This window comes from Lysobacter fragariae, from assembly GCF_054779775.1.
The window spans coordinates 171,359-227,727 of sequence record NZ_BAAGXP010000007.1 but is presented as its reverse complement, the minus strand read 5'-3'; the positions used below and the strand labels follow the sequence as shown (position 1 = coordinate 227,727).

54 protein-coding genes and 4 tRNA genes (2 of these 58 running past the window's edge) are annotated in these 56,369 nt (G+C 65.8%); 37 read left to right on the top strand and 21 right to left on the bottom strand.

What is annotated here, in order from left to right:
• Positions 1-1,395, bottom strand: partial view of an excinuclease ABC subunit UvrA gene (gene uvrA, locus ACYVD7_RS10005; protein WP_460762408.1) — the start only. It extends 1,485 nt beyond the left edge of the window; only the first 1,395 of its 2,880 coding nucleotides appear in the window; the start codon lies at positions 1,393-1,395; the stop codon falls past the left edge of the window.
• A gap of 257 nt (positions 1,396-1,652) precedes the next feature.
• Positions 1,653-1,871 carry a hypothetical protein gene (locus tag ACYVD7_RS10000; protein WP_460762405.1) on the bottom strand — a complete coding sequence of 73 codons (219 nt, stop codon included), beginning with the start codon at positions 1,869-1,871 and terminating at the stop codon, positions 1,653-1,655.
• Positions 1,872-2,070: 199 nt separating this feature from the next.
• Between ACYVD7_RS10000 and rplU the strand changes: the two genes are divergently transcribed.
• The 3 genes from rplU (at position 2,071) to obgE (ending at position 3,974) form a co-directional block, all read left to right on the top strand.
• Positions 2,071-2,382, top strand: a complete 312-nt coding sequence (rplU, locus tag ACYVD7_RS09995; RefSeq protein ID WP_187711739.1) for a 50S ribosomal protein L21 — start codon at positions 2,071-2,073, stop codon at positions 2,380-2,382.
• 15 nt (positions 2,383-2,397) lie between these two features.
• Positions 2,398-2,658, top strand: a complete 261-nt coding sequence (gene rpmA, locus ACYVD7_RS09990; RefSeq protein ID WP_460762402.1) for a 50S ribosomal protein L27 — start codon at positions 2,398-2,400, stop codon at positions 2,656-2,658.
• Between the two features lie 245 nt (positions 2,659-2,903).
• Complete coding sequence (obgE, locus tag ACYVD7_RS09985) at positions 2,904-3,974, top strand: GTPase ObgE (protein WP_460762399.1); 1,071 nt, start codon at positions 2,904-2,906, stop codon at positions 3,972-3,974.
• Positions 3,975-4,168: 194 nt separating this feature from the next.
• On the opposite strand, the gene rpsT is transcribed toward obgE, so the two are convergent.
• Positions 4,169-4,438, bottom strand: a complete 270-nt coding sequence (gene rpsT, locus ACYVD7_RS09980) for a 30S ribosomal protein S20 (RefSeq protein WP_460762396.1) — start codon at positions 4,436-4,438, stop codon at positions 4,169-4,171.
• Positions 4,439-4,608: 170 nt separating this feature from the next.
• On the opposite strand from rpsT, the gene murJ reads away from it, so the two are divergent.
• The 7 genes from murJ (at position 4,609) to radA (ending at position 13,254) form a co-directional block, all read left to right on the top strand.
• Positions 4,609-6,198: a murein biosynthesis integral membrane protein MurJ gene (gene murJ / locus ACYVD7_RS09975; protein WP_460762685.1), complete on the top strand. Its 1,590-nt coding sequence runs from the start codon at positions 4,609-4,611 to the stop codon at positions 6,196-6,198.
• Between the two features lie 119 nt (positions 6,199-6,317).
• A complete protein-coding gene (locus tag ACYVD7_RS09970; protein WP_460762394.1) occupies positions 6,318-7,295 on the top strand; it encodes a bifunctional riboflavin kinase/FAD synthetase in 978 nt (325 codons plus the stop codon).
• A 59-nt stretch (positions 7,296-7,354) separates the two neighbouring features.
• Positions 7,355-10,180 carry an isoleucine--tRNA ligase gene (gene ileS / locus ACYVD7_RS09965; RefSeq protein WP_460762682.1) on the top strand — a complete coding sequence of 942 codons (2,826 nt, stop codon included), beginning with the start codon at positions 7,355-7,357 and terminating at the stop codon, positions 10,178-10,180.
• Positions 10,180-10,686 carry a signal peptidase II gene (gene lspA / locus ACYVD7_RS09960; protein ID WP_460762391.1) on the top strand — a complete coding sequence of 169 codons (507 nt, stop codon included), beginning with the start codon at positions 10,180-10,182 and terminating at the stop codon, positions 10,684-10,686. The genes ileS and lspA overlap by 1 nt, the downstream gene beginning before the upstream one ends.
• Before the next feature lie 10 nt (positions 10,687-10,696).
• Positions 10,697-11,647, top strand: a complete 951-nt coding sequence (ispH, locus tag ACYVD7_RS09955) for a 4-hydroxy-3-methylbut-2-enyl diphosphate reductase (protein WP_460762389.1) — start codon at positions 10,697-10,699, stop codon at positions 11,645-11,647.
• A 36-nt stretch (positions 11,648-11,683) separates the two neighbouring features.
• Positions 11,684-11,759 (top strand) — tRNA-Thr (locus tag ACYVD7_RS09950).
• Between the two features lie 103 nt (positions 11,760-11,862).
• Complete coding sequence (gene radA / locus ACYVD7_RS09945) at positions 11,863-13,254, top strand: DNA repair protein RadA (RefSeq protein WP_460762386.1); 1,392 nt, start codon at positions 11,863-11,865, stop codon at positions 13,252-13,254.
• A 318-nt stretch (positions 13,255-13,572) separates the two neighbouring features.
• Here the strand turns inward: radA and ACYVD7_RS09940 are convergent, their stop codons facing one another.
• The 5 genes from ACYVD7_RS09940 to ACYVD7_RS09920 form a co-directional block, all read right to left on the bottom strand.
• Complete coding sequence (locus tag ACYVD7_RS09940; protein ID WP_460762384.1) at positions 13,573-15,120, bottom strand: DHA2 family efflux MFS transporter permease subunit; 1,548 nt, start codon at positions 15,118-15,120, stop codon at positions 13,573-13,575.
• A 167-nt stretch (positions 15,121-15,287) separates the two neighbouring features.
• Entirely contained in the window at positions 15,288-16,475 is a 1,188-nt protein-coding gene (locus ACYVD7_RS09935; protein WP_460762381.1) for an HlyD family secretion protein, read from the bottom strand.
• A complete protein-coding gene (locus ACYVD7_RS09930) occupies positions 16,472-17,986 on the bottom strand; it encodes an efflux transporter outer membrane subunit (protein WP_460762378.1) in 1,515 nt (504 codons plus the stop codon). The genes ACYVD7_RS09935 and ACYVD7_RS09930 overlap by 4 nt, the downstream gene beginning before the upstream one ends.
• A gap of 4 nt (positions 17,987-17,990) precedes the next feature.
• Positions 17,991-18,452: a MarR family winged helix-turn-helix transcriptional regulator gene (locus ACYVD7_RS09925; RefSeq protein WP_460762376.1), complete on the bottom strand. Its 462-nt coding sequence runs from the start codon at positions 18,450-18,452 to the stop codon at positions 17,991-17,993.
• 219 nt (positions 18,453-18,671) lie between these two features.
• Entirely contained in the window at positions 18,672-19,460 is a 789-nt protein-coding gene (locus ACYVD7_RS09920; RefSeq protein WP_460762373.1) for a cytochrome C assembly family protein, read from the bottom strand.
• 167 nt (positions 19,461-19,627) lie between these two features.
• Between ACYVD7_RS09920 and ffh the strand changes: the two genes are divergently transcribed.
• The 6 genes from ffh to ACYVD7_RS09890 all read left to right on the top strand — a co-directional run bounded on the left by ffh (position 19,628) and on the right by ACYVD7_RS09890 (position 24,234).
• On the top strand, positions 19,628-20,995 hold the full coding sequence (gene ffh / locus ACYVD7_RS09915) for a signal recognition particle protein (RefSeq protein ID WP_460762370.1): 1,368 nt from the start codon (positions 19,628-19,630) through the stop codon (positions 20,993-20,995).
• A gap of 237 nt (positions 20,996-21,232) precedes the next feature.
• Complete coding sequence (gene rpsP, locus ACYVD7_RS09910; protein ID WP_457097316.1) at positions 21,233-21,487, top strand: 30S ribosomal protein S16; 255 nt, start codon at positions 21,233-21,235, stop codon at positions 21,485-21,487.
• A gap of 47 nt (positions 21,488-21,534) precedes the next feature.
• Positions 21,535-22,053 (top strand): ribosome maturation factor RimM, encoded by a 519-nt coding sequence (gene rimM, locus ACYVD7_RS09905; protein ID WP_460762368.1) that lies wholly within the window; start codon positions 21,535-21,537, stop codon positions 22,051-22,053.
• A 152-nt stretch (positions 22,054-22,205) separates the two neighbouring features.
• Complete coding sequence (gene trmD, locus ACYVD7_RS09900; protein WP_460762365.1) at positions 22,206-22,967, top strand: tRNA (guanosine(37)-N1)-methyltransferase TrmD; 762 nt, start codon at positions 22,206-22,208, stop codon at positions 22,965-22,967.
• Positions 22,968-23,229: 262 nt separating this feature from the next.
• Positions 23,230-23,628 (top strand): 50S ribosomal protein L19, encoded by a 399-nt coding sequence (gene rplS / locus ACYVD7_RS09895; protein WP_460762362.1) that lies wholly within the window; start codon positions 23,230-23,232, stop codon positions 23,626-23,628.
• Positions 23,629-23,823: 195 nt separating this feature from the next.
• Positions 23,824-24,234 (top strand): RNA-binding S4 domain-containing protein, encoded by a 411-nt coding sequence (locus ACYVD7_RS09890; RefSeq protein ID WP_460762359.1) that lies wholly within the window; start codon positions 23,824-23,826, stop codon positions 24,232-24,234.
• Between the two features lie 259 nt (positions 24,235-24,493).
• Here the strand turns inward: ACYVD7_RS09890 and ACYVD7_RS09885 are convergent, their stop codons facing one another.
• The 5 genes from ACYVD7_RS09885 to mutS all read right to left on the bottom strand — a co-directional run bounded on the left by ACYVD7_RS09885 (position 24,494) and on the right by mutS (position 31,329).
• On the bottom strand, positions 24,494-25,093 hold the full coding sequence (locus ACYVD7_RS09885; protein WP_460762357.1) for a DUF937 domain-containing protein: 600 nt from the start codon (positions 25,091-25,093) through the stop codon (positions 24,494-24,496).
• Between the two features lie 194 nt (positions 25,094-25,287).
• Positions 25,288-27,192, bottom strand: a complete 1,905-nt coding sequence (locus ACYVD7_RS09880; RefSeq protein ID WP_460762354.1) for an alkaline phosphatase family protein — start codon at positions 27,190-27,192, stop codon at positions 25,288-25,290.
• Positions 27,193-27,226: 34 nt separating this feature from the next.
• Entirely contained in the window at positions 27,227-27,661 is a 435-nt protein-coding gene (locus tag ACYVD7_RS09875) for a hypothetical protein (protein ID WP_460762351.1), read from the bottom strand.
• A gap of 42 nt (positions 27,662-27,703) precedes the next feature.
• On the bottom strand, positions 27,704-28,126 hold the full coding sequence (locus ACYVD7_RS09870; RefSeq protein ID WP_460762348.1) for a hypothetical protein: 423 nt from the start codon (positions 28,124-28,126) through the stop codon (positions 27,704-27,706).
• A gap of 563 nt (positions 28,127-28,689) precedes the next feature.
• Complete coding sequence (gene mutS, locus ACYVD7_RS09865; protein ID WP_460762346.1) at positions 28,690-31,329, bottom strand: DNA mismatch repair protein MutS; 2,640 nt, start codon at positions 31,327-31,329, stop codon at positions 28,690-28,692.
• A gap of 133 nt (positions 31,330-31,462) precedes the next feature.
• On the opposite strand from mutS, the gene ACYVD7_RS09860 reads away from it, so the two are divergent.
• From ACYVD7_RS09860 to ACYVD7_RS09820, 9 genes are all read left to right on the top strand, one after another.
• Entirely contained in the window at positions 31,463-31,963 is a 501-nt protein-coding gene (locus ACYVD7_RS09860; protein WP_460762343.1) for a CinA family protein, read from the top strand.
• A 64-nt stretch (positions 31,964-32,027) separates the two neighbouring features.
• The gene (lexA, locus tag ACYVD7_RS09855) at positions 32,028-32,654 is read left to right on the top strand and encodes a transcriptional repressor LexA (RefSeq protein ID WP_460762340.1); all 627 of its coding nucleotides are present in this window, start codon (positions 32,028-32,030) and stop codon (positions 32,652-32,654) included.
• A 191-nt stretch (positions 32,655-32,845) separates the two neighbouring features.
• Positions 32,846-33,877, top strand: coding sequence for a recombinase RecA (gene recA / locus ACYVD7_RS09850; RefSeq protein WP_460762338.1), 1,032 nt, complete (start codon positions 32,846-32,848; stop codon positions 33,875-33,877).
• A 53-nt stretch (positions 33,878-33,930) separates the two neighbouring features.
• Positions 33,931-34,125, top strand: coding sequence for a YegP family protein (locus tag ACYVD7_RS09845; RefSeq protein ID WP_460762335.1), 195 nt, complete (start codon positions 33,931-33,933; stop codon positions 34,123-34,125).
• Between the two features lie 74 nt (positions 34,126-34,199).
• On the top strand, positions 34,200-34,697 hold the full coding sequence (locus tag ACYVD7_RS09840) for a regulatory protein RecX (RefSeq protein ID WP_460762332.1): 498 nt from the start codon (positions 34,200-34,202) through the stop codon (positions 34,695-34,697).
• Positions 34,698-34,911: 214 nt separating this feature from the next.
• A complete protein-coding gene (gene alaS / locus ACYVD7_RS09835) occupies positions 34,912-37,560 on the top strand; it encodes an alanine--tRNA ligase (RefSeq protein WP_460762329.1) in 2,649 nt (882 codons plus the stop codon).
• A 149-nt stretch (positions 37,561-37,709) separates the two neighbouring features.
• Positions 37,710-37,907, top strand: coding sequence for a carbon storage regulator CsrA (csrA, locus tag ACYVD7_RS09830; protein ID WP_460762326.1), 198 nt, complete (start codon positions 37,710-37,712; stop codon positions 37,905-37,907).
• A 60-nt stretch (positions 37,908-37,967) separates the two neighbouring features.
• Positions 37,968-38,060, top strand: a tRNA-Ser gene (locus ACYVD7_RS09825).
• Positions 38,061-38,123: 63 nt separating this feature from the next.
• Positions 38,124-38,200, top strand: a tRNA-Arg gene (locus ACYVD7_RS09820).
• 77 nt (positions 38,201-38,277) lie between these two features.
• Here ACYVD7_RS09820 and thiD read toward each other — a convergent pair.
• The 5 genes from thiD to ACYVD7_RS09795 form a co-directional block, all read right to left on the bottom strand.
• Positions 38,278-39,093 carry a bifunctional hydroxymethylpyrimidine kinase/phosphomethylpyrimidine kinase gene (thiD, locus tag ACYVD7_RS09815; protein ID WP_460762323.1) on the bottom strand — a complete coding sequence of 272 codons (816 nt, stop codon included), beginning with the start codon at positions 39,091-39,093 and terminating at the stop codon, positions 38,278-38,280.
• A 4-nt stretch (positions 39,094-39,097) separates the two neighbouring features.
• Positions 39,098-39,772 (bottom strand): YoaK family protein, encoded by a 675-nt coding sequence (locus tag ACYVD7_RS09810; RefSeq protein ID WP_460762321.1) that lies wholly within the window; start codon positions 39,770-39,772, stop codon positions 39,098-39,100.
• Positions 39,773-39,777: 5 nt separating this feature from the next.
• Positions 39,778-41,175, bottom strand: coding sequence for a PhoH family protein (locus tag ACYVD7_RS09805; RefSeq protein ID WP_460762318.1), 1,398 nt, complete (start codon positions 41,173-41,175; stop codon positions 39,778-39,780).
• A gap of 130 nt (positions 41,176-41,305) precedes the next feature.
• Positions 41,306-41,776: a peroxiredoxin gene (locus ACYVD7_RS09800; RefSeq protein WP_460762316.1), complete on the bottom strand. Its 471-nt coding sequence runs from the start codon at positions 41,774-41,776 to the stop codon at positions 41,306-41,308.
• 95 nt (positions 41,777-41,871) lie between these two features.
• A complete protein-coding gene (locus ACYVD7_RS09795; protein ID WP_460762314.1) occupies positions 41,872-42,432 on the bottom strand; it encodes a glycine cleavage system transcriptional repressor in 561 nt (186 codons plus the stop codon).
• 216 nt (positions 42,433-42,648) lie between these two features.
• On the opposite strand from ACYVD7_RS09795, the gene dapA reads away from it, so the two are divergent.
• Both dapA and ACYVD7_RS09785 read left to right on the top strand, forming a co-directional pair.
• Positions 42,649-43,548 (top strand): 4-hydroxy-tetrahydrodipicolinate synthase, encoded by a 900-nt coding sequence (gene dapA, locus ACYVD7_RS09790; protein WP_460762312.1) that lies wholly within the window; start codon positions 42,649-42,651, stop codon positions 43,546-43,548.
• 56 nt (positions 43,549-43,604) lie between these two features.
• Entirely contained in the window at positions 43,605-44,108 is a 504-nt protein-coding gene (locus tag ACYVD7_RS09785) for a hypothetical protein (RefSeq protein WP_460762309.1), read from the top strand.
• A gap of 99 nt (positions 44,109-44,207) precedes the next feature.
• Here ACYVD7_RS09785 and fdxA read toward each other — a convergent pair whose 3' ends face one another.
• Together fdxA and ACYVD7_RS09775 are read right to left on the bottom strand one after the other, a co-directional pair.
• Positions 44,208-44,531, bottom strand: coding sequence for a ferredoxin FdxA (gene fdxA / locus ACYVD7_RS09780; RefSeq protein WP_460762307.1), 324 nt, complete (start codon positions 44,529-44,531; stop codon positions 44,208-44,210).
• A 138-nt stretch (positions 44,532-44,669) separates the two neighbouring features.
• Positions 44,670-44,745: transfer RNA gene (locus tag ACYVD7_RS09775), tRNA-Glu, on the bottom strand.
• Positions 44,746-44,856: 111 nt separating this feature from the next.
• Here ACYVD7_RS09775 and pcnB point away from each other — a divergent pair.
• The 6 genes from pcnB (at position 44,857) to pgi (ending at position 50,677) form a co-directional block, all read left to right on the top strand.
• Complete coding sequence (gene pcnB / locus ACYVD7_RS09770) at positions 44,857-46,185, top strand: polynucleotide adenylyltransferase PcnB (protein ID WP_460762304.1); 1,329 nt, start codon at positions 44,857-44,859, stop codon at positions 46,183-46,185.
• An 11-nt stretch (positions 46,186-46,196) separates the two neighbouring features.
• Complete coding sequence (gene folK, locus ACYVD7_RS09765; protein ID WP_460762680.1) at positions 46,197-46,676, top strand: 2-amino-4-hydroxy-6-hydroxymethyldihydropteridine diphosphokinase; 480 nt, start codon at positions 46,197-46,199, stop codon at positions 46,674-46,676.
• A 168-nt stretch (positions 46,677-46,844) separates the two neighbouring features.
• Positions 46,845-47,660 (top strand): 3-methyl-2-oxobutanoate hydroxymethyltransferase, encoded by an 816-nt coding sequence (panB, locus tag ACYVD7_RS09760; protein ID WP_460762301.1) that lies wholly within the window; start codon positions 46,845-46,847, stop codon positions 47,658-47,660.
• Between the two features lie 25 nt (positions 47,661-47,685).
• Positions 47,686-48,534, top strand: coding sequence for a pantoate--beta-alanine ligase (gene panC / locus ACYVD7_RS09755; RefSeq protein WP_460762677.1), 849 nt, complete (start codon positions 47,686-47,688; stop codon positions 48,532-48,534).
• 248 nt (positions 48,535-48,782) lie between these two features.
• Positions 48,783-49,166, top strand: coding sequence for an aspartate 1-decarboxylase (gene panD, locus ACYVD7_RS09750; protein ID WP_460762298.1), 384 nt, complete (start codon positions 48,783-48,785; stop codon positions 49,164-49,166).
• 11 nt (positions 49,167-49,177) lie between these two features.
• A complete protein-coding gene (gene pgi / locus ACYVD7_RS09745) occupies positions 49,178-50,677 on the top strand; it encodes a glucose-6-phosphate isomerase (protein WP_460762296.1) in 1,500 nt (499 codons plus the stop codon).
• A 56-nt stretch (positions 50,678-50,733) separates the two neighbouring features.
• Here pgi and queG read toward each other — a convergent pair whose 3' ends face one another.
• Positions 50,734-51,807 carry a tRNA epoxyqueuosine(34) reductase QueG gene (gene queG, locus ACYVD7_RS09740; RefSeq protein WP_460762293.1) on the bottom strand — a complete coding sequence of 358 codons (1,074 nt, stop codon included), beginning with the start codon at positions 51,805-51,807 and terminating at the stop codon, positions 50,734-50,736.
• Between the two features lie 24 nt (positions 51,808-51,831).
• Between queG and ACYVD7_RS09735 the strand changes: the two genes are divergently transcribed.
• The 4 genes from ACYVD7_RS09735 to mutL form a co-directional block, all read left to right on the top strand.
• Positions 51,832-53,313: an NAD(P)H-hydrate dehydratase gene (locus ACYVD7_RS09735; protein ID WP_460762290.1), complete on the top strand. Its 1,482-nt coding sequence runs from the start codon at positions 51,832-51,834 to the stop codon at positions 53,311-53,313.
• A gap of 5 nt (positions 53,314-53,318) precedes the next feature.
• Positions 53,319-53,762, top strand: a complete 444-nt coding sequence (tsaE, locus tag ACYVD7_RS09730; RefSeq protein WP_460762288.1) for a tRNA (adenosine(37)-N6)-threonylcarbamoyltransferase complex ATPase subunit type 1 TsaE — start codon at positions 53,319-53,321, stop codon at positions 53,760-53,762.
• 105 nt (positions 53,763-53,867) lie between these two features.
• Positions 53,868-55,496 (top strand): N-acetylmuramoyl-L-alanine amidase, encoded by a 1,629-nt coding sequence (locus ACYVD7_RS09725; RefSeq protein ID WP_460762285.1) that lies wholly within the window; start codon positions 53,868-53,870, stop codon positions 55,494-55,496.
• Positions 55,497-55,656: 160 nt separating this feature from the next.
• Positions 55,657-56,369: the start of a DNA mismatch repair endonuclease MutL gene (mutL, locus tag ACYVD7_RS09720; RefSeq protein ID WP_460762283.1), read on the top strand. It continues 1,120 nt past the right edge of the window; only the first 713 of its 1,833 coding nucleotides appear in the window; it begins with the start codon at positions 55,657-55,659; its stop codon lies off the right edge, out of view.

Genomic DNA, 56,369 nt, shown 5'->3' with positions numbered 1-56,369 from the left:
GATTTCCTTCACGATCTTGATCGCGATCTCGCCGCGCCAGCCGGGCAGGTTGAGCGTTCGGAAGAACTCCAGTGCCTCGTCGATTGGCAGCACGACGATCCTGGGCATCGGCTTGTCGGCAACGAACACGTTGCGCGCGGCGCGGTTGAGGCGGGCACCATGGCATTCGGTGCAGGAGCGTTCGCTGATGTACTTGGCCAATTCCTCCCGCACCGCGGCCGATTCGGTTTCCTTGTAGCGGCGTTCGAGGTTGGGGACGATGCCCTCGAAGCGGTGCTTGCGCTGGTGGCGCGTACCGCTTTCGCTGGTATAGGTGAAGTTGATCAGGTCATCGCCGCTGCCGAACAGCACGGCATTGCGTTGTTCATCGCTGAGCGATTGCCACGTCGTGTCGACGCTGAATTTATAGTGCTTGGCCAGCGACTGGATCAGCGCGAAGTAGTACGCGTTGCGACGATCCCAGCCGCGCACCGCACCCGCTGCCAGCGACAGCTCCGGATGCACGACCACGCGCGAGGGGTCGAAGAACTGTGCGACGCCCAGGCCATCGCAGGTCGGGCAGGCCCCGACCGGCGAGTTGAATGAGAACAGGCGCGGTTCCAGTTCCGGCAGCGAGTAGTCGCAGACCGGGCAGCTGTACTTCGAGGAGAACAGCAGCGGTTCGGCATCCGTTTTGTCGAGCGAATGCACGGCTGCCATGCCGTCGCCGAGCTTCAACGCGGTTTCGAAGGATTCGGCCAGGCGCTGCTTGATGTCGTCACGCGGCTTGAAGCGGTCGATGACGGCTTCGATGGTGTGCTTGACGCGCAGCGCGAGTGGCGGCACCGCATCGATTTCGTACAGCGCACCGTCAACGCGCACACGCACGTAACCCTGCGCGCGCAGCTGCTCGAAGATCTGCGCGTGTTCGCCCTTGCGCTCGCGGATGACGGGCGCGAGCAGCATGTAGCGCTGTTCCGGGTCCAGCGTGAGCACCTGGTCAACCATCTGGCTGACGGTCTGCGCTTCCAGCGGATAGTGGTGATCCGGGCAGCGCGGCGTGCCGACGCGGGCGTAGAGCAGGCGCAGGTAGTCGTAGATCTCGGTGATGGTGCCGACGGTCGAACGCGGGTTGTGCGACGTCGCCTTCTGTTCGATCGCGATCGCGGGCGACAGGCCTTCGATGTGGTCGACGTCCGGCTTCTCCATCACGCTGAGGAACTGGCGTGCGTAGGCCGACAGCGATTCGACGTAGCGGCGCTGGCCTTCGGCATAGATCGTGTCGAACGCGAGCGACGATTTGCCGGAGCCGGATAGACCGGTAATGACGATCAGCTTCTCGCGCGGCAGGTCGAGATCGATGTTCTTGAGGTTGTGCGTCCGCGCACCGCGGATGCGGATGAAATCCAGCGCCATGGGGGATGGGGAACCGAGGGGCGAACAGGGGAGCGTAGCGAGGGGGAGAAATTGGGGCAAATGCCAGCTTCACCAGTCTGGAGCGGCGCGGTCGCAGCAGGTGCGACAAGCGCCTGCGAGCGCCGGTCGTCCGAGTCGCAGCGGCGCCGTTTCGACCGCGGGTTCCGGGCGCGGGCGGCCCTGACGGCCTCAGTCATCAGTACCGGGCTGCCTCAATGCGGCCCGCCTCAGTACCGGGCTGCCCGGTATGGAGGGCCTCAATGCGGCTTGGTCCGGTCGTCCTCGTCCTGGCGGTCGAAGTGGGGCAGGGTGTCAGCGAGCCTGGCCAGCCAGGTCTGGATCCGTTCGCGGCCGTGCAGGCCGGCGCTGGCCGATTCACCGGTCGATGCACCGCTCGACTCGCCGGTCGACCCGGCAGCCGGGCGCTCGCGGCGGTGGAAACTGTGCTCGATCCGCTCCCAAAGGTGCGTTTTCATGACCAAAACCCCCTGTTCAGCTTGGGGTGTGCGGTGGCTTGGACCACCGTTGCCAGTATAGGCCCGGCCCGCAGGGGCGGCTGGACATTTTTCGGTAGGCCGGTAGTTGCCGTAACCCGCTGATGTCATTACAATTCCGCTTCTGTCCGCCCGATATGGGTGCGGCAGGCGACCAAAATAACTACAGAGGAATCTGGTCATGTCGTATGCAGTTGTACTCACCGGCGGTAAGCAATACCGCGTCATGAAGGGCGAAACCCTTCGCGTCGAGCTGCTCGAAGTCGAAGCCGGCAGCGAGATCAAGCTCGACAACGTGCTGATGATCGGCGATGGCGAAACCATCAAGATCGGCGACGCGCTCAAGGGCGCCAGCGTCAGTGCGAAGGTCATCGGCCACGGCCGCGCCGACAAGGTGCGCATCGTGAAGTTCCGTCGCCGCAAGCACCACCGCAAGCAGATGGGTCACCGTCAGCACTACACCGAAATCGAAATCACCGGCATTGCCGGCTAAGCAGGAGAAGCAGCCATGGCACACAAAAAGGGCGTAGGTTCCTCGCGCAACGGCCGCGACTCCAACCCGAAGTATCTGGGCGTCAAGATCTACGGCGGCCAGGCTATCGAAGCCGGCAACATCATCGTGCGTCAGCGCGGTACCAACTTCCACCCGGGTTCGGGCGTCGGCCTCGGCCGTGACCACACGCTGTTCGCGCTGGTCGACGGCAAGGTCGAGTTCTCGACCAAGGGTCCGAAGAAGCGTCGCACCGTCAGCGTCGTCAACGCCGAATAAGGCGCGAGCGATGTTCGCGAAGGACCCCGCTTCGGCGGGGTTTTTCGTTTCTGTTGTTGTTCGTCATCCCCGCGAAGGCGGGATACTGCGAATTGTTTTCTGGCCCTGATCCGACCTGACCGTTAGATCATCTGGCTCCGGTCCTTTGGCGTCCTCGCCGAGCGACGGAGTCATTGGATACCCGCTCCTGCGGGATCCACGGCCAAAGGCGATAAGCTCGCATCTGATTACTGGTCCCGATTCCCATGAAACTCGTCGACGAAGCCGAAATCCAGGTCACCGCAGGCGACGGCGGCAACGGCTGCGTCGGCTTCCGCCGCGAGAAGTTCATTCCGCTGGGTGGTCCCGATGGTGGCGATGGTGGTGATGGCGGCAGCGTGTGGTTGCTGGCCGATGAGAACCTCAACACCCTGGTCGATTTCCGCCACCAGCGCACCTTCCGAGCCCGTCGCGGCGAGAACGGCATGGGCCGACAGATGTACGGCAAGGCCGGCGACGAGCTGACCATCACCGTGCCGGTCGGTACCGTCGTGATGAATGTCGAAACAGACGAGGTCATCGGCGACCTCACGCGCCATGGCGACCGCCTGCTGGTCGCCAAGGGCGGCAAGGGTGGTCTGGGCAACATGCACTTCAAGAGCTCGACCAACCGCACGCCGCGCAAGGCGCTGCCGGGGCTGCCGGGCGAAGAGCGCGTACTCAAGCTGGAGCTGAAGCTGCTGGCCGACGTCGGCCTGCTCGGCTTCCCGAATGCCGGCAAGAGCACCTTCATCCGCGCGGTGTCTGCGGCGACGCCGAAGGTCGCGGACTATCCGTTCACCACGCTGTACCCGAACCTTGGCGTCGTCAGCGTGGAGCAGCATCGCAGCTTCGTCATCGCCGACATTCCCGGCCTGATCGAGGGCGCGGCCGAAGGTGCGGGACTGGGCACCCAGTTCCTCAAGCACCTGCAGCGCACGCGCCTGCTGCTGCACCTCGTCGACATCGCACCGATGGAAGGTGGCGTCGAGGGCATCAGTCCCGCCGACCAGGTTCGCGCCATCGAACGCGAACTGGAAAAGCATGACCCGGAACTGCTGGACAAGCCGCGCTGGCTGGTCCTCAACAAGGCCGACCTTCTGCTCGAAGAAGAACAGCAGGCCGCGGCGCAGGCGATCATCGACGAGCTGGGCTGGAAGGATCGCTGGTACCTGGTCTCGGCCATCGGCCGTGAGAACACGTGGCCGATCATGCTCGAAGTCATGACCTTCTTCGACCAGCTCAAGGCAGCTGCGCAGGAAGCCGCGGACGAAGCGGCCTACAACGCCGGCGAATGATCACCCTCGTGGCGATGCCTTCGCAGGGTGCAGGACTTCCCCGTGCAGCGTGGGGCGGGGAATCTGGCGCGGGCGCCAATGTGCTGCCGAAGCATGTTGCCTGCGCCTTCGCCAATGCAGGCGAAACGATGCAGCTCCGGAAAAACAAAAACCCGGCCGAAGCCGGGTTTTCGATGTGCGATGAACGCAACGGATCAGGCAGCGGACAGCGCCTTGATGCGTGCGGTCAGGCGGCTCTTGTGACGGGCAGCCTTGTTCTTGTGGATGAGACCACGCGAGCTGAAACGATCGAGAATCGGCTGGGCCACGTCGAAGGCGGCCTTGGCGCCGGCGGCGTCATTGGCGTCGAGCGCCTTGAGCACCTTCTTGACGGCAGTGCGGAGCATCGAACGCTGGGCGCCGTTGCGGGCATTGCGCACGACGGTCTGCTTGGCGCGCTTCTTGGCGGACTTGATATTGGCCACGACAGGATCCTGGAAACTGGGGGTTTGTTGAAGGGTTTTTGGGAAATCAGACAGAAAATTATGGGTGATTCAGTGGCTTGCGTCAACAACCCCCTTTCTCGCGGTCCCTTTGCGGTCGTCGGACCGACCTGTAGCGCCGCGGCCCGGGGGCAGGCATGACCCGTCCGCGCATGCTCCGGGGGCTGCTGTCGTTCAGCAGCATGACAATGGTGTCGCGCGTCCTGGGCCTGGTCCGGGACATCGCCATCAACCAGGCTTTCGGCGCCAACGCCGGTACCGATGCGTTCTGGGTGGCGTTCCGGATCCCCAATTTCATGCGCCGGCTGTTCGCGGAGGGCTCGTTCTCGACCGCCTTCGTGCCGGTCTTCACCGAGATCAAGGAAACCCGCCCGCACGCCGACCTCAAGGAACTGGTGTCGCGGGTCTCGGGCACGCTGGGCGGCGTCCTGCTGGTCCTGACCGCGCTGGGCCTGATCTTCACCCCGCAGATCGCACAGGTGTTCAACCTCGGCGTGCACCAGCCGGAAAAGTTCGACCTGACCGTCCACCTGCTGCGGCTGACTTTCCCCTTCATCCTGTTCGTATCGCTGACCGCGCTTTCGGGCGGCGCACTCAACAGCTTCCATCGGTTTGGCCTGCCGGCGTTCACCCCGGTCATCCTCAACCTGTGCATGATCGCCGGCGCGCTGTGGCTGGCGCCGCGGCTGGAAGTGCCGATCCTCGCGCTGGGCTGGGCGGTACTGTTTGGCGGCATCGCGCAATTGCTGTTCCAGTTGCCCGCGCTGGCCAAGTTGGACCTGCTGTCGCTGCCGAAGTGGGGCTGGCGCCATCCCGACGTGCGCAAGGTCGGGAAGCTGATGGTGCCGACGCTGTTCGGCTCCTCGGTCGCACAGATCAACCTGCTGCTCGACACCGTCATCGCCGCGCTGCTCTACACCGGCTCGCAGACCTGGTTGTCGCAGGCTGATCGCTTCCTGGAGCTGCCGCTTGGCGTGTTCGGCATTGCGCTGGGCACGGTGATCCTGCCGACGCTCTCGCGCCACCACGTCAATACCGATCACGAAGGCTTCTCGAAGGCGCTCGACTGGGGCCTGCGCACGACGCTGCTCATCGCCGTGCCGGCGATGCTGGGCCTGATGCTGTTGTCGCAACCGCTGGTGGCGACGCTGTTCCAGCACGGCAAGTTCACCGCGTTCGACACACGCATGGCCGCGATGTCGGTGTTCGGCCTGAGCTTCGGGTTGCCGGCGTTCGCGCTGGTCAAGATCGTGCTGCCGGCGTTCTACGCGCGCCAGGACACCCGCACGCCGGTACGCGCGGGCATCGCGTCGCTGGTCGCCAACATGGTCCTCAATGGCCTGTTCCTGCTGGTGCTGTACCACCTGTGGACGACGCCGCAGGCGCGCACCGGTGGCGTGATGGCGGCGCTCGCGCAGACGCCGGGCCTGCACCTGGCGCTGGGTCTGGCCAGCGCCGCGGCCAGCTACATCAACCTGGCGATGCTGTGGCACTGGCTGCGCAAGGCCGGCGTCTATGACCGGCAGCCTGGCTGGACGCGCTACCTGCTGCGCCTCGGCACGGCCTGTGCGGCCATGACGGTCGCCCTGGTCGCCGCGTTGTACTGGACCCCCGATTTCACCGCGATCGGCAAATGGGCGCGGATCGGGTATCTCGCCGCACTGGTGGGCGGTGGTGGGGCGGTGTACCTGATGGCGCTGCTGGCGATGGGTTTCCGTCCCCGCGATCTGCGCGAGCATTGAGAAGCAGCGCCCGCGGCTATACTTCAGTTCGCGGTTTTCCGCCGAAGTCCGGCCTGTTTTCAGGGCCGGCTTCATCGAACGCCCGGCCGACCCGGCCTGGCGTCCCAACCAGAGATTCCATGAGCAGGCTGTTTCGCGACGTCGACGGCGGGCCCCGGTGCCCGCACGGCAGTGTGGTCTGCATCGGCGCCTTCGACGGCCTGCACCTTGGGCATCAGGCGTTGGTGCGCCGCACCGTTGCGCGTGCGCGTGCGTTGGGCCTGCCCGCCATTGCCCTGAGTTTCGAGCCGCTGCCGCGTGAGTTCTTCGCGCCGGCCAATCCTCCACCGCGCCTGCTGCTGCCGCGTGCGAAGGCGCGTGGCCTGTTTGATCTGGGCGCCGACCAGGTCGGCCTGCTGCGTTTCGACCGCAAGCTCAGCGGCCTGACCGCCGACGAATTCGTCCGTCACGTGCTGCAGCAGCGGTTGTCCGCGCGCGAAGTCTGGGTCGGCCCGGAATTCCGCTTCGGCAAGGGTCGCACCGGCGACATCGCGTTGCTGCGCAGCCTGGGCGCCGAACTGGGTTTCGGCGCCAGTGAGATCGAACCCGTCCAACTGCACGGCGAACGTGTTTCGGCCACCCGCATCCGCGCAGCGTTGCAGTCGGGCGACTTCGACGCCGCCGCGCAGTTGTTGGGTCGTTCCTACGCGATCGGCGGCCATGTAGTGCGCGGCAAACAATTGGGCCGCGAACTGGGCTTCCCGACCGCCAACATCCGCTTCGCCGGCAAGATGCCCGCGCTGTCGGGCATCTACGCCACCCGCGTGCACGGCGTTGGTCGCGACGCGTGGCCGTCGGTCTCCAGCCTTGGCACGCGTCCCACTGTCGACGGTGTCGAGCCACTGCTCGAAGCGCATCTGTTCGACTTCGATGGCGACCTGTACGGACGCCGCATCGAAGTCGAATTCGTCGCCAAGCTGCGCGACGAACTGAAGTTCCCGGACCTTGATTCCCTCACCGAACAGATGCACCGCGACGCCGAGCAGGCCCGCGCCATCCTTTCAGCCCCTCGTCACGATGCATCCACGACGAGCCCTTGCCTGAGCGCCCCGCTGTGACCGACCAAGAAACCAGTCGCTACAAGTCCACCCTGCAACTGCCCGCGACGGAATTCCCGATGCGCGGCGATCTGCCCAAGCGCGAGCCGGAAACCCTCGCGCGTTGGGAGGGCGAGGGCCTGTACCAGCGAATCCGCGCGAAGACCGGCAATCGCGAGAAGAGTTTCGTGCTCCACGACGGCCCGCCGTACGCCAACGGTGCGATCCACATCGGCCACGCGGTCAACAAGGTGCTCAAGGACGTGATCGTGAAGTCGAAGCTGCTTGCCGGCTTCGATGCGCCGTACGTGCCGGGCTGGGATTGCCATGGCCTGCCGATCGAACACGCAGTGGAGAAGAAGTTCGGCAAGGTCGGCGACAAGCTCGACGCCGCTGCCTTCCGCGCCAAATGCCGCGAATACGCGACCGAGCAGATCGACATCCAGCGCCGTGACTTCAAGCGCCTGGGCGTGCTCGGCGACTGGGAAAATCCGTATCGCACGATGGACTTCGCCACCGAGGCGGGGATCATGCGTTCGCTGGCGAAGATCGTCGAACGCGGCCACCTGCTGCGCGGCGCGAAGCCGGTGCACTGGTGCTTCGACTGCGGCTCCGCGCTCGCCGAGGCCGAGATCGAATACGCCGACAAGGTGTCGCCGGCCGTCGACGTCGCCTACAGCGCACGCAATCCTTCGAGGCTCGCGGCGGTGTTCGGCGCAAGCGTCGACGACAACACCGACGTCGCGATGCCGATCTGGACGACCACGCCGTGGACGCTGCCGGCGAGCCTCGCTGTCACCGTCGGCCCCGACCTCGAATACGTACTCGTCGAAGGCCCGGCGCATGCCGACGGGCGTCGTCGCCTGCTCGTGCTGGCCGAAGCGCTGGCGACGAAGGCGCTCGCGCGCTACGGCGTCAGCGACGTCGTCGTGCTCGGCAACGTCAACGGCAGCGAACTGGAAGGCCATCACCTGCAGCATCCGTTCTACGCGGACCGCGATATCCCGGTGCTGGTGGGCGAGCACGTCACCGCCGAAGACGGTACCGGTGTCGTGCACACCGCGCCGGGCCATGGCCAGGAAGACTTCGTCGTCGGCCAGCGTTACGGTCTGCTTGACAACTACACCGCGGCGCAGATGAATCCGGTGGACGGCCGCGGCCTGTACTTGCCGTCGACGCCGCCGGCTGACGGCCTGACGCTCGCTGGCCTGCACATCTGGAAGGCCAACGACGCGATCATCGAAGTGCTGCGCGCCAGCGGCCATCTTCTCGCGCATTCGAAGCTCGAACACAGCTATCCGCACTGCTGGCGCCACAAGACGCCGGTCGCGTTCCGCGCCACGCCGCAGTGGTTCATCTCGATGGAGCAGGCGGGGCTGCGTCAGGACGCGCTTGCCGAGATTGGTCGCATTGGCGGTAAGGGTGGCTGGATTCCAAAATGGGGTGAGGAGCGCATCTACAACATGATCGTGGGCCGCCCGGACTGGTGCATCAGCCGCCAGCGCACCTGGGGCGTGCCGATCGCGCTATTCGTCGATCGTGAAACCCATGAGCCGCATCCGCGTGCTGCTGAATTGATGCGCGCCGTGGCGGACATCGTCGAGCGCGAAGGCGTCGATGCGTGGTATTCGCTCGATGCCGCTTCGCTGCTCGGCGATGAGGCCTCCAAGTACGACAAGGTCACCGACATCCTCGACGTCTGGTTCGATTCCGGCGTCACCCATGAGTGCGTGCTCGCACAGCGTCCGCAGGACGGGCTGCGCAAGCCGGCTGACCTCTATCTGGAAGGTTCGGACCAGCATCGTGGCTGGTTCCAGAGCTCGCTGCTGACCAGCATCGCCATGGATGGCGTCGCGCCGTATCGCCAGGTGCTGACGCACGGCTTCACGGTCGACGAGCACGGCAAGAAGATGTCCAAGTCGATCGGCAACACCGTCGAACCGCAGAAGGTGATCAACGCGATGGGCGCGGATGTGTTGCGCCTGTGGATCGCGTCGACCGACTATCGCAACGAGATGTCGGTGTCGGACAACATCCTCAAGCGCAGCGGTGATGTCTATCGCCGCATCCGCAACACGGCGCGCTTCCTGCTGGCCAACCTCAACGGCTTCGAGCCGGCGCGTGACCTGCTTCCGCTCGACGACATGGTCGCGCTGGATCGCTGGATCGTGCATCGCGCCAGCGAGCTGCAGACGCAGATCGCCCAGGCGTACGAGGACTACGATTTCGCCGCCATCGTGCAGATGCTGTCGAATTTCTGCAGCGTGGACCTGGGATCGCTGTACCTGGACGTCACCAAGGACCGCCTGTACACGATGCGCGAGGATTCGCGCGGCCGTCGTTCGGCGCAGAGCGCGATGTACCGCATCGTCGAGGCGTTCGTGCGCTGGATCGCGCCGATCCTGAGCTTCACGGCCGACGAGATCTGGCGCCACCTGCCGGCGGTTACCGCCGACGGTCCGCGCGAGGACAACGTTCTGTTCGCCACCTGGTACGACGGCCTGGCGCTGTTGCCGGACGATGCGGCGTTGTCGGCTGCGGACTTCGACCGCCTGCTCGCATTGCGCGAGGACGTCAGCAGGACGCTGGAGCCGATGCGTGCGGCCGAGGAGATCGGCGCGGCGCTGGAGGCGGAGATCACGCTGCGCGCCAATGTGGCCGACCAGAACTGGCTGGCACCGTTCGCCGACGAACTGCGATTCCTGTTCATCAGCGGCGATGTCGAAGTGCTGGCCGACGATGCGACGAAGGACATTGCCGTCCTCGCCGCGCGTACCAGCAAAGCCAAGTGCGTGCGCTGCTGGCATTACCGCGCCGACGTGGGAGTCAACCCGGAGCATCCGGAGTTGTGCGGCCGCTGCGTCGACAACGTCGATGGCGCGGGCGAAGACCGCAGGTGGTTCTGATGAAGGCCAAGTCCAACGCGCTTTCCTGGCTGGTGTTGTCGGCCGTGGTGATCGCGCTCGACCAGTGGAGCAAGAGCTGGGTACTCGCCACGCTTCCGGAACACAGCCCGGTGGCGGTGATCGATGGCTTCTGGAACTGGTACCGTACCTACAACACCGGTGCGGCCTTCAGTTTCCTGAGCGATGCCGGCGGCTGGCAGAAATACCTGTTCAGCGCGCTGGCCTTCGGCATCAGCGGTTTGCTGGCCTGGTGGCTGTCGCGCACGCCGCGTGGCGAATGGCGCACGGCACTGCCGTACGCGCTGGTGATCGGCGGTGCCATCGGCAATGTGATCGACCGGCTGATCCACGGCAAGGTGATCGATTTCATCCAGTGGTACTGGCGGGACCATTATTGGCCCGCGTTCAACATTGCCGATTCGGCGATCGTCGCTGGCGCCATCGGCATAGCCTTGTTCGGCCTGCTGGGCGGCAAGCGGTCGGCTGATGCTGGCGGTCGGAGGTAAAATCACTGCCATGGACGTCCTGCTCGCCAATCCCCGCGGTTTCTGCGCCGGCGTCGATCGCGCCATCGAAATCGTCAAGCGCGCCCTGGAAACACTCGGAGCGCCGATCTACGTGCGCCACGAAGTCGTGCACAACCGCTTCGTCGTCGACGACCTCAAGCATCGCGGCGCGATCTTCGTCGAAGAGCTCCATGAGGTGCCCGACAACGCCACGGTGATTTTCTCTGCGCACGGTGTGTCGCAGGCGGTGCGTGCCGAAGCCGAACGTCGCGGGCTGAAGGTGTTCGACGCGACCTGCCCGCTGGTGACGAAGGTGCACCTGGAAGTGACGCGCAACTGCCGCGCCGGCCGCGACGTGGTGCTGATCGGCCACGACGGACACCCGGAAGTCGAAGGCACGATGGGCCAGTGGCGGCGCGAGGCGGGCACTGGTCAGATCTATCTGGTCGAGGACATCGAGGACGTCGATGCGCTGGTCATCAACCAGCCCGAGAACGTTGCCTACACCACGCAGACGACCTTGTCCGTGGACGACACCCGAAGCGTCATCGAGGCGCTCAAGCGCAGGTTCCCGCAGATCCAGGGCCCCAAGAACGACGACATCTGCTACGCAACCCAGAACCGCCAGGACGCCGTGCGCGAACTCGCCGCGAAGTGCGACCTGGTGCTGGTGGTGGGCTCGCCCAACAGCTCCAATTCCAACCGCCTGCGCGAGCTGGCCGAGCGCGAGGGCGTCGAGGCCTACCTGATCGACGGCGCCATCGAGATCGACCCGAACTGGATCCAGGGCCGCAAGCGCATCGGCATCACCGCCGGGGCGTCGGCGCCGGAAGTGCTGGTTCGCGGCGTGATCGAGCGCCTGCGCGAACTGGGCGCCCTGCACGTCGCCGAGCTGGATGGCGAGCCCGAGGACATGGTTTTCGCCCTCCCCAAGGAATTGCGGGTCCAGCTGGTCGATTGACCCCCCAACGCCCGCCGCCCTACAATTGCGCCCCTTGCCGGAATAGCTCAGTTGGTAGAGCGCGTCATTCGTAATGATGAGGTCGTAGGTTCGATTCCTATTTCCGGCACCAGTTGACCCAGAAGGCCCGCATTGCGGGCCTTCTGCTTTTCCGGTCTCGCCGCGGGAGACGGGCGCCCGGTAGAGTGCGGTGTATCGCCCGTCCTCACAGTGCCATGGCCAAGATCGCCACGAAATCAAAGACCGCCTACGTCTGCAGCGAATGCGGCGCCGAGTTCAGCAAGTGGCAGGGCCAGTGCGGCGAGTGCGGGGCGTGGAACATGCTCAGCGAGATCGTCCTGGAGCCGGCCGTTGCGGGCAAAGGCGTTGCAGCCAGCCGGCGCAGCAGCTGGGCCGGGGCGGCGGACGCCCCCCAGGTCACTGCGCTCAAGGACGTGCGCCATCATGAAGACGCACGCGCCTCCACCGGCATCGGCGAGCTGGATCGCGTGCTGGGTGGTGGGCTGGTGCACGGGTCGGTGGTGCTGGTCGGTGGCGACCCCGGCATCGGCAAGTCGACGCTGCTGCTGCAGGCGGTGACGAAGCTGGCGGCCACGATGCCCGGTCTGTACGTCACCGGCGAGGAATCGCTGGCGCAGGTCGCCGGCCGCGCATCGCGCCTGGGGCTGCCGCTGGACGGCGTCCATGCACTCGCCGAAACCTGTGTCGAACGCATCCTCGAGCACGCCGCGGCGATGCGCCCGCACCTGATCGTCGCCGATTCCGTGCAGACGCTATGGACCGAATCGCTGAGCGCCGCGCCCGGCTCGGTAAGCCAGGTGCGCGAATCCGCCGCAAGACTTGTCCGCTTCGCCAAGGAAACGGGCACCGCCGTATTCCTGGTCGGACACGTGACCAAGGAAGGCGGGATCGCCGGTCCGCGCGTGCTCGAACACATGGTCGACGCGGTGCTGTATTTCGAAGGCGAGAGCGGCAGCCGCTTCCGCGTGTTGCGTGCCTTCAAGAACCGCTTCGGCGCGGTCAACGAGCTCGGCGTGTTCGCGATGGGCGACAAGGGCCTGCGCGAGGTTCCCAATCCATCCGCGATCTTCCTCTCCGGCAACAGCACGCCGCAGCCCGGCAGTTGCGTGATGGTGACGCGCGAGGGCACGCGGCCGTTGCTGGTCGAAGTGCAGGCACTGGTGGATTCGTCGCCATTGTCGAACCCGCGTCGCGTCGCCGTCGGCATGGAAGGCAATCGCATGGCGATGCTGCTCGCCGTCCTGCATCGTCACGGCGGCATTGCGGTGGGCGACCAGGACGTGTTCGTGAACGTGGTGGGTGGCATCCGCGTGCAGGAGACCGCCGCTGACCTGCCAGTGCTGCTGGCGGTGTTGTCGTCGCTGCGTGATCGTCCGCTGGCAGAGCAGACGATCGCGTTTGGCGAAGTCGGTTTGTCAGGCGAGATCCGCCCGGTGCCCAACGGCGAGGACCGCTTGAAGGAGGCCGCCACGCACGGCTTCAAGCGTGCCATCGTGCCCAAGGCGAACGCGCCGCGCAGCGGTCGGATCGGTGAGATGCAGGTGATCGGCGTGGAGCGGCTGGCGGACGCGCTCGAAGCGGGTTGAGCAGACCGATGCCCGGTGAAGGTCGATGACGCAAAAAGACTCAGGCCTGAGTCGGCGCCGCCTCAACGATGAGGCAAAACGGGCTGTCCTTGAGGCTCTGCAGCCTCGCTGATCAGGCAAAAAGCTCCGACTCCCGAGGCTCCTGGCTTCAAACGTCCGGCAAGTGGCCTCACGCGTGAGGCAGCGGTGCCTCAACGATGAGACAACTTGCCTCGGCCGTGAGGCACAGGTGCCTCGTGCGTGAGCCAAAACGAGTCGATGCAGACGCTTTCAGCCTCATGAACCCTGTCCGTCGCCACGACCCGATGGCAGCCCGCCTCAGTGCCCGCCTGCGGCCTCGGCAGCGCCGGCCTTCGCCACGAACGGCGGCCTGGCGAACCACACGAAGGCAATCACCACCAGGAAGATGATCCCGAGCAGGTGGAAGATCTCGTTGAACCCGATCTGCGCGGCCTGGTTGGAGATCATCCGATCCATGATGAAGGCGCCGCGTTGCAGGTCGCCGCCGCCCAGTCGGGAGACTGCATCTATCGTGGAGGGATCGTAGGCCGAGAGTTTCTCGGTCAGGTGCGCGTGGTGCACCGCGCCGCGCTCGGTCCAGGCATAGGTCGTCAGTGACGCGGCGAAGCTGCCGCCCAGCGTGCGCATGAACGTCGCCAACCCGGAGCCCGCCGCGATCTCGTGCGGCTGCAGGTCCGACAGCAGGATCTGCAGCACCGGCATGAAGAACAGCGCCACGCCGAAGCCCTGGATCAACTGGATCATCGCGATGTGATTGAAGTCCACGTCCAGGTTGAAGCCCGCGCGCGCGAAGCTGGTCAGCGACAAGGCGATGAACGCCAATGACGCGAGGATGCGCAGGTCGAACTTGTTCGCATGCGCGCCGATCAACGGCGCCAGCAGCACCGGCAGGATGCCGATCGGCGCGGTGGCGAAGCCTGCCCAGATCGCGGTGTAACCAAGATTTCGCTGCAACCACAGCGGCACCATGATGCCGACGGCGAAGAATGCCGCGTACGCAACCACCATCGCCGCGGTGCCCGCACTGAAGTTGCGGTGCCGGAACAGGCGCAGGTTGACGATGGGGTCCTTGTCGGTGAGCTCCCAGATCACGAACACGGCCAGCGAGATCGCCGAGACGATCGCGAGTCCGACGATCAGGCTGGAGCGGAACCAATCCTCGTCGTTGCCCAGGTCAAGCAGCACCTGCAGCGCGCCCACGCCCAGCACCAGCGTGATCAGGCCGACGTAGTCCATCTTCGGCTTCTCGAGCCGCTCCGGTCGTCCCTTCAGCTGGCGTCCGACCACGAAGCTGGAGAACAGCCCGATCGGCACGTTGATGAAGAAGATCCATTCCCAGCTGTAGTTGTCAGTGATCCAGCCGCCAAGAATGGGGCCGGCGATGGGCGCGACCACCGTCACCATCGCCAGCAACGCGATGGCCTGGCCGCGCTTGTGCGGTGGATAGATCGAGATCAGCAGCGCCTGCGTGATCGGATACATCGGCCCGGCGACGAAGCCCTGCAGCGCGCGCGCGGCCACCAGCAATCCCATGCTGTTGGCCAGGCCGCACAGCAGCGACGCGATGACGAACAGGAACGTCGCCCAGATGAACAGCTTGCGTTCGCCGAAATGACGCGTGAGCCAGCCGGTCAGCGGCAACGCGATCGCGTTGCTGACCGCGAACGAGGTGATGACCCACGTCGCCTGGTTCGCGCTGCCGCCCAGGTTGCCGGAAATCGTCGGCAACGAGACATTGGCGATGGTGAGGTCCAGCACCTGCATGAACGACGCCAGCGCCAGGCCGAGCGTCGTCAACGGAACGCTGGGCGGTCGGAACGGCGTGGCGGGAGAAGGAGATGACATGAGGCGGGAGCCCTGGTGGTGCAGTAGATATTCCCGGTGGGGACCGGAGCCAGGAGAGTCGTTACAGCGATGTGCGACTACGCGAAACTGCTGGTGCTATCTGCGTGGTCCGAACGATGTCCATGCGTCCGGACAGCGTGGGGCGCTGCCCGGCGAATGATTCGATATCAACCGTGGTGGCCGCCGCCGGCAAGGTTCGCCTTCACGACTTTCGCGATCAGGTCGTCGGCATCGGCCAGCTGTTTCGCATACGCGTCGGTGGTGAGCAGCGGCTTGTCCTGCGGTGCGGTCGCCAGCACGGCGCCCGACTGGTCGCGGATGGACACGTCGGCGTGCATGCTCAGGCCGATACGCAGCGGATGCTCCGCCAGTTGCTTGCGATCCAGTTCGATCCGCACAGGCACGCGCTGCACGATCTTGATCCAGTTGCCGCTGGCGTTCTGCGCCGGCAGCAGGGCGAAGGCGCTGCCCGTGCCCAGGCCCAGGCTGGCCAGCTTGCCTTCAAAGACAACGTCGCCGCCGTAGAGATCCGAATGCAGTTCCACTTTCTGGCCGATACGCATCTTCGCCAACTGCGTCTCCTTGAAGTTAGCTTCGACCCACGCCTGCTCCAGAGGCACGATGGTCATCATTGTCGTGCCGGGCTGCACGCGCTGGCCCAGCTGCACGCTGCGCCTGGCGACGTAACCCGATACCGGCGCCACGATCGCCATGCGCTGCGCGTTGAGGAAGGCCTGGCGCAGCTGCGCGGCGGCGGCCTTGACCTGCGGCTGGTCGGTGACGGTGGTCGCGTCGACCAGTGCGCGGTTGCGCGAGAGATTTTCCGTCGACGACGACAGTGCGGCCTGCGCGGCGGCGAGTTCGTCGCGGGCGTGGGCGAGTTCCTCCGCGGACACCGCGCCGGTCGCGACCAGGCCTTCGCGACGCTTCACGTCGGCGCTGGCTTTTTCCACCGCAACGCGTCGCGCGCCCATGTCGGCCATGCCGGCATCCACCGCGCTGTACAGGCCGCGCACCTGTCGCACCGTGCTGGCGAGGTTGGCGGTGGCCTGTTCAAGCGCGACGCGGGCGTCGTTGGGGTCGAGTTGCACCAGCACCTGGCCGGCTTCGACTTTCATGCCGTCGTCGGCGCCGATGCTGACCACGGTGCCCAGCGTCTGCGGCGTGATCGCAACCACGTTGCCTTGCACGTAGGCGTCGTCGGTTTCCTGGTGCCAGCGCGCGACCAGCAGGTACCACAGGGTCCAGGCGATGACGGCGACGACAACAATCACGGCAAGGATCGTCAGCGCGCGCTTGCGCTTGCTGACGGGCGGCGGCGCGACGTCTGCATTCGGGTTGATTTTGGTGGTCATGGCGTGGCGGCCTTGGTGGTTTCGTTCGAGGTTTCGTTCAAGGTTTCGTTGTCGGATTGCGGCGTGGCGAGCGTGAGCCCGCCGCCCAGGGCGCGGTCGAGGTCGACGGTCGCGCCCAGTCGCTGTGCGCGTAGCGCGGCCAGTTGCTGATCGAGCTGCAGCAGCGGTCGCTGGGCGTTGAGCACGTCCAGCTGCGTGCCCAGCCCGGCCTTGTAGCGGGCAGTGGCGAGACTCCATGCACCGCTGGCGGATTCGCGTGCACGTTGCGTCGATGCGATCTGCGCATCCAGCGATTGCGCGGACTGCAACGCATCGGTGACTTCACGCAACGCGCCGACCAGGTTCTGGTTGTAGTTCGCTACGGCCAGGTCGTACTCGGCGTTCGACTTCGCGAGGTTGTTGCGAAGACGGCCGCCGTCGAAGATCGGCAGGCTCAGCGCCGGACCGCCCTGCGCGAGGAACGCGTCGCTGGTGAACAGATCGGAGAGGTGGCCGGAGGCGATGCCGACCAGCGCGCTCAGGTTGAGCGTCGGGTAGAACTCGGCTTTGCTCGCCTTGATGCCGTGGCGCGCCGATTCCACGCGCCAGCGTGCGGCCACCACGTCCGGACGATGGCCGAGCAGTTCGCTCGGCAACACCGACGGAATACCGGGCATCGGTGCGGCAAGCAGGGTGGGGCGGGTGATGTCGCGGCCGCGGTCGGGACCTTTGCCCAGCAGCGCGGCGATGGCGTTGCCCGCGGAATCGATCTGCTGCTGTGCGGCCTGCGCCTGCTGTTGCGCCGAGGCGACGGCGGCTTCGGAATTGCGGATCTGCAGCTGGTTGTCGATGCCGGCCTTGACGCGCTGGCGGCCGAGCTCCAGCAGGTGCGTGGCGCGTTGCTGGTCGGCGGTTGCGATGTCGTGCGCTTCGTGCGCCTGCGCAAGCGCGACGTAGGCGCGCGCGATGTTCGACGAGAGCATCAGGCGTGCGGCCTGCGCATCGACTTCCGCCGCGCGCGCCTGTCCGAGCGCCGCCTGCGAACGTGCGCGGTGGCCGCCCCACAGGTCGGGGCTGTACTTGAATTGCAGGCCGAGCAGCGTGACGCCGAGGTAGTCGCCACCGATCGGCGGCGGCGCGACGGTTTCGGGAATCTGCACGCCCGAATACTGCGCGGTGGCGCCGAGCGTGGGCTTGCTGGCGGCGTCGGCGAGGCCTGCCTGCGCGATCGCCTGGCGAACGCGCGCGTCAGCGGCGTCCAGGCTGGGCGTGCCGGCGAGGGCTTCGGCGACCAGGGCATCGAGTTGCGCGTCGCCGAACGACTTCCACCAGTCCTGTTGTGGGAACGCGGCATCCGAGCCGCTGCCCAGGCTGCGCGACGCCGCCAGGGTGTCTGCTTCGAGCAGCTGGCCTTGCGATGCCAAGCCATGCGTACTCGCACAGCCGGACACGGAAACAGACGCCGCCGCTACAAGCACGGCAAGCGCCATCACGGCCGGGCGCAGCGCCATGCGCGATGAAGTCAGGGACATCGGATCAGCTCCCGGAAATGAGGTTGTCGCGCACTTGCGTGAGCAGACGGGTGAGGGTGTCGCGGTCGGCTTCGCTCATGCCTTGCGTCGCCCGCTCGCGCACACGCAGGCCGCAATGGTTGATCTCGTTCCAGATCGCGGCGCCGGCCTCGGTGAGGTGGATGCGCAGGGCGCGGCGGTCGGTGGGATCGGCAACGCGGGCGAGGACACCGCGCTGTTCCAGCTTGTCCAGCAGCCGCGTCATCGCGCCCGGATTCAGCTGCGCGGCGGTGGCCAGGTCGGTGACGCTCGCCGTGCCCTCGGCGAGGTGCTTGAGGGTGATGTACTGGCTGAAGTTGAGGTCATGGCCGACGGCCTGGAGCTCGCGTTCCATCTGCGCCCAGAAGCCGGCGCGGATCTCGCGGAGCAGCAGGGCCAGGGATGAGCCGCCACAGGGGGGCGCCAGCGGGGGGAGGGGGGTGTTCATGGATCGGCATGATCCTGACCGGTGCAATATTTGTCAATGCAAATATTTAGTCTGCAATCGATTGCAGGCAGGCAGCCTGAATGGGCTGATCAGCGGTTCAGGATTTCAGCAGCAGGCGCGAACGGCCGGGCAAGCCGCTTTGAAAGGACCCTCAGGTCGTGTTGCTCTGCCAGGGCCGGTCGGAATATCAGGCCCGCGTAGCTCAGGCCCGACTGTCGCTCAGCCCACTCGTCCCAGGATGAGCTCGAGCACAAGCTTGCTGCCGAAGAACGCGAGCACCAGCAACGCCATTGCCGACAGTGTCCAACGCACCGCCGTGCCGCCGCGCCAGCCATGGCGCCAGCGGCCGATCAACAGCGCGCCGAACGCCAGCCACGACAGCACGCTCAACACGGTCTTGTGCACCAGGTGCTGCGCGAACAGGTTCTCGACGAACAGGACGCCGCTGAGCAGCGTTGCCGTCAGCAGCGCAAAGCCCACCGCGATGGTGCGGAACAGCAGCATTTCCAGCTCCACCAGCGGTGGCAGTGCTCGCAGCCAGCCGTGGAATTCGCGTCGGCGCAGCGCGCGCTCCTGCAGCCACAGCATGATCGCCAGCAACGCGGCGATGGCGAGCGTGGCGTAGGCGAGCAGGGCGCACCAGGCATGGAGCAGCAGACGCCAGTCGAGGGCCTCGGTGCGCGCGTGGCCGTAACCGGCGTAGGCCAGGAGCATCACTGCGGCGATAGGGAAGACGACCACGCCCAGCGCCGCCATGCGTCCGGTCGCGCCGTAAAGCGTTGTCATCGCGCCCATGCCCAGCCCGACCAGCGAGAGTGCTGCGAAGAAATGCATGTCCGCGCCGCCGGCGTTGCGCCAGGCCATCGCGTGCACGGCGGCATGCAGGACCACGGCGATGATCGCGGGCAGCAGCCACGTCCGCCCGGGGCTCCGGTCGCGCCGTAGGCCGGCCACCAGCAGCGCGGCTGCAATCAGGTAGGAAATCGTGGCAATGAGAACGAGTGTCATCGCCGCAGTGTCGCATACGCCTGCCGAATGACGGATCCGCGGATCCGTCCTGCAGGTCCCTGTCGCCGGACCTGCAGTCGCAAGTGGCGCTCGGGCCGGCAAGCTCGCAACGCCTGCCGGCTATAATTCGCCCCCGTTTTCCCGTCGTCCCCAGCAGGTCGCTCGCAATGTTCGAATCCCTCACCCAGCGTCTCTCCGGCACCATCGACCGCCTGCGCGGCCGCGGACGCCTGACCGAGGAGAACATCCGCGAAGCCACCCGCGAAGTCCGCATCGCGCTGCTCGAAGCCGACGTGGCCCTGCCGGTCGTGCAGGCCCTGATCGAACGCATCAAGGTCCGCGCCGTCGGCCAGGAAGTGTTGAAGTCGCTGACGCCCGGCCAGGCGCTGATCAAGGTCGTGCGTGACGAGCTTTCCGCAGTGATGGGCTCCACCGCCAGTGACCTGAACCTCAACGTGCCGGCCCCCGCCGTCATCCTGATGGCCGGCCTGCAGGGCGCGGGCAAGACCACCACGGTGGCCAAGCTCGCCAAGCACCTCAAGGAAAAGCGCAAGAAAAAAGTGATGGTGGTCAGCGCCGACGTCTATCGTCCGGCTGCGATCGAGCAGCTGAAGACGCTGGCGCAACAGGTCGACGTGCTGTTCTTCCCCTCCAGCGCTGACCAGAAGCCCGAAGCGATCGTGAAGGCCGCGATCGACGACGCGCGCAAGTCGTACGCCGACGTGCTGATCGTCGACACCGCCGGCCGCACCAGCATCGACGAAGCGATGATGGCCGAGATCAAGGCGCTGCACGCCGCGGTGTCGCCGGTGGAAACCCTGTTCGTCGTCGATGCGATGACCGGCCAGGACGCCGCGGTAACCGCCAAGCACTTCGCCGAAGCGCTGCCGCTTACCGGCGTCGTGCTGACCAAGACCGACGGCGATGCGCGCGGTGGCGCGGCGTTGTCCGTGCGTTACATCACCCACAAGCCGATCAAGTTCATCGGCGTGGGCGAGAAGCCCGATGGTCTGGATGTGTTCCACCCGGACCGCATCGCCAGCCGGATCCTCGACATGGGCGACGTGCTGTCGCTGGTCGAGCAGGTCGAGCAGCAGGTCGACAAGGACAAGGCGCAGAAGCTCGCGGAGAAGGTCGCCAAGGGCAAGCGCTTCAACCTCAACGACCTGAAGGACCAGCTCGAGCAGATGCAGAACATGGGCGGCATCCACGGCCTGATGGACAAGCTGCCGGGCATGGGTCAGATCCCGGACAACGTGAAAAGCCAGGTCACCGGCAAGGAAGTGCCGCGCATGGTGGCGATCATCAATTCGATGACGTCCAAGGAGCGCCGCAACCCGGACCTGCTGAACGGTTCGCGCCGTGCCCGCATCGCCAAGGGCGCCGGCCTCACGCCCGCCGACGTGAACAAGCTGATGAAGCAGTATCAGCAGATGGAAAAGATGATGAGCAAGCTCTCCGGCGGCGGCATGAAGGGGCTCATGCGCGGCATGAAGGGCATGATGGGCGGTCGCGGTGGGATGCCGTTCCGCTGAGACGTCCATCCTCCTGTCCTGACGGGGCAGGAGGCCGCTCCGCGGGAGTCACGGCGGAGCCGGGTTCTGCGCCATACGTGAGGTGCGGGGAAGCGGCCTGGGTGGGGCTGTGCCCCAGGGAGGCTGGGCCGGTCTGGAACCACTCCGAATTCCCTCGGGGTTTCCTCGGCCTAATCAATGGCTTACAATTGCCGGCTTACCCTGCCATTCCGGCAGCTGGGCAACACGAGAACTGCAATGGTCAAGATTCGCCTTACCCGCGGCGGCGCCAAGAAGCGTCCCTTCTACCACATCATCGTCACCGACAGCCGCAGCGCGCGTGACGGCCGCAACATCGAGCGCGTGGGTTACTACAACCCGGTCGCGCAGGGTGCGGAAAAGCGTGTCGAGCTCGACCTCGAGCGCGTCAAGCATTGGGTTTCCAAGGGCGCGCAGCTGACCGACAAGGTCGCCGTGCTCTACAAGGAAGCCGGCAAGGCCGTTTCGGCCTGATTGCCGGGCCGCGCGATCCACACACGATCGCGCGGCCGGTTTCCGATATGAGTCAGGATCAAGGGCGCCGCATCCTCTTAGGCAGGGTGAACGGCGCCTTTGGCATTCGTGGCGAGGCGAAACTCGAGTCCTGGACCGAGCCCCGCTCAGCCATCTTCCGCTACCAGCCATGGATCCTGCGCGACCCGCAGGGCAACGAGCGCGAATTGCGTGGCGTCCGTGGCAAGGAAAGCGGCAAGTACACCGTTGCAACGTTCCCCGATGTGACCGATCGCGACGCGATCGAGGCCATGCGTGGCACCGAGATCTACGTCCCGCGTTCGGCCCTGCCGCCGCCGACCCCGGGTGAGTACTACTGGGTCGACCTGGAAGGCCTGCGTGTGGTTAATGTCGACGGCACCGACTTCGGTGTCGTCTCGCACCTGTTCGCCACTGGCGCCAATGACGTCCTGGTCACCCGTAACGACGAACGCGAGCGCATGATTCCGTTCGTGCAACCGCAGTACGTCACCCGCGTGGATTTCGAGGCCGGTGTCGTGACGGTCGATTGGGATCCGGATTTCTAAGGGGCCCGCAGCCCTGCTTGGACCAGCCGTGCACTTGAGCCGCGCCCGCGGCCAGTGATGTGGGGCGACCTGTTCCGAGCATCGCCACCAAGCTCCCGCGGGCATCATCAATCGCTTGTTCGCCCAAGAAACAGCTTCCAGCGAGTCCATCCGTGCGCATCGACGTCATCACCCTGTTCCCCGACTTCATCGCCCAGTGCGCCGCTTTTGGCGTGACCGGGCGCGCCGGCGAGCGCGGCCTGCTGTCGCTGCACGGCTGGAACCCGCGCGATTACGCCGAAGGCAACTACCGCCGGGTCGACGATCGCCCGTTCGGCGGTGGGCCGGGCATGGTGATGCTGATCGACCCGCTGCGCGCCGCCATCAACGCGGCCCGCGCGGCCGAACCGACCCCGGCCAAGGTCGTCTACCTCAGCCCACAGGGCGCACCGCTGACCCAGGCGCGTGCCCGCGAGCTGGCTTCACGCGATCGCATCATCCTGCTGTGCGGCCGCTACGAAGGCATCGACGAGCGGCTGGTCGAGGCCGAGGTCGACGAGGAGCTGTCGATCGGCGATTACGTTCTGTCGGGCGGCGAGCTGGCCGCGGCCGTGGTGATCGACGCGGTCGCCCGCCTCCAGGAGGGCGCCCTGAGCGACGCCGAATCCGCGGCCCAGGACAGTTTCGAAGGCGGTCTGCTGGACTGCCCGCACTACACCCGGCCGGTCGAACATGAACTGGGCAGGGTCCCCGATGTCCTCCAATCCGGCAACCACGCCGAAATCGCCCGCTGGCGCCGCGCCGAGTCGCTGGGTCGGACCTGGCAGCGCCGGCCGGACCTGCTGGAGGAGTCCACCCTGTCCCGCGCCGACCAGAAACTGCTGGACGCCTGGCGGGCCCGGCTGACCGAGGTCGGGGACGATTCCGACGGGTAGGGCGGGTCTCGACCCACCGTCGCGGGCAGGGTTCCCCGGCATTCGCGAACGCACGCCCGGTGAAAGCGTGGCCCGACCCACGCCTTGGCCATGGGGGGAGGCCAAAGGCACGTAACCATTTGCTCCGCAAGGGAAAACGCCGCTATAATCCGCGGCTTGGTTCCACCTGCTGTACCCAATAGAGCTGAAAAAGCCAGACGCGGGTCCACGTGCACTCGCGCTACAACCATTCCAACAGGCAAAGCACAACAGGCATTTTCCAATGAACAAGCCCTCGATCCACACGCTCCTCCAGAATTTCGAAGCCGAACAGATCCAGCGCCAGCTGCCGGATTTCGGCCCGGGTGACACCATCGTCGTCAACGTGAAGGTCAAGGAAGGCAACCGCGAACGCGTCCAGGCCTATGAAGGCGTGGTCATCGGCACGAAGAACGCCGGTCTCAACTCCTCGTTCACCGTGCGCAAGATCTCGCATGGCTTCGGCGTCGAGCGCGTTTTCCAGACCCACAGTGCGATCATCGACTCGGTCGAAGTGAAGCGCCGCGGTAAGGTCCGCGCCGGCAAGCTGTATTACCTGCGTGGTCTGGAAGGCAAGAAGGCCCGCATCAAGGAAGACCTGGCTGCCTACGCCAAGGCCAAGGCCGACGCTGCCGCCAAGTAAGGTCCCGCAGTACCCAGGCGCACATGCGCCGCGACGGCCGCCCCTAAAAAGGCGGCCGTTTGCTTTTCGGGGCTCGCTTCCGATGTTTCCGGATGCAGCCATCCAAGCCGGGCAACTGACTGCGTCGCTTCCAGGGTTTCGTGCAAGGCAGCCGGCTCGGCAGCCTGCTATCCACGTGGGTGGATAATGCGGCTGATGACGAACGTTCCATTTCCCGCGTCCGAAAGTGCCCGCCTCGACCTGTGGCTATGGGCTGCGCGCTTCTTCAAGACGCGCGCGCTGGCCAAGCAGGCTATCGAAACCGGCAAGATCGATGTCGGTGGGCAGCGCGCCAAGCCATCGCGTGGTGTCCGCGTCGGTGACGCTCTGAGAATCGCGCGCGGTGAGGAGATATTCGAAGTCGAGGTGCAATCGCTCAGCGTGGTGCGTGGCCCCGCCAGCGCCGCGCAAGCGTTGTACGTCGAAACCGAAACCTCGCGCCAGCGTCGCGAAGCCGAGCGCGCGCAACGTGCCGCACAGCGTGCCGGCTACCGCGCGCCCGAGAGCAAGCCCGACAAACGTGCCCGCCGCCTGATCCGCGCTTTGGGTGATATCGACGCAAGTTAGGGCGTGCGTATCGCACGGTCGGGCGGTGTGGCGATGACGCAAGTGTCGGTTTGATCTTGTCGCCGGTGCTGCGGAATCATTTTTTTGAGCTTCGAGCTTCGAGCTTCGAGCGCCGCCGCTCCGTGGGGCGCCCGCGAAATGCTGCAATGCGCTTGAACACGAGCCCGGCAAGAACGAACACAGGCCAAACGAAGAAGGCACCCGTCAGGACCGACGGATGCCTTCGTTTTGCATTAGCGGAAATTTGCGTTGGCTTCGTTCAGCGACGCCCGCCGAACACGGAGCCGGCCAGTCCGATCAGGTCCGAGAAGTCCGCATCGCCGTCACCATCGCGATCGAGCACCGCGCCCAGCAATCCGCCGCCGAGCCCGCCCTGCTGCTGGATCTGTTGGTGTTCCTGACCCAGCACCTGTCCCAACGCCTGCGGCGTGCTCGCGCCGCCCTGCGAGAACATCCGCTTGGCGAGGTAGGCAAGCACGATCGGTGCGAGCATCTGCAGCAGCGAGCTCGCCTGCGCGCCTCCCAGCCCGGTAGCGGCGCCCAGGCCCTGGGCAGCGTTGTTCTGGCGGCCACCGAAGATGTGCCCGAGGATCTGCGCGCCCTGACCACCGCCGCCGAGGACCGACCCGAGCACGCTGCCGATGTCGAGACCGGCGTGGTCATTCTGCAGCGCACCGAACAGCGCCTCGGCGCCCTGCGGTTGGCTCGCGTTCCGGCCCAGGGCGCCCAACAGAAGCGGCAGTGCCGCCGACACAGCCCCGGAGGCCTGCGATTCGGACACGCCAAGCTGTTGGCTGATCTGGGCCAGTTGCGGACCTTGGAGCTGGTTGAGCAGGTCGTCAGCGAGGGAAGCGTTCATGGCGTTTCGTCCAGCCTTGTCATTGGAGAGGCCTGATCGTACTCCGACGAGGTGACTGGATTGTCAGGTCTCTCGTCACGCGGATCGCCAAGTGGGCATTGAGGGTTCGTTCCGATTACGAGGTTGTTCGAGTTGTCGACGGGGTTGTTGCCGATCCGGATCGACACTCAGTGCCGCCCCGGACCAGTGCGACCTCACCTCAGTGACCTGCCTTGGAGCTTGACGTCGATCCAGGCACGACCGTCGCCATGGGTCTGCAGCGTCGTCAGGGCAGCACGTGTTTCCTCCGGCGTGTAGGGACGTCCCCGGGCCACGCCCGCGGCGCCGATCAGGATGCCTTTCTGCACGCCGTTCAACGGCATGTCATCGGACGGTTCGGGAATGCTGAGCAGGCTCGCAGGCGGAGCGGGCAGGGTGGGCCAGCTCTGCGCGTTCGCTTCGGTCAGGACGTAAGCCAGGTTGGGTGCTGCCGCGATGCGCGGACTGGGCAGCATGCTCTGGAAAGTGCTGGTCAGACCGAGCCAGTCGCGCAGTGTCGCCAGCACGCTGGTGTGGTCCAGCGGCACGCCGGTGTCGCTGCGGAACACGGTACCCGGCGTCACGTAGGAGGACACGACGATCGCAGGCACGCGCACGCCGAAACGGTCGAAGTCGAAATTCGACCCGTCAGTGGACACCGCGCCGGGCGACGGAGGCTGTGCGCCGACGGGAGGCGGGACGTGGTCATAGGTACCGCCATGCTCGTCGAACAGCACGACGAACAGGATGTTGTCGCGGTACGGACTCTGCTGGATGGCGTTGTAGATGTTGGCGAGGAATTGCTCGCTCGGCCGAACGTCATGCGGCGGGTGATAGCTCTCGTCGTTGCCTTTCACGCCGAAGTTGGGCTCCACGAAGCTGAAAGTCGGCAACTTCTGGTTGGCCGGCGCGCTCGCCGGCTGCGCGCAGGCCGCCTGGAACTCGCTGATGCCGCTGAAATTGGTCGTGTTGGTGATGTACTTGCCCAGGAACATCACCTTGGTCAGCGAGGGAAGGGCACCGTCGTTGTAGACCATCCACGACAGGTTCTGATTGGTGAACACGTCGAATATGGTCGTGATGTCCCACGGGATGTAGTCGTCGTTGTTGACCTTGCCGTCCGATGAACCGGTCTGCAGGAAGCCGCGGTTGGGCCAGGTCTGGCTCGGCACCGAGGCGTACCACGCATCCGACACCGCAAACGACTGCGCCAGCGTGCTGATGATCGGCAGCTGGCTGGTGCTGTAGGACTGCATGATCTGTTCGGCGGCCGTGGTCTCTTCCTGGGTCAGGTAGTCGGTCAGGAAACCGCTCATGTTGGCGGTGGTGCCGCCATCGTAGATCTGCGTGGTGACGTGATCGAACTCCTCGCCGGGGTCGGGGCTGGGCACGAACCACTCGGTGATCGTGTCGCTGCCTTCCATCCATTGCGTGGTGCCGTTGCTGGCGTACACGGGCTGGCCGTTGTTCACGTTGGGATCGCTGTTGGAATACGTGTTGTCGAGCAGTCCGTCATAGGCCTGCGTTGAGCCCGACGGCAGGAACTGCGAAGGCGAAGTGCCGGTGGGATAGATCCAGCCGAGCAGGTTGTCGAGCGAGCGGTTCTCGTTCATCAGGACGACGACGTGCTCGATCTGCGGCAGGATCGTGTTCTGCAACTGCGTGACTGCGAAGACCAGGTCGTCGTAGGTGCCGGAGATCCATGTCGCCGTGACGTTGTAGACCGCGCCGCTGGCGGCCGTGAACTTCAGCTGGGCGTTTCCCGTCTGCCAACCTGTGTTGTTGCCGCTGGCGCTGATCTGCACGGAAATGTCGCTGCTAGCGAAGGTGCCTACCAGTTGGACCTGCAGCAGCACGGCGGTGCCGCCGATGGTCACGGTGCTGGTGATGATCCAGGTGTCGTGGTTGGTGATGCCTTCGTTGCGGTCGACCCAGTAGAGCTGGGTTTGTCCGCCACCGACAGGAAGGTCGGTGGCACTGGTGGGATCGGACCAGTATTCGCTGCCCAGTGCCGGCGAAATCTGGGTGCTGGCGGACAGGTCGGATGAAAGATCATTGCTGGCGTAGATGGTGCTGGGCATCGCGATGCACTCCTTGCTGGTTCGCGGGCCGGATTCAGGCCGGCTGGATCGAGTAGAGGACGTTGTCGTAGTCCGAGCCCGCCGGAAGGTAGAACTCTCCCGTGACCTGGTAACTGTTGCCGTCCTGCGCGGTGAACTTGAGTGCGGCGTTGTCCTGCTGCCAATCGGTGGACTGGCCACCTGCCTGTACCTGGATGGCGATCGTGCTGCTCAGCGCCGTGCCGATGACCTGTTCCTGCAGCAGTACGGCGGTGCCACCGACGTCCACGCTGGAAGTGAAGACCCATGCATGGCCCTCCTTGATGCCGACATCGCGATCCATCCACAGGGCTTCGATCTGCGGACCATCGGGCACGCTGACCGGGCTGGACGGGCCGGACCAGTAGTCGCTGCTGAGGCTGGGTTCGACTGCCGAAGCCACGGACAGCGTGGCACCGACAATCTGCTGGACCAGGACAGTAGTAGTCATTTCGCTTGCTCCTTGCGATGGGTGGATCGGGCGAGGTGAAGTTCAGACCGGGATGAGGGAGTAGGTGACGTCGTCGTAGGTGCCGTTGAGGAAGAAGGTGCCGTTGAGCTGGTAGTTGTTGCCATCGCTGCCTGTGAACTGAAGCGAGGTGTTCTCGGCGGTCCAGCCACTGTTCTGCGCGCCGGCGACGATGCGGATCTCGATGTCGCTGCTCGAACGGGTGCCGGTGAGGGATTCCTGCAACTGGATGACGGTTCCGGCGAACTCGAACGACGTGGTGAATACCCATACGTCGCCGTCGGTGATGCCGACATTGCGGTCCATCCACAGGACCTGTGTCTTCGAATCTCCGCCGGCAGTGGCGCTGTTGATACCCCAGTAGCTGTCGCTGAGCTGGGGTAGCACGCCGGTCGACAGGCTCAGCGAGGTATCGGTCGAGTTCTGGATGTTGATGTTTGTTGGCATGGGTTCCTTCTCCATTGGTGACGTGACAGGTGCACGTGGTCGGCTTGCGGACGTTGCGAGGCGGCACCAAGTGCGTTGTCCAGGTGGCGCAGTGCGTGGTTAGTGGGTGCGGGGAGCGGAAGCTGGCCTGTCGAGGCCGTTGAGCGCGTGTCGCAAGCGGGACTCCTTTCGTTGCACGGCCGCAGGCCGGATACGGTTTCGGGAACTTCCTTGTTGCCCAATCAGGTGCCGCTCACCAAGTGAGCGATGCGCAGGGAATCGCGCACCGGGGATGTCGATGCTTCAGTGCGAAATGAGGCGTAGCCGATACGGAGCCGCGTTGGAGCGGACGTGCCAGGCGCGTGAAGCCGGGCGAGGCTTTCCGCGCCCGCGGAATATGCCGCATGGAATGCAGGTCCGTTGCATTTGCAAACTCCTCGGCGTTGCGCCGGAGGCCAATGTAGCGCGCGTTCGAGCGCAATGCCATGTGTCGGCCGAGTACGCGCGTGGCATGCGATGCAAGGGGGCGGCGGACAACGTCGTGCAGCTCACCCGTCGGTGAGCTGCACGCGGTGAAGTATCGGCTACTGCAGCGATTTCAGGCGGTACAGGGCTTCGAGCGCCTGCTTGGGCGTGAGCTCGTCGGGATCGATCGCCACCAGCGCATCCAGTGCGGCGGAGCTGGGGGAGAACAGTCCGAACTGCTGCGGCTGATCCAGTGCTGTCGGTGTCATCGCTGGCGTGGGCGCATCGCGCTGCTGCTGTTCCAGTTCGGCGAGGCGACCACGCGCCTGCTTCACCACCGATTTCGGCAATCCCGCCAGCGCCGCGACCTGCAAACCAAAGCTGCGATCTGCCGGTCCATCCTTCACCGCGTGCATGAACACCAGCGTGTCGCCGCGTTCCTTGTCGTGATGCTCGACGGCATCCAGATGCACGTTGGCGATGCCGCTGCCCGGCTCGGCGAGTGCGGTGAGTTCGAAGTAATGCGTGGCGAACAGCGTGTAGGCACGGTTGTCGTGGGCCAGATGCCGCGCGCACGCTTCGGCCAGTGCGAGGCCGTCGTAGGTCGACGTGCCGCGGCCGATCTCATCCATCAGCACCAGCGACTGCGCGGTGGCGTTGTGGAGGATGTAACTCGTCTCGCTCATCTCGACCATGAAGGTCGATTGCCCGCGCGCCAGATCATCGCCGGCACCGATGCGGGTCAGGATGCGGTCGATCGGGCCGATTACCGCACGCGACGCCGGTACGAAGCTGCCGATGTGCGCCAGCAGCACGATCAACGCGTTCTGACGCATGTAGGTGCTCTTGCCGCCCATGTTGGGTCCGGTGATCACCAGCATGCGACGGCTGTTGCCGCTGCCTTTACCGGGCTCGTTGTCGTCGTGAAGGAGCAGATCGTTGGGCTCGAACGGCTCCTTGCGCACCGCTTCCACGACCGGATGGCGGCCGCGTTCGATGCGGATGCCGGCCTCGTTCGTCAATTCCGGCTGCGACCAGTCCAACGACTGCGCGCGTTCGGCGAAGCATGCGAGCACGTCCAGTTCGGACAACGCCAACGCGCAACGCTTGAGCGGCTCGAGTCGTTCGTTGAGGACATCCAGCAGGTGTTCGTACAGCAGGCGTTCGCGGGCGAGAGAGCGTTCGCGCGCGGACAGCACCTTGTCCTCGAACTGCTTGAGCTCTTCGGTGATGTAGCGCTCGGCGCCAGTCAGTGTCTGGCGGCGCGTGTAGTGCGTCGGCGCCTTGTCGCTCTGGCCCTTGCTGATCTCGATGTAATAGCCGTGGACGCGGTTGTAGCCGACCTTGAGCGTGGCGATGCCGGTGGCGGCTTTCTCGCGTGCCTCCAGATCGATGAGGAACTGGTCCGCATGGGTCGAAAGCGTGCGCAGCTCGTCGAGTTCGGCGTCGTAACCGGTGGCGAAGATGCCGCCGTCGCGCGCCAGCACCGGGGGCTGCGGCACGATTGCCGAAGCGAGCAGATGTGCATGTTCGGCGTGCTCACCCAGTTCATCGGCGAGCTCGCGCAGGCGCGGGGAATCCAGCGTCGCCAGCGACGCCCGCGCGGCCGGCAGCAATCCCAGTCCGTCGCGCAGCGTGGACAGGTCGCGCGGACGCGCACTACGCAGCGCGACGCGCGAGAGGATGCGTTCCAGGTCGCCGAGCGCGCGGAAGGTCTCGCGCAGTTCATCGCCGGCACGCGATTCCACCAAAGCCGCTACGGCGTGGTGGCGATGGCGCAGCGTCGTGCGATCCCGCAGCGGCCGGTGCAACCAGCGGCGCAGCAGTCGTCCGCCCATCGGCGTGATGGTGCTGTCCAGCACGCCCAGCAGGGTGGTGCGGGTGTCGCCATCGACACGCGTGTCCAGCTCAAGATGCCGACGCGTGGCGGCGTTCATGGCGATGGCGCCGTCGCCGGACTCGACCGCGATCGACGTCAGGTGCGGCAGGCGCTGTTTCTGGGTCTCTTCGACATAGCCGAGCAGGGCAGCGGCGGCCGCAATGCCCAGCGGCTTATCGTCGATCCCGAATCCGGACAGGTCGTGCAGGTTGAAGAAGCGCAGCAGCTGGCGCCGCCCGCTGTCGACATCGAACAGCCACGGCGCGCGGCGACGCATGCCATTGCGTTCGGCGACGAAATCCGGCCAGCCGTCTTCGTCGGCGATCAGTGTTTCGGCGGGTTCAAGGCGGGCGAGTTCGGCTTCCAGTGCGTCGGTGCTGGCGACTTCGTTGACCAGGAACCGGCCGGCGGCGAGATCGGCCCACGCCAGGCCGTAACCCTGCTTTCCACGCGCGACCGCCAGCAGCAGCGTGTCGCGGCGTTCGTTCAACAGCGCTTCGTCGGTCACCGTGCCCGGCGTGACGATGCGCACCACCTTGCGTTCGACCAGTCCCTTGCTCAGCGCGGGGTCGCCGATCTGTTCGCATATCGCGACGGATTCGCCCAATGCGACCAGTCGTGCGAGATAGCCTTCGTAGGCGTGGTGTGGAACGCCCGCCATCGGGATCGGCTGGCCGGCGGAATTGCCGCGCTGGGTCAGGGTGATGTCGAGCAGTCGCGCGGCCTTGCGTGCGTCGTCGTAGAACAGCTCGTAGAAGTCGCCCATCCGGAAGAACAGCAGCACGTCCGGATGCTCCGCCTTGGCGGCGAAGAACTGCTTCATCAGGGGAGTGTGTTCGGCGGCAGGGGCACTGCCGGTTGCGGAGGGCTTGCTGTCCATCGATTCCTGGGCGCTGCGGGCGCTTTGCAGCGCGGAATGATGACAGATCGACCGACCGGTCGAGCCGTGGAACAGGCCGCCGCCGTGTTTGTCCGGTGTGTCGGCTCGGGCGCATGCCGGCTAGAGTGCGCACATGAACGAAACCGCCTCCGATTCCGACCTCCATCACCTTGCCCAGCAACTGGGCAGCCTTGCCCAGGCCAACCATCACAGCCTGGTCACTGCCGAAAGCTGCACGGGCGGCTGGATCGCCAAGGTCCTGACTGACGTTGCCGGCTCATCCGCGTGGTTCGAATGCGGCATCGCGGCCTACAGCTACGAGTCCAAGCAGGCGCTGCTCAGCGTGCGTCCGGAGACCCTGGAACACCACGGCGCGGTGAGCCGCGAAACGGTCCTGGAGATGGTGTCTGGGGCGTTGGTGCATTCGGGGGCCACCCTCGCCGTTGCGGTGACCGGAATCGCCGGGCCCTCCGGCGGAACCACCGACAAGCCCGTCGGCACGGTATGGGTGGCGTGGAAGCGTCGCGGCGGCTACGCGACGGCCGAGGTCTTTCACTTTGCCGGCGACCGCGAAGCCGTGCGGCGGCAGACGGTGGCCACGGCATTGCAGGGATTGATGCGTCTGGCCGGCTGAAAGCGTCAGGCAGCCTTGGGGGGGGCTTGCTTTCCGGAAAAGGTCGTTAGTAGTATTGCTACTAATGAACCTGACCGACACCCAGCGCGCCATCCTGGCCCTCATCACCGAGCGGATCGAAGGCGAGGGCGTGCCACCGTCGCAGACCGAGATCGCGACGGCCTTCGGTTTCAGCAGCGTCCGTGCGGCGCAGTACCACCTGGAGGCACTGGAACGTGCCGGCGCCATCCAGCGGGTGCCCGGGCAGGCGCGTGGCATCCGCCTCACCCAGTCCTCGCTCCGGCCTGCCGCCAACGATGACGCCGTGCGTCTGCCGGTGCTGGGCCGGGTCGCCGCCGGTGCCCCGATCGGTCCCGGCACCGACCTGGAGGCCGATGACTATGTCCTGCTGGACAAGAACTTCTTCGCCCCCGCCCCCGATTACCTGCTGAAGGTCAAGGGCGACTCCATGCGCGACGAAGGCATTTTCGACGGCGACCTGATCGGCGTGCATCGCACCGGCGATGCGCGCAGCGGCCAGATAGTCGTGGCGCGCATCGACGATGAAATCACCGTAAAGCTGCTGAAGATCGGCAAGGACCGCATTCGTCTGCTGCCGCGCAATCCGGATTACGCCCCCATTGAAGTGCTGCCGGACCAGGACTTCGCCATCGAAGGTCTGTACTGCGGTCTGGTGCGGCCGAATCGATGAAAGCGCACGAACCCGGCACGAAGGCAGTCGATTCAGGTTTTTCCGACGCTGCGGTGCGGATTCCTCCCATTACTCCGATCAGGCCGGCGCAGTAGATTTTTTTATCGCCAGGTCCCTGCGTCTCAGCCTCTGCGATACGCACCCGATAGCCTGATCCCAACGCACACAAACACGACTAAGGAACCGCCACGATGGACGAGAACAAGAAGCGCGCCCTCTCCGCTGCCCTGGGCCAGATCGAAAAGCAGTTCGGCAAGGGCACCGTGATGCGCATGGGCGACCAGGTCTCCGAGCCCGTCGAGGTCATCGGCACCGGCTCGCTGATGCTGGACCTCGCACTGGGCATCGGCGGGCTGCCGAAGGGCCGCGTCGTTGAAATCTACGGCCCGGAATCCTCGGGCAAGACCACGCTGACCCTGCAGACCATCGCCCAGTGTCAGAAGGCCGGCGGCACCTGCGCCTTTATCGATGCCGAACATGCGCTCGATCCGACCTACGCCTCCAAGCTGGGGGTCAACGTCGACGACCTGCTGGTCAGTCAGCCCGATACCGGCGAACAGGCCCTGGAAATCGCCGACATGCTGGTGCGCTCCAATTCGGTCGACATGGTCGTGATCGACTCGGTCGCCGCGCTGACGCCCCGGGCGGAAATCGAAGGCGAGATGGGCGACCAGCTTCCGGGTCTGCAAGCCCGCCTGATGAGCCAGGCGCTACGCAAGCTGACCGGCAACATCAAGCGCAGCAACTGCATGGTGATCTTCATCAACCAGTTGCGCATGAAGATCGGCGTGATGATGCCGGGCCAGAGTCCGGAAACCACTACCGGCGGCAACGCGCTCAAGTTCTATGCCTCCGTCCGCCTGGACATCCGTCGCATCGGCTCGGTGAAGAAGGGCGACGAGATCGTCGGCAACCAGACGAGGATCAAGGTCGTCAAGAACAAGATGGCGCCGCCGTTCAAGCAGGTCGTTACCGAGATCCTGTATGGCGAAGGAATCTCGCGCGAAGGCGAGCTGATCGACATGGGTGTGGAGGCCAAACTGGTCGAGAAGTCCGGCGCGTGGTACGGCTACAACGGCGAGCGCATCGGACAGGGCAAGGAAAATGCCCGCCAGTACCTCAAGGACAACCCGGCGCTGGCGGTCCAACTGGAGGCGTCGCTGCGTGAGAAGTTCCAGCCGGCAGACGCACCTCGCAAGGAAGTTGAAGACTCCGACGACTGAGGCTTCGAGCAGGTCCCATAACTCAGGAATATCCCACTCATAAGGAAATGAGCATGAAGTTCGAAATCTATCCGTCTGACACAGCGCTGGTTTCGCAGGTCTGGCGCTGGCGGCTGGTGGCTTCCAATGGCAGAACAATCGCCGACAGCGCCGAAGGTTATTTCAGCAAGGCCGACTGCAAGCACGGCATCGATTTGGTGAAGGGCGCGAATGCCATGACGCCTGTAGAGGAGGTCCGGGGGACTTGAGTCCCCGGTCCGCTGGCGCATCGGCTCGCGACAGGCTCGGTGCCGCCGTGCCGAGGACTCCGGGAGGTTCCTGCGTGACTGATGAAGATGCCGCTGCCGACCCTGATGCGAAGTCCGGGCGACGTGGGCGGGCCCCAGCCACCGCTACGCAGCGGGCGCTGGGCCTGCTCACCCGGCGCGAGCACTCCAGGAAGGAGTTGACGCGAAAACTCACCTCGCGCGGCGTGGATGCGTCCGAGGTGGAGGTGGCCGTGGCAAAGCTTGCGCGGGATGGTTGGCAAAGCGACGGTCGTTTTGCCGAGAGCCTGGTCCGGGCCCGCGTCGCTGGCGGGTATGGCCCAGCACGGATCCGTGCCGAATTGGCAACCCACGGCCTCGAGCGTGATGCCATCGCCGCCGCTCTGGATACTTTCAATGGCGACTGGGCCGAAATCGCCTCCGACCTCGTCCGTCGGCGCTACGGCCCAGTCGCCGCCTTTGATCTCGGTACGCGGCGCAAGGCCGCGGATCTCCTGGTGCGACGCGGGTTCGAGGGCGACATCATCCGAGCCGTAATCCGGTCGGATCTGTAGCCGCCGCTGAGCCGCCCGGGCGGTCGTTGCCGGGAGGGAGGGCGCCGGGACGGCGGGAAAGGCGAACGGGCGGGTCTCGAGTCACCTTGCCGACCCTGCCTGCTAACCTAGAGGGCTTCCCGTTTTGGGTTGTCTGCTCGGCTCTCCGTCGCCATGTTGGCTGCATCGGAGGGTCGCTCGCGGCCTGCCCCAGCCTTCTGGATTCCCGCCCGGCATGAAAACCACTTCCGAAATCCGTAGCGATTTCCTTGAATTCTTCCGTTCCAAGGGCCATGCGGTGGTCCCGTCCAGCCCGCTGGTGCCGGGCAACGATCCGACGTTGTTGTTCACCAACGCGGGAATGGTGCAGTTCAAGGACGTGTTCCTCGGAGCGGAGAAGCGCAGCTACACCCGCGCCACCAGTTCACAGCGCTGCGTACGCGCCGGCGGCAAACACAACGACCTGGACCAGGTCGGTTATACCGCGCGCCACCACACGTTCTTCGAGATGCTGGGCAACTTCAGCTTCGGCGACTACTTCAAGAAGGACGCCATCGTCTGGGCGTGGGAGCTGCTGACCGACACGTGGAAGCTGCCGAAGGACAAGCTTCTCGTCACGATCTACCACACCGACGACGAAGCCTTCGACATCTGGAACCAGGTGGTGGGCCTTCCGCCCGAGCGCATCATCCGCATCGGCGACAACAAGGGCGCCCCGTTTGCGTCGGACAACTTCTGGCAGATGGCCGACACCGGTCCCTGCGGCCCGTGCACAGAGATCTTCTACGACCATGGCGCGCATATCGCCGGTGGTCCGCCGGGCTCACCTGACGAAGACGGCGATCGTTTCATCGAGATCTGGAACAACGTTTTCATGCAGTTCGACCGCCAGGCTGACGGCACGCTCGTGCCGCTCCCGGCGCCGTGCGTCGACACCGGCATGGGCCTCGAACGCCTTGCCGCCGTGCTCCAGCACGTGCACAGCAACTACGAAATCGACCTGTTCCAGCACCTGATCAGGGCCGCCGCCGCGATCACAGGCACCAGCGACCTGGAACACAAGTCGTTGCGCGTGATCGCCGACCACGTCCGCGCGTGCTCGTTCTTGATCGTCGACGGCGTGCTGCCTAGCAACGAAGGCCGCGGCTACGTGTTGCGCCGGATCATCCGCCGCGCGGTGCGCCACTTCTGGAAGCTCGGCGCGCTAGGTAGCGAGGGAACGTTCTGGCGCATGGTCGCGTCGCTTGTGGAGGCGATGGGCGACGCCTATCCGGAACTCATCCAGAAGCGCGAACTCGTCGAGCGCGCCCTCAAGGCCGAAGAAGCCGCATTCGCGACGACGCTCGACGCCGGCATGCAGCGCCTGGACGGCTATCTCGCCGCATCCGGCGGCAGCATCGATGGCGAACAGCTGTTCCAGTTGCACGACACCTACGGCTGCCCGCCCGACCTGATCGCCGACATCCTGCGCGAGAAGGGCAGCGAGCTGCCCGCCAGCGTGATGGCGGACTACGAGCGCCTGATGGAACAGCAGCGCGAACGCGCGCGCGCCGCGGGCAAGTTCGGTGGTGGCATCGCCATGCCGGCTGAGCTGATCGCGCAATTGCAGCCGACGCAGTTCCTCGGCTACGAAAAGCTGACTGAGGGCGGTCTCGAGGTCCTCGCACTGCTCAAGGACGGCAAGCCCGTTGATGCGATCGGCGCTGGTGATGAAGCCATCGTCATCCTCGACCGCACTCCGTTCTACGCTGAGAGCGGCGGCCAGGTCGGCGATACCGGCGAGATCGATGAAGCCGGGACCCGCTTCGTCGTGCGGGATACCCAGAAGTTCGCGGGCCAGTTCCACGGCCATGTCGGCACGCTCATGGCCGGGACGCTCAAGCGTGGCGACCATGTGCTGGGTGCGGTCGATGCTGTCCGTCGTGCCGCGACCGTGCTCAACCACAGCGCCACCCATCTGCTGCACGCCGCACTGCGTGACGCCTTGGGTACCCACGTCACCCAGAAGGGTTCGCTGGTCGCGCCCGATCGCCTGCGCTTCGACTTCGCGCACTTCCAGTCCGTGACCGCCGGCGAACTCGCGCGGATCGAGCGCCAGGTGAACGCCGAGATCCGCCGGAACCACGGCGTCGAAGTACATCACATGGACATGCAGGAAGCCCTCGACTTCGGCGCGATGGCGCTGTTCGGCGAGAAGTACGGCGAGCGGGTCCGCGTCCTGCGTATGGGCGACACGTCGACAGAGCTTTGCGGCGGCACCCACGTCAACCGTACCGGCGACATCGGTCTGTTCAAGATCGTGTCCGAGGGCGGTGTCTCGGCTGGTGTTCGCCGCATCGAGGCGGTCACCGGGCAAGGCGCCCTGGACTACGTGACCGACGAGGAGCGTCGACTCGACGAAGCCGCCGGCCTGCTGGGCGGAAGCGCCGCCGACATCGCGGAAAAACTGCGCGCCCTGCTGGATCGCCAGAAAAAGCTGGAGCGCGAGCTCGAGTCCCTCAAGGCGAAGGCGGCCTCGGGAGCGACGTCCGATTTGGCCGGCTCCGCTGTCGATGTCCGTGGAGCCAAGGTAGTGGCGGCGCGACTGGAGGGATTCGACGCAAAGGCCCTGCGCGAAGCGGTCGACCGGCTCAAGCAGCAGCTCGGCAATGCCGTGGTGGTGCTGGCCGGTGCCGTGGATGGCAAGGCGGCGTTGGTTGCTGGCGTGAGTGATTCCCTCACTGGCCGGGTCAAGGCCGGGGAGCTACTGTCACACATAGCCAACCAGGTCAATGGCAAGGGCGGTGGCCGCCCCGACATGGCCCAGGGTGGCGGTGAAGATGGTCCGAAGTTGTCTGAAGCGCTGGCGGGCGTCACGGACTGGGTCGCCCAAAAGCTGGCATGATCGCGGGAAGTTTTGCGTAGAACTTAGAACAGGGGGCGCTGAACTTTAGGATCGCTGTTTGGGTCGTAGGGTCTGGCGTTGTTTTGGAAGTAAGGCGTCCAAGTGGATTGGGCGTTGCCGGCGAGGTTGGCCGGTATGAGGAGATTCACATGCTTATCCTGACGCGTCGCGTCGGCGAGACTTTGATGATCGGTGACTCGGTAACGGTCACTGTCCTGGGCGTAAAAGGCAACCAGGTGCGCATCGGCATTACCGCGCCCAAGGATGTGGCGGTCCATCGCGAGGAAATCTATCAGCGCATCCAGCGCGGAGAAGGTGCTCCCGAGCATAAGGACGACGCCGGCTAGGAAATGTTTGCCGTGCATGCGCAGAGCCGCTATGCTCTGCGCCCCGCGTAGTTATGTCGCGGAGACTTGCCCGAGTGGCCGAAGGGGCTCCCCTGCTAAGGGAGTATGGGGTCAAAAGCTCCATCGAGGGTTCGAATCCCTCAGTCTCCGCCAGTTTTCCAGCTCAATTGTTTGACGAGCTTGTGGAACATCTGCATAATTCCGCTTCTAGTCTTTGCGCCCGTAGCTCAGCTGGATAGAGCACCAGGCTACGAACTTGGGGGTCGGAGGTTCGAATCCTTCCGGGCGCGCCATACAAAGCAGAAGGCCGACGAATCAAATCGTCGGCCTTCTGCTTTTTGGCGTTCGACAACAACGTTGCGCCAGCCGCTCAGGTAACTCCGCCTGCACCGAAATGGTCGAGCACGACCACGTCGCCACGTCCCGGCCGATAGCCTCCCAGCAGCGCTGCGTGAACGTAGTCGGCGGCGCGTCGGCAGGCGGCTGGCAATGCATGGCCGAGACACAGGTTCGCCGCCACCGCCGAGGCCAATGTGCATCCCGTGCCGTGGGCTTCCAGCCGCAGGCGCGGATGCGAAATCGTCGTCAATCCAATCGCGTCAGCAAGCAGGTCGACGACATCGCCCGTGCCGGGGAGGTGGCCGCCTTTCAGCAGCACGGCGCGCGCGCCGCGTTGTCGCAGCGCCATGCAGGCATCGCGCATTGCATCGTGGTCGTCAATGGTCGTGCCCAGCAGCAGCTCGGCTTCGGGCAGGTTGGGCGTGATCACGGTGGCTAGTGGCAACAGTCGCGAGCGCAGCGCGTCGAGTGCATCGGGTTCCAGCAGGCGCGCGCCGGACGTGGCGACCATCACCGGATCCAGCACGATGTGCCGGGGACGATGCCGTTCCAGTGCGTCGGCAACCGCATTGATGACGTCCGCTCGCGCCAGCATTCCCAGTTTCACCGCACCGATGTCGAAATCATCGAAGCAGGCGTCGATCTGCGCGCGCAGAAAATTCACGGAGGGAACCTCTACCGCGGTGACACCACGCGTGTGTTGCGCCGTCAGTGCGGCAATGGCGCTCAGCCCATGGACGCGGTGTGCGGCGAAGGTTTTCAGATCGGCCTGGATGCCGGCGCCGCCGCCCGAATCGGATCCGGCGATGGTCAGGGCGCAGAGGAGGGACGTGTGGGCTTGGTGCATGCCCTCATTGTGCGTCAGTTGCTGGATGCCAGTGTCGATAGAGGGCATACGCGACGCCGGTAACGCCAGTGACGAAGGCCGGAACCAGCAAAGCGTCGTAACCGATACGACCGAACAGCAGCGCACCCAGGATGCCGCCAGTGAGAAACCCGCTGATGATGAGGCCGCAAAGGGCCAGGCGACGGCGAGGCAGCGGTAGTCCGCGTAGCGCGTGACCCAGGCCGATGCCCAGGTCGGTGAACATTCCGCTCAGGTGTGTCGTGCGCACGACCGCGCCGCTCACGGTGGTGGCCATCGCATTCTGCAATCCGCACGCCATTGCAGCCAGCAGTGCGCCGGCGATCTGCTGGTGCTTGAACAACGGCACGGCGGCCAGCAACAGCAGGGATTCGATGGTCAGCACGACGCCGTACCTTCGCCCCAGCTTCAGTGTGCTGTCCTGGATGATCATGCCGCTGAGGGTCGCCCCCGCCATGAAGGCGAGGGCGATGCCCAGCAGGTTCGTCGCGCTGCGTGAATCGCCGCCTGCGACGGCCGCTGCGAACAGGCTGGTCGTGCCAGTGAGGTGGGTGACCGCCTGGTGCTCGAACCCCAGGTAGCCGACCACGTTGACCATGCCGGCGATGCAGGCCAACGAGCCTGCACCAACCCACACCCAGCGCGGCAGCTGCACTCCCAACGCGGTTACAGCACTTCCGAAGCGTAGTCCGCCAGGCGCGAACGCTCGCCGCGGCGAAGCGTGACGTGCGCGCTGTGTCCCCAAGCCTTGAACCGGTCGACCGCATAGGTAAGGCCAGACGTGGTCTCGGTCAGGTAGGGCGTATCGATCTGCTCGACGTTGCCCAGGCACACGATCTTCGTGCCCGGACCGGCGCGCGTGATCAGCGTCTTCATTTGCTTCGGCGTGAGGTTCTGCGCTTCGTCCAGGATCAGCCAGCGACTCAGGAAGGTGCGACCACGCATGAAGTTGAGCGAACGGATCTTGATGCGTGAGGCGAGCAGGTCGTTGGTCGCCGCGCGACCCCAGCTGCCGCCTTCCGGGTTGTGCGTGAGCACCTCCAGGTTGTCGGTCAGCGCACCCATCCACGGCGTCATCTTTTCCTCTTCCGTGCCTGGGAGGAAACCGATGTCCTCGCCGACGCTCACCGTCGCACGGGTCATGATGATTTCGCGGTAACGCTGCTGGTCCATCGTCTGCGCTAGTCCCGCGGCCAGCGCGAGCAGCGTCTTGCCGGTGCCCGCGGTGCCGAGCAGGGTGACGAAGTCGATCTCCGGATCCATCAGCGCGTTGAGCGCGAAGTTCTGCTCGCGGTTGCGCGCGGTGATGCCCCACACGGCATGCTGGTTGTGGCGGAAGTCGTCGACGATCTGCAGGATGACGCGGTCGCCTTCGATGCGCGCCACCTTCATCTCGGCTTCCTCGTCGCCGGGCAGGTAGAGGAACTGGTTTGGATACCAGTCGTCATCTTCGTTACGACGGATCTCGTAGAAGGTGCGGCCTTTTTCCGTCCACGAGCGCAGATCCTTGCCATAGACCTGCCAGAAATCCGCGGACAGCGCGGTCGAACCGGTGTAGAGCAGGCTGAAATCGTCCAGCGCGCGGTCGTTCTCGTAGTCCTCCGAGTCGATGCCCGCTATCGATGCCTTGATGCGCAGGTTGATGTCCTTGGAAACGAACACCACCGGCACGCCGGGCTCGGCTTCCTTCAGCGAGAGGATCGAACCCAGGATGTGGTTGTCCGGGATCACCGCGCCGAAGCGCTTGCCCGAGTCGAAGTCGCGCGTCTGGAAGCGCAGCCTGCCGATGCTCTGCTCGCCGCGCAGCTGCAATCCCTGCGGGCGGTTGAGGGTGATGCCCTCGTTGATCGAGCGGGTGCCCTGGTTCTCGATCAGCTCGTTGAGGAAGCGGCTGACCTGGCGTGCATTGCGGCTGGCTTCGGTGTTGCCTTTCTTGCCGTTGTCCAGCTCCTCGATCACCTGCATCGGCAGGAAGACATCGTGTTCCTCGAATTTGAACAGCGCGGTGGGGTCGTGCATCAGCACGTTGGTGTCGAGGACGTAGATGCGCTTGCTTCGGGTCATCATGTTTTCCTGGCGACTGCAGCGGTGGAGGTGTTCGGGTAGGAGCAGGCCGGGTAGGGGCAGGCCGGGCACGGACAGGCCACCACAAGCCCGCGGGGCGGGGTGGTGGAGGCATTGGGATACGGTGTGGTCACTTCGTCGAGGCAGCCTTGAGTGCGTCGAGGACGGCCTGGGCATGGCCGGGCACTTTCACGGGGCGCCATGACTGGGCGATGACGCCTTTCGGATTGATCAGGAAGGTGCTGCGTTCGACGCCGACGTACTCGCGGCCATAGAGCTTCTTCGGCTTGATCACGCCGAAGGCGTTGCAGAGCGCCTCGTCGGCGTCGCTGATCAGGTCGAACTTGAAACCCTGCTTCGCGCAGAAGTTCTGGTGCGACTTGATCGAATCGCGGGAGACGCCCAGCACGGTGGCGTCGAGCTTTTTGAACTTCGGCAGCAGCGCGTTGAAGTCAATGCCCTCCGTGGTGCAGCCGGGCGTGCTGTCCTTGGGATAGAAATACAGTATCAGCCACTGGCCCTTGTAGTCGGAGAGGCGGCCTCCGCTGCCACTTGAAAGCGCGATGGGAAGATCGGGGATCTTGTCGCCGGTATCGAGCATCTGCCTTTTCGTTCCGAACGCAGTGAGGGATCTGTTTCGCCCGTGGCTCCCGAACGCAGATCCCTCGCTGCGTCGGGACGACAACAACTCGTTACTCAGAACTTCATCGGATCCATGATCGCGTCAAGGTTAAGGTGATCGCAGAACTCAAGGAAGTCATCGCGCAGCGCAGCAATGTGCATGCTCGCTGGCACGCCGATGGTCACCTGGGCGGAAAACATGTCCGCGCCGGTCTGCATCGCGCGGTAACGCGAGCAATGCAGGCTCTCGATGGTGATGCCCTGGCGGTCGAAGAAATCGGCGAGCTGGAAGAGAATCCCCGGCTTGTCGGCGGCGACGACTTCCACGATGTACGGCAGCAGGTTGGACTGCACCTGCTTGGGGCCGGTGCGGTACCAGTTGAGCTTCAGGCCTTCCTCGCGCTCAAGGCGGGTGAGCGCGGACTCCAGCTTGGCGACCGCATCCCAGGGCCCCACGGCAAGCGCGGTGACGGAGACATCCCGGCCCACCGTGGACAGCCGTGCGTCCACCAGATTGCAACCGCTGTCCGTGATCCGGCGCGTCACCGACAACAGTGGCGACTCCGGATGCGTCGTATAGGCGTTGATCAGGAGGTGGTTTTCGTTCGGCGACGGCCGGGAAGCGATATCGGTCAAGGCGGCGCCTGAGGTCTTGGGGGCGGGAAGCCCGGATCTGCAAAGTGGCCGCCTTGTGGGCGGTCCTGGCCAGCATACTTGCCCGCGGTTTCAGGCCGCAAGTAACATTCCGGTGTACTTTCTGCTTATTCCTCGCGGGTTTTTCCTCGCAGGTTCCCGCAGCCGCCCGTCCAGCCCTAAGCTAGGCGGCCAACCGACCTTCTCAGAGTCACACCCTTGCGACTTTCCGGCAGCATTACCGCGCTGGCGACGCCTTTCAACGCCGCTGGCGAACTCGATCTCGACGCGTGGCATCGCCTGCTTCAGCAGCAACTCGACGGCGGCACGCAGGCGATCGTGGTCGCCGGTTCCACGGGCGAGGCAGCGGCCCTGTTCGACGCAGAATTCGACCTGCTCCTCCGCAGTGCGGTGGAGCTGGTTGCCGGCCGCATCGCGGTGCTGGCTGGCACGGGCCTTTCCAGCACGGCCAAGACCATCGAGCAGACCCGCCGCGCCGGTGCATTGGGCGCCGATGCCGCGCTCATCGTCACGCCACCGTACGTGCGACCGACACAAGGCGGCCTGGTCGCGCATTACCGGGCTATCGCCGATGACGGCGCATTGCCCATCGTGCTCTACAACGTGCCCGGGCGTACCGGTGGCGACCTGTTGCCGGAAACCGTTGCTGAGCTGTGCGGCCATCCGCGCATCGTGGGCATCAAGGAAGCGCGCGGTGACGCCGAACGCATGGACGCGTTGCTGAAGTTCAAGTCCGCGGATTTCCGCGTGCTCAGCGGCGACGACCCGACAGCCTGCCGCGCGATGCTCGCTGGCGCCGACGGTGTGATCTCGGTGGCGTCCAACGTGCTGCCCGCAGCGATGCGTCGCTTGTGCGATCTTGCCCGCGCCGGCAAGAAGGATGTCGCGCAGAAGTGGGATGACCGCCTGCAGCCGGCGTTCGATTTCATGGGTGTGGAGTCCAACCCGATCCCGGTCAAGGCGCTGCTCGCCCTGCAGGGCATCGGCCACGGCCTGCGCCTGCCGCTCACGTCACTCTCCAGCGCGCACTCCGATACTGCCCATTCGATGGCAGCCCTGGTGCGCGAACTTGAAACCGCCGGACGCGACGCGTTCTGATCTGCGTCAGCTGATCCACCTCATCTTTCGAAATAGCATCCCGTAGGAGAAGCACCATGCGTGTGAATGTTTCCAAGCGTCGTCTGGCGTTGGTCGGCCTGGTTCTGGTCGCCGTAGTCGCGAGCTCGGGTTGCAGCTGGTTCCATCGGAAAGACAAGCTCTACATGCAGGACGCGCAGAACCGTCCGCTGGAAGTGCCGCCGGACCTCGACATGCCGAACACCCAGGGTGCGACCGTGGTGCCTGGTGCCCCGGCGCTGGCGTCGACGGTGGCATCGCCGACCATGGCGAATGGCTTCGCCGTCGCCGGCAGCCGCGACGACGTCTTCGCCAAGGTCGGCGAGGAACTGGTCAAGGTCGACGGCCTCACCATCGCCAGCCGCGCACAGCTGCTCGGTGTGTATGACGTGAGCTACCAGGGCAGCAATTTCCTGGTGCGCGTGAGCACGACCGATTCGGGCGCGTTCGTGGCTGCGGTCGATCCGCGTGGCCAGGCGGCCGCCGGCGAAGGCCCGGTCAAGCTCATCGCTGCGTTGAAGGCAGCGCTGGGCGGCAACTGACCGCTCACCGGACCCGTAACGAAAACGGCGCCTGAGGGCGCCGTTTTTGTGTGTGTCGGTGCCGGTCAGGCGCGTGGGTAGTGTCGGCGTTCGGCGCTGTCAGCGCTCGATCATGTCGCGCTTGCCCGGCTTGCCTTCCCACTCCTTGGCGTCGGGGAGGGCGTCCTTGCGCGTGGTGATCACCGGCCAGGCCTTGGCGAGGTCGGCATTGAGGGCGACGAAGGATTCCTGGCCCGCGGGCACGTCGTCTTCCGGATAGATCGCGTTGACCGGGCATTCGGGTTCGCACAGCGTGCAGTCGATGCATTCGTCCGGATCGATCACCAGGAAGTTCGGGCCTTCGTGGAAGCAATCGACAGGGCATACCTCGACGCAGTCGGTGTACTTGCACTTGACGCAGTTCTCGGTGACGACGAAAGGCATGGTCCTGGTTCCGTGGAGTGGTGCGCGAAGTAGTTTAGCCACTCGCGCATGCCGGCGACACCGCCGGCGCGGGCAACAAAAAACCCGGCGCGGGCCGGGTCTCGTGTCAGGCCGTATCTCAAGATCGGGCCCGGAATATGGCGCTCCCTACGGGATTCGAACCCGTGTTTTAGCCTTGAGAGGGCCACGTCCTGGGCCTCTAGACGAAGGGAGCATTGGAACCGCGACAGGGAACGACCTGAACGCGGCCTGCTAGTATACGGAGCGTTGTTGCCCCCGGCAACGCAGTCCACTGACCATCAAGGAACCGCGGCAAGGCCGCCCGATGCATCCCACAACCGTCCAACCGACGCTGCGGACCATCCCGCGCGAAGACCACAACGTCTCCCGCCGGGACATCAGTCCCAATGCACTGCGCGTGCTCTACCGCCTGCGCGAAGCCGGCTTCGGCGCCTACCTGGTCGGTGGCGCCGTGCGCGACCTGCTGGTCGGCGGCCATCCCAAGGATTTCGACGTCGCCACCGATGCCACGCCGGAGCAGGTGAAGCAGTTGTTCCGCAACTGCCGCCTGATCGGCCGCCGCTTCCGCCTCGCGCACGTGGTGTTTGGTCGCGAGATCATCGAAGTGGCCACCTTCCGCGCCAACGCAGACGACGGCAGCGGCGACCGCGAGACCCACGAAGGCGGCCGTGTCCTGCGCGACAACGTCTTCGGCAGCATCGAGGACGACGCCGTCCGCCGCGACTTCACCGCCAACGCGCTGTACTACGCGATCGAGGATTTCTCGGTGCGCGACTACACCGGCGGCTACGAAGACGTGCGCAACCGCCTGATGCGCCTGATCGGCGATCCGGAAACGCGCTATCGCGAGGATCCCGTGCGCATGCTGCGCGCGGTTCGCCTGGCGGCGAAGCTCAATTTCGAGATCGAAACCGCCACCGCCCGGCCGATTCCGGAACTGGCCGGCCTGCTCAGCGAAGCCGCGCCGGCGCGCCTGTTCGAGGAATGCCTGAAGCTGTTCCTCACCGGCAACGCGGTCGCCAGCTTCGAAGGCCTCGAGCGCCACGGCCTGCTGGCGGCGCTGTTCCCGGAAACCGCCGCCGCATTGCATTCCAACCGCAGCGGCGCGCTGCGCAGCATGGTGGTCGCCGGTCTGCGCAGCACTGATGCCCGTGTGGCCAACGACGAACCCGTGTCGCCAGCGTTCCTGTTCGCGCTGCTGCTGTGGCCGGCGTATTGCCGCGCACTGGCCCAGCTCCAGCACAGTGGCACGCACGCCGCCGAAGCCGAGCGCCGCGCGGCCGACCGCGTCACCGTGCACCAGCTCAACACCATCGCGCTGCCGCGCCGGTTCTCCCTGCCGATGCAGGAAATCTGGCTGCTGCAGTCGCGCTTCTCGCTGCGCCAGCGCAAGCGCGTGTTCCGGCTGCTGTCGCATCCGCGCTTCCGTGCTGCGTACGACTTCCTCAACCTGCGCCTGGCCGCATCGAACGAGCACGCCGAAGACGTCGCGTTCTGGCGCGAAGCGCAGCAGCAGCCGGGTGACGTGCTCGCCTCGCAGCTGGACACGCAGCAGCACAACGACGAAGCCGCCGGCGCACCGCGTCGCCGTCGCCGCCGCCGCCGCCCCAGCTCGAGCGCCGCGTCCGAGTGAGTACCGGCACGATCGCTTTTGTGGGATTGGGCGCCAACCTCGGTGATGCCGCGGCGACGGTGCGCGATGCCTTCAAGGCGCTGGACAACCTGTCGCAGACGCGGATGTTGCGCGCGTCCCGGCTGTATCGCACGCCGGCGTGGGGCCGCACCGACCAGCCCGACTTCGTCAACGCCGTGGTGATGCTGGAAACGCAGCTGTCGCCGCGCGACCTGCTGGATTCGATGCTCGACATCGAACACGACGCCGGCCGCGAACGCGACGCTGGCGATCGCTGGGGGCCGCGCACGCTGGACCTGGACCTGCTGCTGTTTGGCGACGTCGTCATGGACGAGCCGGGCCTGCACGTCCCGCATCCGCGCCTGGTGGAACGCGCTTTTGCGCTGGTCCCGCTGGTGGAGATCGCACCGGATGCGATGATTCCGGGCATCGGCGCCGCGCGCGATGCACTGGCGAAGTTGGATCAGCAATCCATCCAGGCGATAGGCTAGGGTGTCCAACTGCTCCAATCGAGCCCCTGCTCCAATCGGGCCTGCTCAAATCGGCCTGCTCCACTAGATGCTCCGGCTGCGCCTGCTTCGCCAGGCCAGCCTCGATAGACGCGACTTCATCGACCCGACTTCATAGACTCGTTCCGATCCCACCAAAGGGCCATCGCGATGTACACGTCCGCTCCCGCTGACAAACCCTGGACCGTGCCGATGCTGGCCGACGCCAAGCGCGATGGCCGCAAGCTGGTGATGCTGACCGCCTATGACGCCAGCTTCGCGCGCACGTTCGATGCCGCCGGCACCGACCTGATCCTCGTCGGCGATTCGCTCGGCATGGTGGTGCAGGGACATGGCAGCACGCTCCCGGTGACGGTCGCCGACACCGCCTATCACGTTGCCTGCGTCGCCCGTGGATTGTCGAAGGCGTTGCTGATCGCCGACCTTCCGTTCCAGTCGGACGCCACGCCGGAGCGCGCGCTGGAAGCCTCGACGACGCTGCTCCAAGCGGGCGCGGCGATGGTCAAACTCGAGGGCGCCGGCCACAAGCTGGATGTCATCCGCTTCCTGGTCGAACGCGAAATTCCCGTCTGCGCTCACCTGGGCCTGACGCCACAATCGGTGCTGCGCCTGGGCGGCTATCGCGTGCAGGGCCGCGACGATGCGACTGCTGAGAAGCTGCGTGCCGACGCCCGCGCCGTGACGCAGGCCGGTGCCGCCATGCTGGTGCTGGAATGCGTGCCAACCGTGCTGGCACAGGCGATCACCGACGACATCGCGATCCCGACCATCGGCATCGGTGCCGGCCCGCATTGCGACGGCCAGGTGCTGGTGCTGCACGATCTGCTGGGCGTCAACAGCGGCCATCGTCGGCCGAAATTCGTCAAGGACTTCATGGCCGAGGCAGGGTCGGTGATCGGCGCCGCGCAGGCTTTCGCCGATGCCGTCCGCGAAGGCCGGTTCCCCGACGCACAGCATTCCTACTGAGCAGCACACGCTGCGGCGACCTACCGTGATCGAAACCGTCTCCGATCTTTCCGTCCTTCGCGAACGCGTCACCCGATGGAAGCGCGAAGGCCTGCGCGTCGGCTTCGTCCCGACCATGGGCAACCTGCACGCCGGGCATTTCTCGCTGATCGAACTCGCCCGCCAGCATGCCGATCGCGTCGTTGCCAGCGTCTTCGTCAATCCGACCCAGTTCGGCCCCAACGAGGACTTCAACCGCTATCCGCGAACACCGGAAGCCGACGCCGCGGGGCTCGGAGCCGCCGGCTGCGACCTGATGTGGCTGCCGTCGGTGGAGACGATGTATCCGTTCGGTGTCGACGCGACGGTGAAGGTGGCCGTCCCCGGCGTCACCACGACGCTGGAAGGCGAGCATCGCCCGGGCCATTTCGATGGCGTGGCGACGGTGGTGGCCCGACTGTTCAACCAGGTGCAGGCGGACGTGGCGGTGTTCGGTCGCAAGGACTACCAGCAGCTGGCGGTGATCCGTTACATGGCTCGCGACCTGGCGTTTCCGGTTGAAATCGTGGCCGCGCCGACCCGCCGCGAGCCCGATGGCCTGGCGATGAGTTCGCGCAACCAGTATCTCGGCGCCGACGAGCGACCGGTGGCGCCGAAGATCCACCAATGCCTGCAGGCGATGCAGGAATCCATCCGCCAGGGTGTGCCGCGGGCGCAGGTCGAGGCCGATGCGGTCGCCCGGCTGGGCGTGGCGGGTTTCGTGGTCGACTACGCCGTCGTGCGTGACCCCGCGCTTGGCCTGCCCGGTGACGGCACTCCCGGTCCGCGCGTGGCGCTGATCGCCGCCCGGCTGGGGCGGACCCGCCTGATCGACAACCTGGAATTCGAGGCGTAGGGCGGGTCTCGACCCGCCACTGGGCCAGTCACGGGGAACTGCCAGAAAGCGGTTCGCTTCTGGCGGCGGCTCGCTCCGGGTCTGGCCAGTCGGCGTCGAGGACACCATGGCTGGCCGCGACGGCGGGTCGAGACCCGCCCTACGCACGCTGAACGACCCCGGCAGACCATCTCGGCGCATGTTGCACCGCGCCATGCGCTGCTAGACTTTGACTTTCTCGCCGCCAAGCCCGGCGGCCGGAGACCGACATGCAACTGAACGTCCTCAAGGCCAAGATCCACCGCGCCAGCGTCACCCACGCCGAGCTGCACTACGAAGGCTCCTGCGCGATCGACGGCCGCCTGCTCGACATCTCGGGTATCCGCGAGTACGAGCAGATCCACATCTACAACGTCAACAACGGCGCCCGCTTTGTCACCTACGCCATCCGTGGCGAGGAAGGCAGCGGCGTGATCTCCGTCAATGGAGCCGCCGCGCACTGCGCGCAGCCCGGTGACCTGGTGATCATCTGCGCCTATGGCGTGTGCGACGAGGCTGAAGCCGCCAAGTACAAGCCGACCTGCGTGTACGTGGATCGCCAGAACCACCTGACGCATACCAACCAGTCGATGCCAGCCCAGGCCGCGGCCTGAGCCTTCGCTCCATGGACATGGAGCGTGTCCGCAGACTGCAGGCGCACGCCGAGCGCCTGCAATCGACTGAAATGAAATCCCTGCTCGCGGCCGACCCGGCGCGACCGAGCGATTTCGCTTTTCGCGTCGGTCCGGTCTACGCCAACTTCGCCCGCCAAAGCTATGACCGCGCGGCGCTGGACGAATTGTTCTCGCAGTTGGCTGCGCTGGACGGCCAGGCGCGATTGCGCAATCTTTTCGACGGCGGACAGGTCAACACGACCGAAGGCCGTCCCGCGCTGCACACCGCGTTGCGCGCGAACCTCTCCTCGGCCGGGATTGCGCGCGACGCCCACACGCAAGCCCAGTCAGCCCGGGAGCGGATGCGCGCGCTGGTCGCCACGCTGGCGGCGAGCGATATCACCGACATTGTCAGTATCGGTATTGGCGGTTCCGACCTGGGGCCGCGTCTTGCCGTTGACGCACTGGTCGGCACGACGCCGGGCCGCTTCCGTGTGCATTTCCTTTCCAACGTCGACGGCGTGGCCGCGCAGCGCGTGCTGGCCATACTGGACCCGCGCCGCACGGCGGCATTGCTTATTTCCAAGAGCTTCGGGACGCAGGAAACCCTGCTCAACGGCGCGATCCTGCGGCAATGGCTGGGCGACGATTTGCGCCTGTACGCCGTGAGTGCGAATGTCGATCGCGCGGCGGGTTTCGGGATTCCACTCGATCGGATCCTGCCGATGTGGGACTGGGTCGGGGGACGCTATTCCCTGTGGTCAACGGTGGGCCTGCCGATCGCGCTGGCGATTGGCGAGGACAGGTTCGATGAGCTGCTGTCCGGTGCCGCGCAGATGGACGCGCACGTGTTCGACACCGACCTGCGCGGCAACCTTGCGGTGTGGCACGCGCTGACTGCGGTGTGGAACGCCAACGCACGCGGTTTCGCCACACAGGCGGTGATGCCGTACGACGAACGACTGAAGCTGCTGCCGAACTACCTGCAGCAGCTGGTGATGGAGAGCTTGGGTAAATCCGTGCGCCTGGATGGCGCACCCGTCGATGTGAGGACGGTGCCGGTGTGGTGGGGCGGCGTCGGCACCGACTCGCAGCACAGCTTCTTCCAGGCGCTGCACCAGGGCACGCAGATCGTGCCGGTGGATTTCATCGGCGTCGTGCGTGCGGATGATCCGTACGTCGACAACCACCAAGCGCTGCTATCCAGCCTGTTCGGCCAGGCCGAAGCGCTGGCGAATGGGCAGGCCAGCGACGATCCGCATCGTGCCTACGCAGGCGGTCGTCCCAGCACGATGATCCTGCTCGATGCGCTGACACCGCATGCGCTCGGTGCATTGCTGGCGCTGTACGAGCACAGCGTCTACCTGCAGGCCGTGATGTGGGGGATCAATCCCTTCGATCAGTTCGGCGTCGAGCTGGGCAAGCAGGTCGCCAATCGCCTGCTTCCGGCGGTGAAGGGTGAAGCCGAAGCCGGCGATGCGGTGACCCGGGCGTTGCTGTCCCAGCAGTAACGCGCCTTTGCGCTTCTAGCAGTTGTTGCGCTGACGAACTCAGATTGCCCGGCGGATCAGGCAACACCGTGCCGTGCCAGCGCCCATTCGACATGTTCGCGCACGACCGGGTTTTCGCTGTCCTCGCGTGAGCGCAAGGCGGCGACGACTTCCGGCGATCTGGGTGCATTGCCCAGCGCGATGGCGATGTTGCGCAACCAGCGCTCAAAGCCGCTACGGCGGATCGCGGTGCCCTCGGTACGCTGCAGGAATTCTTCCTCGTCCCAGGCGAACAGCTCCGCGAGCGTCGCCTGATCGAGATTGTTGCGTACGCGGAAATCCGGCTCGTCCGTCCGCTTGGCGAACTTGTTCCACGGACACACCAGCTGGCAGTCGTCGCAGCCGAAAATGCGGTTGCCGATCAGTGGCCGAAGTTCCTCGTCGATCGAACCTTCATGCTCGATGGTGAGGTAGGCGATGCAGCGCCGCGCATCCAGCCGATGCGGCGCGACGATCGCCTGCGTGGGGCAGATATCGATGCAGCGCACGCAGGTGCCGCAATGCGCGGTGGCGGGTTCGTCGATCGGCAACGGCAGGTCGACGTAGATCTCGCCCAGGAAGAACCACGAGCCGCCATCCTTGTCGATCAGGCAGGTGTGCTTGCCGATCCAGCCCAGTCCCGCGTTGCGCGCCAGCGCCCGTTCGAGCACCGGCGCGGAATCCACGAACACGCGATGACCGAATGGTCCGACTTCCTCGGCGATGCGGTCGGCGAGTTTCTGCAGGCGCGTGCGCATCAGCTTGTGGTAATCGCGGCCAAGCGCATAACGCGCGACGTACGCACGCTCACCTTCGGCGAGGTTCTGCCATGCCTCGTCGACATCGCGGCCGTAGTCGAGCCCGACCGAAATCACCCGCAGCGTGCCCGGCACCAGATCGTCGGGTCGTGAGCGCTTCTCGCCATGGCGGGCCATCCAGTCCATCGATCCGTACAGGCCCTGCGCCAGCCACGACTTGAGATAGTCCTCGTCGTCGCCCAGGTCGATGCCGGTGATGCCACAACGCTGGAACCCGAACTCGCGCGCCAGCGTCCGCACGCGCAGGGCGAGGGCGGCGTGATCCGGGGCAGGGCGGGGCGTCGGGGTGCTCATCGCCTGCGAGTATAAAATCCACCGATGCTCACCGACTCAATCCTGCTCGATGGTGCCGCGCTGCGCCGGATCGAAGCCGGCGCCGCGCAGGCGCTGGGCGACGACTTCGAGCTGATGCGCCGGGCAGGGCAGGCGGCCTGGCGCGAACTGCTCAAGCGGTGGCCACAGGCTCAGCGCGTCGTGGTCGCGTGCGGGCCGGGCAACAACGGCGGCGATGGCTACGTGCTGGCGCGACACGCGCTGGAAGCCGGTCGCGATGTTGTCGTTGTTCATCTGCCCGGGCAGGCGCCGCGTTCCTCGATGGCTGAACGAGCACAGGCGCAGTACCGCGCGCCGGGCGGTCGGGTCGATGAATTCATCGGTACGCTGCCGACGGCGGACGTGATTGTCGACGCGATCTTCGGCATTGGCCTGACCCGCGCGCCCGATCCCCAGTGCACCTCCCTGATCCGTGCGATCAACACGGCGGCCGTGCCGGTGCTCGCCCTGGATGTGCCCAGCGGCATCGATTCAGATCGCGGCAGCGCCCCCGGCGCGGCCGTGGTCGCGACGGTGACCATCGAGTTCATCGCCCACAAATGCGGTCTGGTTACCGGCGATGCGCTGGATCATCTCGGTGCCAGTGTCCTCGCGACGCTGGATGCGCCGGTCATCGGCGACGATGTGATCGTTGCAGCCGAACGCATCGCCCCGCGCGATCTCCCTCGCTGGTTGAAGCCGCGTGCGCGCAACTCCCACAAGGGGACGCATGGCCGCGTGCTGTGCATCGGCGGCGATCACGGTGGAGGTGGCGCAATCATGCTGTGCGCCGAAGCAGCGTTGCGCTGCGGCGCCGGCCTGGTGGACGTCGCCACACGCGAGCTGCACGTGCCTGCATTGCTTGCGCGCCTGCCCGAGGCGCTCGCGCATGTGCCCACGCATGCATCGCAATTCAGTGCGTCGCTGGAGCGCGCGGACGTGATCGCGATCGGGCCGGGACTGGGACTGGGCGAGTGGGGAAAGCCGCTGCTGCAGCAGGCAATCGCGACACGAAAGCCGCTCGTTCTCGATGCCGATGCGCTCAATCTCATCGCCGCCGGTGACGTCGACGTGCCCGTCGACGCGATCATGACCCCGCATCCCGGCGAGGCCGCGCGCCTGCTGGGAATCCCGACGCGCGAAATCCAACGCGACCGCTTCGCCGCAGCGAACGCATTGCGCGAACGCTACGGCTGCGTCGTGGTGCTCAAGGGAGCGGGCAGCGTGATCGCCGCAAGAAACCAGCTGCCGCGCGTCGTGCATGCAGGCAATCCCGGCATGGCCGTGGGTGGCATGGGCGACGTGTTGACGGGCACCATCGCGGCATTGCGCGCGCAAGGCCTGGATGCATTCGATGCCGCCAGCGCCGGCGCATTGCTGCACGCTGCGGCCGGGGACGCCGCCGCGACACTGGGCGAGCGCGGCATGATCGCCAGCGACCTGATGCCATGGTTGCGCACCACGGCCAACCCGGGGATTTCGATTTGATTTCGATGCTGCTTGCCGATTCCGCCGCAACCGATGCGCTCGGCGCCCGACTTGCCGCCGCGCGTCCGACGCGCGGTGTCGTGTACCTGCATGGCGAACTGGGCGCGGGCAAATCGACGCTCGCGCGCGCGCTGCTGCGATCGCTGGGCGTGACTGGTGCCATCCGCAGTCCTACCTACACGCTGGTGGAACGCTATCCGCTGCCGGCGGGCGGTGAAGCCTGGCACCTGGACCTGTATCGGATCGGCGACGCCGGCGAACTCGAGTTCCTCGGCCTGGACAGCGACGAAGCGACGCTCTGGCTGGTCGAATGGCCCGAGCGCGGTCGCGGCGGTCTTCCCGGGGCCGACCTGCGGGTGGATCTGAGTGTCGAAGGCGACGGCCGGCGTGCCAGCGTGACCCCTGTCACGGAAGCGGGGCGGGGCTGGGTCGCACGAATCGGGGGCTGAGTTGGCCCGTACTCCTGAACGATCCTGCAGGAAGTAGCGGCAGGTACTGGATTCGTAAGGGAAAAATACTTGACAGTCCGGGGCGCTGGTGGTTCATTTAGCGCCATGCGCGTCAACGGGGCCACCGTACAGAAGATCCTGCTGGGGACAGCTCTGCTGTCGGCCTTGGCGTGGAATCTTGTGCATGCCAGTGAAATCAATGGCTTGCGCGTGGCAGCCGGTCCTACGGGCACCCGCGCCGAAGTCGCCCTGGACACGACCACCGAATTCAAACTGATTCGCCTCTCCGCTCCGGAGCGGCTGGTGGTGGATTTGCCGGAATCGCACCAGATTCGCGGACTGCCGATCCCGGGCGGCGCCGGAATCGTGAAATCCGTGCGCATCGGCCAGCCCCAGCCCGGCGTGGCCCGCATCGTCTTCGACCTCGCCCAGCCTGTCGCGGTGCTCAAGCCGCGCATCGAGCAGGGCGCGAAAGGCCCGCATCTGGTGCTCGAATGGCCTGGCGATTTCGGTCCCGCTGCTCCGGTCGCGCCGAAATCCACCGCGCCCGACACCGCGTCGCAATCGGCTTCCACGCAGATAGCGACCACTCACGTGCTGCCGTCCTCCGCGAATGGAAGCGCCTCGCAGCAGCCCGCGACCACAACGGCGCCCCCCATCGATTCCTCCGCGGAGTCCTCCGCCGCGACCACGCGCCTGATTTCCGAGCTGGCGGCGCGCAGCCAGGGGCAGTCGGCGAACGTTCCGCCTTCAGCGGTTGGCACCGGTGCGGCAGGAAACGGCGGCACCCCGGGCACGGCTGCGGTCGCACCGACAACCCGAATCGCTACCGGAATTCCCACGCACATCGCGACGGGTGTGCCCGCGCAACTGCCTTCCAGCCGCTCGACCGGCACCTCGGCTACTGAGGCCCCTGCCAGCACCCAGGCTGACGCCACGCCCGCGCCTGTCCGCAGCATGCGCGACATCGCCGGAATGCGTCCGCTGGTGATCGCGATCGACGCCGGCCACGGCGGGCAGGATCCCGGCGCGAGCGGGCAGGGCGGCAAGCGCGAGAAGGACGTCACCCTGGCCATCGCGCGTGAGCTGGGTCGCCAGATCAACGCGACGCCGGGCCTGAAGGCCTATCTCACCCGCGACACCGACGTCTTCATTCCGCTCAACCGGCGCGCGCAGCTGGCTCGCGCCGCCCGCGCGGACATCTTCGTGTCCATCCATGCCGACGCCGCGGAAAATCGCAGCGCCAGCGGTTCGTCCGTGTACGTGCTGTCGCTCAAGGGCGCGTCCTCGCAACGCGCGCGCTGGCTCGCGGACAAGGAAAATGCGTCCGACATGATCGGTGGCGTCCGCCTGAACCAGACCAGCAGCACGCTGACTTCCGTGTTGCTGGACCTCACCCAGAGCGGCCAGATGAAGGCGTCCGAAGACGCAGCGAGCCATGTCCTCAGTGGTCTGGGCCGCCTGGGGCGCAACCACAAGCCGCAGATCGAACGCGCCAATTTCGCCGTGCTGCGCACGTCCGACATGCCGGCGATGCTGGTGGAAACAGCCTTCATCTCCAATCCGGACGAAGAACGTCGGCTGACCGATCCCGCGCGCCAGCGCGAGATCGCCCGCGCGGTGCTGGACGGCGTCAACAGCTATTTCCTGCGCCAGCCGCCGCCGGGCACGATGTACGCGGCACGCGCGTCCGCCGACATGCCGGACAAGGGCGCGGGCGGCGGCAGTCCCTGAATCTCCGGGCGGCTGGACAAGCGACGCCCGGCCTGGACGAATTCGTAAATCGCGGGCGCGGGTCGACCCGGCTTCCGAAGTAGCTCGCGCTCACGGCGACCGGCACGAAGAATTCCCCGTGCAACCACGGTAGAGCGGCGCCGCCGGCTATCATCTGCGGGTGCCTATACGACAGCTTCCCGACACCCTCATCAACCAGATCGCCGCGGGCGAAGTCGTCGAGCGCCCCGCCTCCGTGGTGAAGGAACTCGTCGAAAACGCCCTCGACGCTGGCGCCACCCGCATCGACATCGACCTGGAGGAAGGCGGCGTCCGCCTGATCCGCATCCGCGACGACGGCGGCGGCATTCCGGGCGACGACCTGCCGCTGGCGGTGTCGCGCCACGCCACCAGCAAGATCGCGTCGCTCGACGATCTGGAAGGCGTCTCGACGCTGGGCTTCCGTGGCGAAGCGCTGCCGTCGATCGCGTCGGTCAGCCGCTTCGCGATGATTTCGCGCCATAGCGATGCCGCGCACGGCGCCGCGCTGGAGATCGATGGCGGTCGCGTCGGCGCCGTTGCGCCGCGGTCGCATCCGCAAGGCACCACGGTGGAAGTGCGCGACCTGTTCTTCAACGTGCCGGCGCGGCGCAAGTTCCTCAAGGCCGAACGCACGGAGCTGGGCCACATCGAGGAATGGCTGCGGCAACTCGCCCTCGCGCGCCCCGATGTCGAACTGCGCGTATCGCACAACGGCAAGCCGTCGCGTCGCTGGAAGAGCGACCGCGGCACGCTGCTGGAAGGTGGTCTGTCCGATGCGCGCCTGAGCGAGACCCTGGGCGAGGAATTCGCTGCCAACGTCCTGCGCATTGACCACGCGGCAGCCGGACTGCA

Bases quoted from the DNA above. Each gene is read 5' to 3' on its own strand.
- ACYVD7_RS10000 (WP_460762405.1), bottom strand. From the start codon at position 1,871: ATGAAAACGCACCTTTGGGAGCGGATCGAGCACAGTTTCCACCGCCGC.
- rplU (WP_187711739.1), top strand. From the start codon at position 2,071: ATGTCGTATGCAGTTGTACTCACCGGCGGTAAGCAATACCGCGTCATG.
- rpmA (WP_460762402.1), top strand. From the start codon at position 2,398: ATGGCACACAAAAAGGGCGTAGGTTCCTCGCGCAACGGCCGCGACTCC.
- obgE (WP_460762399.1), top strand. From the start codon at position 2,904: ATGAAACTCGTCGACGAAGCCGAAATCCAGGTCACCGCAGGCGACGGC.
- murJ (WP_460762685.1), top strand. From the start codon at position 4,609: ATGCTCCGGGGGCTGCTGTCGTTCAGCAGCATGACAATGGTGTCGCGC.
- ACYVD7_RS09970 (WP_460762394.1), top strand. From the start codon at position 6,318: ATGAGCAGGCTGTTTCGCGACGTCGACGGCGGGCCCCGGTGCCCGCAC.
- ileS (WP_460762682.1), top strand. From the start codon at position 7,355: ATGCGCGGCGATCTGCCCAAGCGCGAGCCGGAAACCCTCGCGCGTTGG.
- lspA (WP_460762391.1), top strand. From the start codon at position 10,180: ATGAAGGCCAAGTCCAACGCGCTTTCCTGGCTGGTGTTGTCGGCCGTG.
- ispH (WP_460762389.1), top strand. From the start codon at position 10,697: ATGGACGTCCTGCTCGCCAATCCCCGCGGTTTCTGCGCCGGCGTCGAT.
- radA (WP_460762386.1), top strand. From the start codon at position 11,863: ATGGCCAAGATCGCCACGAAATCAAAGACCGCCTACGTCTGCAGCGAA.
- ACYVD7_RS09940 (WP_460762384.1), bottom strand. From the start codon at position 15,120: ATGTCATCTCCTTCTCCCGCCACGCCGTTCCGACCGCCCAGCGTTCCG.
- ACYVD7_RS09935 (WP_460762381.1), bottom strand. From the start codon at position 16,475: ATGACCACCAAAATCAACCCGAATGCAGACGTCGCGCCGCCGCCCGTC.
- ACYVD7_RS09930 (WP_460762378.1), bottom strand. From the start codon at position 17,986: ATGTCCCTGACTTCATCGCGCATGGCGCTGCGCCCGGCCGTGATGGCG.
- ACYVD7_RS09925 (WP_460762376.1), bottom strand. From the start codon at position 18,452: ATGAACACCCCCCTCCCCCCGCTGGCGCCCCCCTGTGGCGGCTCATCC.
- ACYVD7_RS09920 (WP_460762373.1), bottom strand. From the start codon at position 19,460: ATGACACTCGTTCTCATTGCCACGATTTCCTACCTGATTGCAGCCGCG.
- ffh (WP_460762370.1), top strand. From the start codon at position 19,628: ATGTTCGAATCCCTCACCCAGCGTCTCTCCGGCACCATCGACCGCCTG.
- rpsP (WP_457097316.1), top strand. From the start codon at position 21,233: ATGGTCAAGATTCGCCTTACCCGCGGCGGCGCCAAGAAGCGTCCCTTC.
- rimM (WP_460762368.1), top strand. From the start codon at position 21,535: ATGAGTCAGGATCAAGGGCGCCGCATCCTCTTAGGCAGGGTGAACGGC.
- rplS (WP_460762362.1), top strand. From the start codon at position 23,230: ATGAACAAGCCCTCGATCCACACGCTCCTCCAGAATTTCGAAGCCGAA.
- ACYVD7_RS09890 (WP_460762359.1), top strand. From the start codon at position 23,824: ATGACGAACGTTCCATTTCCCGCGTCCGAAAGTGCCCGCCTCGACCTG.
- ACYVD7_RS09885 (WP_460762357.1), bottom strand. From the start codon at position 25,093: ATGAACGCTTCCCTCGCTGACGACCTGCTCAACCAGCTCCAAGGTCCG.
- ACYVD7_RS09880 (WP_460762354.1), bottom strand. From the start codon at position 27,192: ATGCCCAGCACCATCTACGCCAGCAATGATCTTTCATCCGACCTGTCC.
- ACYVD7_RS09875 (WP_460762351.1), bottom strand. From the start codon at position 27,661: ATGACTACTACTGTCCTGGTCCAGCAGATTGTCGGTGCCACGCTGTCC.
- ACYVD7_RS09870 (WP_460762348.1), bottom strand. From the start codon at position 28,126: ATGCCAACAAACATCAACATCCAGAACTCGACCGATACCTCGCTGAGC.
- mutS (WP_460762346.1), bottom strand. From the start codon at position 31,329: ATGGACAGCAAGCCCTCCGCAACCGGCAGTGCCCCTGCCGCCGAACAC.
- ACYVD7_RS09860 (WP_460762343.1), top strand. From the start codon at position 31,463: ATGAACGAAACCGCCTCCGATTCCGACCTCCATCACCTTGCCCAGCAA.
- lexA (WP_460762340.1), top strand. From the start codon at position 32,028: ATGAACCTGACCGACACCCAGCGCGCCATCCTGGCCCTCATCACCGAG.
- recA (WP_460762338.1), top strand. From the start codon at position 32,846: ATGGACGAGAACAAGAAGCGCGCCCTCTCCGCTGCCCTGGGCCAGATC.
- ACYVD7_RS09845 (WP_460762335.1), top strand. From the start codon at position 33,931: ATGAAGTTCGAAATCTATCCGTCTGACACAGCGCTGGTTTCGCAGGTC.
- alaS (WP_460762329.1), top strand. From the start codon at position 34,912: ATGAAAACCACTTCCGAAATCCGTAGCGATTTCCTTGAATTCTTCCGT.
- csrA (WP_460762326.1), top strand. From the start codon at position 37,710: ATGCTTATCCTGACGCGTCGCGTCGGCGAGACTTTGATGATCGGTGAC.
- thiD (WP_460762323.1), bottom strand. From the start codon at position 39,093: ATGCACCAAGCCCACACGTCCCTCCTCTGCGCCCTGACCATCGCCGGA.
- ACYVD7_RS09805 (WP_460762318.1), bottom strand. From the start codon at position 41,175: ATGACCCGAAGCAAGCGCATCTACGTCCTCGACACCAACGTGCTGATG.
- ACYVD7_RS09800 (WP_460762316.1), bottom strand. From the start codon at position 41,776: ATGCTCGATACCGGCGACAAGATCCCCGATCTTCCCATCGCGCTTTCA.
- ACYVD7_RS09785 (WP_460762309.1), top strand. From the start codon at position 43,605: ATGCGTGTGAATGTTTCCAAGCGTCGTCTGGCGTTGGTCGGCCTGGTT.
- fdxA (WP_460762307.1), bottom strand. From the start codon at position 44,531: ATGCCTTTCGTCGTCACCGAGAACTGCGTCAAGTGCAAGTACACCGAC.
- pcnB (WP_460762304.1), top strand. From the start codon at position 44,857: ATGCATCCCACAACCGTCCAACCGACGCTGCGGACCATCCCGCGCGAA.
- panB (WP_460762301.1), top strand. From the start codon at position 46,845: ATGTACACGTCCGCTCCCGCTGACAAACCCTGGACCGTGCCGATGCTG.
- panD (WP_460762298.1), top strand. From the start codon at position 48,783: ATGCAACTGAACGTCCTCAAGGCCAAGATCCACCGCGCCAGCGTCACC.
- pgi (WP_460762296.1), top strand. From the start codon at position 49,178: ATGGACATGGAGCGTGTCCGCAGACTGCAGGCGCACGCCGAGCGCCTG.
- queG (WP_460762293.1), bottom strand. From the start codon at position 51,807: ATGAGCACCCCGACGCCCCGCCCTGCCCCGGATCACGCCGCCCTCGCC.
- ACYVD7_RS09735 (WP_460762290.1), top strand. From the start codon at position 51,832: ATGCTCACCGACTCAATCCTGCTCGATGGTGCCGCGCTGCGCCGGATC.
- tsaE (WP_460762288.1), top strand. From the start codon at position 53,319: ATGCTGCTTGCCGATTCCGCCGCAACCGATGCGCTCGGCGCCCGACTT.
- ACYVD7_RS09725 (WP_460762285.1), top strand. From the start codon at position 53,868: ATGCGCGTCAACGGGGCCACCGTACAGAAGATCCTGCTGGGGACAGCT.